The organism is Vibrio sp. 2CM40D (assembly GCF_023161825.1).
In the GTDB taxonomy this organism is placed as follows: Bacteria; Pseudomonadota; Gammaproteobacteria; order Enterobacterales; family Vibrionaceae; genus Vibrio; species Vibrio alginolyticus.
This window is the reverse complement of record NZ_JALNTL010000005.1, coordinates 57672-115342: the sequence shown is the minus strand read 5'-3', so window position 1 is coordinate 115342 and position 57671 is coordinate 57672. Positions and strand designations below refer to the sequence as shown.

The 57671-nt window shown below is 45.5% G+C and carries 53 protein-coding genes (2 of these 53 cut by a window edge); 17 read left to right on the top strand and 36 right to left on the bottom strand.

All coding sequences use genetic code 11. From position 1 onward, the window contains the following. The 11 genes in view from MTF70_RS12875 to gspC are tightly spaced (at most 59 nt apart) and all read right to left on the bottom strand, a layout consistent with a single transcriptional unit that may run on beyond the window. Window positions 1-89, bottom strand: the 5' portion of a protein-coding gene (locus MTF70_RS12875) for a type II secretion system protein M (RefSeq protein ID WP_047103746.1). Its footprint begins 403 nt before the window's first position; 89 of the gene's 492 nt are visible here — the first part of the coding sequence; the start codon lies at window positions 87-89; the stop codon falls past the left edge of the window. Between the two features lie 7 nt (window positions 90-96). Beyond that, entirely contained in the window at window positions 97-1299 is a 1203-nt protein-coding gene (gene gspL, locus MTF70_RS12870) for a type II secretion system protein GspL (protein WP_053303405.1), read from the bottom strand. Then, entirely contained in the window at window positions 1268-2278 is a 1011-nt protein-coding gene (gene gspK, locus MTF70_RS12865; protein WP_005382999.1) for a type II secretion system minor pseudopilin GspK, read from the bottom strand. Before gspK ends, gspL begins: the two co-directional genes overlap by 32 nt. Beyond that, window positions 2271-2948 (bottom strand): type II secretion system minor pseudopilin GspJ, encoded by a 678-nt coding sequence (gene gspJ / locus MTF70_RS12860; RefSeq protein ID WP_132936677.1) that lies wholly within the window; start codon window positions 2946-2948, stop codon window positions 2271-2273. The genes gspK and gspJ overlap by 8 nt, the downstream gene beginning before the upstream one ends. Beyond that, window positions 2935-3324: a type II secretion system minor pseudopilin GspI gene (gene gspI / locus MTF70_RS12855; RefSeq protein ID WP_205461483.1), complete on the bottom strand. Its 390-nt coding sequence runs from the start codon at window positions 3322-3324 to the stop codon at window positions 2935-2937. Before gspI ends, gspJ begins: the two co-directional genes overlap by 14 nt. Continuing rightward, window positions 3311-3910 (bottom strand): GspH/FimT family pseudopilin, encoded by a 600-nt coding sequence (locus MTF70_RS12850; RefSeq protein ID WP_205461484.1) that lies wholly within the window; start codon window positions 3908-3910, stop codon window positions 3311-3313. The genes gspI and MTF70_RS12850 overlap by 14 nt, the downstream gene beginning before the upstream one ends. A 29-nt stretch (window positions 3911-3939) precedes the next feature. Further along, window positions 3940-4383, bottom strand: coding sequence for a type II secretion system major pseudopilin GspG (gene gspG / locus MTF70_RS12845; protein WP_005379298.1), 444 nt, complete (start codon window positions 4381-4383; stop codon window positions 3940-3942). Window positions 4384-4442: 59 nt separating this feature from the next. Then, window positions 4443-5660: a type II secretion system inner membrane protein GspF gene (gspF, locus tag MTF70_RS12840; RefSeq protein WP_005379297.1), complete on the bottom strand. Its 1218-nt coding sequence runs from the start codon at window positions 5658-5660 to the stop codon at window positions 4443-4445. Continuing rightward, window positions 5660-7162 carry a type II secretion system ATPase GspE gene (gene gspE / locus MTF70_RS12835; protein ID WP_005379296.1) on the bottom strand — a complete coding sequence of 501 codons (1503 nt, stop codon included), beginning with the start codon at window positions 7160-7162 and terminating at the stop codon, window positions 5660-5662. The genes gspF and gspE overlap by 1 nt, the downstream gene beginning before the upstream one ends. Then, entirely contained in the window at window positions 7162-9180 is a 2019-nt protein-coding gene (gene gspD, locus MTF70_RS12830) for a type II secretion system secretin GspD (protein WP_005379295.1), read from the bottom strand. Before gspD ends, gspE begins: the two co-directional genes overlap by 1 nt. 36 nt (window positions 9181-9216) lie before the next feature. Further along, window positions 9217-10143, bottom strand: a complete 927-nt coding sequence (gene gspC, locus MTF70_RS12825) for a type II secretion system protein GspC (protein ID WP_005379294.1) — start codon at window positions 10141-10143, stop codon at window positions 9217-9219. A gap of 253 nt (window positions 10144-10396) precedes the next feature. Between gspC and hslR the strand changes: the two genes are divergently transcribed. The 4 genes from hslR (at window position 10397) to MTF70_RS12805 (ending at window position 15972) form a co-directional block, all read left to right on the top strand. Continuing rightward, complete coding sequence (gene hslR, locus MTF70_RS12820) at window positions 10397-10783, top strand: ribosome-associated heat shock protein Hsp15 (protein ID WP_005379292.1); 387 nt, start codon at window positions 10397-10399, stop codon at window positions 10781-10783. A 31-nt stretch (window positions 10784-10814) separates the two neighbouring features. Beyond that, window positions 10815-11690, top strand: coding sequence for an Hsp33 family molecular chaperone HslO (gene hslO, locus MTF70_RS12815; protein ID WP_031780788.1), 876 nt, complete (start codon window positions 10815-10817; stop codon window positions 11688-11690). A gap of 336 nt (window positions 11691-12026) precedes the next feature. Further along, complete coding sequence (gene pckA, locus MTF70_RS12810; protein ID WP_005379288.1) at window positions 12027-13655, top strand: phosphoenolpyruvate carboxykinase (ATP); 1629 nt, start codon at window positions 12027-12029, stop codon at window positions 13653-13655. Between the two features lie 190 nt (window positions 13656-13845). Continuing rightward, entirely contained in the window at window positions 13846-15972 is a 2127-nt protein-coding gene (locus tag MTF70_RS12805; RefSeq protein ID WP_005382976.1) for an AsmA family protein, read from the top strand. Here MTF70_RS12805 and MTF70_RS12800 read toward each other — a convergent pair. The 3 genes from MTF70_RS12800 to MTF70_RS12790 all read right to left on the bottom strand — a co-directional run bounded on the left by MTF70_RS12800 (window position 15958) and on the right by MTF70_RS12790 (window position 18332). Beyond that, window positions 15958-16875, bottom strand: coding sequence for a bifunctional GNAT family N-acetyltransferase/hotdog fold thioesterase (locus tag MTF70_RS12800; RefSeq protein ID WP_005379283.1), 918 nt, complete (start codon window positions 16873-16875; stop codon window positions 15958-15960). The genes MTF70_RS12805 and MTF70_RS12800 overlap by 15 nt on opposite strands. A 106-nt stretch (window positions 16876-16981) precedes the next feature. Continuing rightward, the gene (gene dtd, locus MTF70_RS12795) at window positions 16982-17416 is read right to left on the bottom strand and encodes a D-aminoacyl-tRNA deacylase (protein ID WP_021034088.1); all 435 of its coding nucleotides are present in this window, start codon (window positions 17414-17416) and stop codon (window positions 16982-16984) included. After that, on the bottom strand, window positions 17388-18332 hold the full coding sequence (locus MTF70_RS12790) for a virulence factor BrkB family protein (protein ID WP_005379281.1): 945 nt from the start codon (window positions 18330-18332) through the stop codon (window positions 17388-17390). The genes dtd and MTF70_RS12790 overlap by 29 nt, the downstream gene beginning before the upstream one ends. A gap of 34 nt (window positions 18333-18366) precedes the next feature. On the opposite strand from MTF70_RS12790, the gene MTF70_RS12785 reads away from it, so the two are divergent. Then, the gene (locus tag MTF70_RS12785; RefSeq protein ID WP_005382972.1) at window positions 18367-19008 is read left to right on the top strand and encodes a DUF2959 domain-containing protein; all 642 of its coding nucleotides are present in this window, start codon (window positions 18367-18369) and stop codon (window positions 19006-19008) included. Between the two features lie 31 nt (window positions 19009-19039). Here the strand turns inward: MTF70_RS12785 and MTF70_RS12780 are convergent, their stop codons facing one another. Continuing rightward, the gene (locus tag MTF70_RS12780; protein ID WP_005382971.1) at window positions 19040-19582 is read right to left on the bottom strand and encodes an AAA family ATPase; all 543 of its coding nucleotides are present in this window, start codon (window positions 19580-19582) and stop codon (window positions 19040-19042) included. Between the two features lie 72 nt (window positions 19583-19654). Beyond that, entirely contained in the window at window positions 19655-21484 is a 1830-nt protein-coding gene (typA, locus tag MTF70_RS12775; RefSeq protein WP_248394045.1) for a translational GTPase TypA, read from the bottom strand. A gap of 530 nt (window positions 21485-22014) precedes the next feature. Here typA and glnA point away from each other — a divergent pair. The 6 genes from glnA to add all read left to right on the top strand — a co-directional run bounded on the left by glnA (window position 22015) and on the right by add (window position 30642). Further along, entirely contained in the window at window positions 22015-23424 is a 1410-nt protein-coding gene (glnA, locus tag MTF70_RS12770) for a glutamate--ammonia ligase (RefSeq protein WP_005379275.1), read from the top strand. 195 nt (window positions 23425-23619) lie between these two features. After that, the gene (locus tag MTF70_RS12765; protein WP_017635013.1) at window positions 23620-24201 is read left to right on the top strand and encodes a DUF4124 domain-containing protein; all 582 of its coding nucleotides are present in this window, start codon (window positions 23620-23622) and stop codon (window positions 24199-24201) included. Between the two features lie 132 nt (window positions 24202-24333). Next, window positions 24334-25380, top strand: a complete 1047-nt coding sequence (gene glnL, locus MTF70_RS12760) for a nitrogen regulation protein NR(II) (RefSeq protein WP_017821940.1) — start codon at window positions 24334-24336, stop codon at window positions 25378-25380. A gap of 57 nt (window positions 25381-25437) precedes the next feature. Then, window positions 25438-26841 carry a nitrogen regulation protein NR(I) gene (gene glnG, locus MTF70_RS12755; RefSeq protein ID WP_005379267.1) on the top strand — a complete coding sequence of 468 codons (1404 nt, stop codon included), beginning with the start codon at window positions 25438-25440 and terminating at the stop codon, window positions 26839-26841. Window positions 26842-26943: 102 nt separating this feature from the next. Further along, complete coding sequence (locus MTF70_RS12750; protein WP_025768297.1) at window positions 26944-29490, top strand: EAL domain-containing protein; 2547 nt, start codon at window positions 26944-26946, stop codon at window positions 29488-29490. Window positions 29491-29637: 147 nt separating this feature from the next. After that, window positions 29638-30642 carry an adenosine deaminase gene (add, locus tag MTF70_RS12745; protein ID WP_042522594.1) on the top strand — a complete coding sequence of 335 codons (1005 nt, stop codon included), beginning with the start codon at window positions 29638-29640 and terminating at the stop codon, window positions 30640-30642. 69 nt (window positions 30643-30711) lie between these two features. On the opposite strand, the gene hemN is transcribed toward add, so the two are convergent. The 5 genes from hemN to MTF70_RS12720 form a co-directional block, all read right to left on the bottom strand. After that, entirely contained in the window at window positions 30712-32103 is a 1392-nt protein-coding gene (gene hemN, locus MTF70_RS12740; RefSeq protein WP_017635016.1) for an oxygen-independent coproporphyrinogen III oxidase, read from the bottom strand. 184 nt (window positions 32104-32287) lie between these two features. Then, window positions 32288-32776 (bottom strand): DUF2489 domain-containing protein, encoded by a 489-nt coding sequence (locus MTF70_RS12735; RefSeq protein ID WP_005379254.1) that lies wholly within the window; start codon window positions 32774-32776, stop codon window positions 32288-32290. 7 nt (window positions 32777-32783) lie between these two features. Beyond that, complete coding sequence (yihI, locus tag MTF70_RS12730) at window positions 32784-33326, bottom strand: Der GTPase-activating protein YihI (protein ID WP_005379252.1); 543 nt, start codon at window positions 33324-33326, stop codon at window positions 32784-32786. Continuing rightward, window positions 33326-33964 (bottom strand): class I SAM-dependent methyltransferase, encoded by a 639-nt coding sequence (locus MTF70_RS12725; RefSeq protein WP_017821951.1) that lies wholly within the window; start codon window positions 33962-33964, stop codon window positions 33326-33328. Before MTF70_RS12725 ends, yihI begins: the two co-directional genes overlap by 1 nt. 838 nt (window positions 33965-34802) lie before the next feature. Next, entirely contained in the window at window positions 34803-35420 is a 618-nt protein-coding gene (locus tag MTF70_RS12720; RefSeq protein ID WP_005379248.1) for a c-type cytochrome, read from the bottom strand. A 159-nt stretch (window positions 35421-35579) separates the two neighbouring features. On the opposite strand from MTF70_RS12720, the gene yihA reads away from it, so the two are divergent. After that, on the top strand, window positions 35580-36239 hold the full coding sequence (yihA, locus tag MTF70_RS12715) for a ribosome biogenesis GTP-binding protein YihA/YsxC (RefSeq protein WP_017635019.1): 660 nt from the start codon (window positions 35580-35582) through the stop codon (window positions 36237-36239). Between the two features lie 748 nt (window positions 36240-36987). On the opposite strand, the gene polA is transcribed toward yihA, so the two are convergent. The 3 genes from polA to hemB all read right to left on the bottom strand — a co-directional run bounded on the left by polA (window position 36988) and on the right by hemB (window position 42017). After that, window positions 36988-39774 (bottom strand): DNA polymerase I, encoded by a 2787-nt coding sequence (gene polA, locus MTF70_RS12710; protein ID WP_248394043.1) that lies wholly within the window; start codon window positions 39772-39774, stop codon window positions 36988-36990. A 619-nt stretch (window positions 39775-40393) separates the two neighbouring features. Continuing rightward, entirely contained in the window at window positions 40394-40828 is a 435-nt protein-coding gene (locus MTF70_RS12705) for a GNAT family N-acetyltransferase (protein ID WP_005379245.1), read from the bottom strand. A gap of 127 nt (window positions 40829-40955) precedes the next feature. After that, window positions 40956-42017 carry a porphobilinogen synthase gene (gene hemB / locus MTF70_RS12700; protein ID WP_031777176.1) on the bottom strand — a complete coding sequence of 354 codons (1062 nt, stop codon included), beginning with the start codon at window positions 42015-42017 and terminating at the stop codon, window positions 40956-40958. 184 nt (window positions 42018-42201) lie between these two features. Here hemB and MTF70_RS12695 point away from each other — a divergent pair, with 184 nt between their 5' ends. Further along, entirely contained in the window at window positions 42202-42963 is a 762-nt protein-coding gene (locus tag MTF70_RS12695; protein ID WP_025768294.1) for a TatD family hydrolase, read from the top strand. Between the two features lie 458 nt (window positions 42964-43421). On the opposite strand, the gene tatC is transcribed toward MTF70_RS12695, so the two are convergent. From tatC to rmuC, 7 genes are all read right to left on the bottom strand, one after another. Further along, window positions 43422-44174 (bottom strand): twin-arginine translocase subunit TatC, encoded by a 753-nt coding sequence (gene tatC / locus MTF70_RS12690; protein ID WP_005379234.1) that lies wholly within the window; start codon window positions 44172-44174, stop codon window positions 43422-43424. A 68-nt stretch (window positions 44175-44242) separates the two neighbouring features. Next, window positions 44243-44641, bottom strand: coding sequence for a Sec-independent protein translocase protein TatB (gene tatB, locus MTF70_RS12685; protein ID WP_017635021.1), 399 nt, complete (start codon window positions 44639-44641; stop codon window positions 44243-44245). A gap of 3 nt (window positions 44642-44644) precedes the next feature. Then, entirely contained in the window at window positions 44645-44890 is a 246-nt protein-coding gene (tatA, locus tag MTF70_RS12680) for a Sec-independent protein translocase subunit TatA (RefSeq protein ID WP_005382958.1), read from the bottom strand. 52 nt (window positions 44891-44942) lie between these two features. Continuing rightward, entirely contained in the window at window positions 44943-46577 is a 1635-nt protein-coding gene (gene ubiB / locus MTF70_RS12675) for a ubiquinone biosynthesis regulatory protein kinase UbiB (RefSeq protein ID WP_005379226.1), read from the bottom strand. Next, window positions 46574-47209 (bottom strand): SCP2 domain-containing protein, encoded by a 636-nt coding sequence (locus MTF70_RS12670; RefSeq protein WP_005379213.1) that lies wholly within the window; start codon window positions 47207-47209, stop codon window positions 46574-46576. The genes ubiB and MTF70_RS12670 overlap by 4 nt, the downstream gene beginning before the upstream one ends. An 11-nt stretch (window positions 47210-47220) precedes the next feature. Continuing rightward, window positions 47221-48000, bottom strand: coding sequence for a bifunctional demethylmenaquinone methyltransferase/2-methoxy-6-polyprenyl-1,4-benzoquinol methylase UbiE (gene ubiE, locus MTF70_RS12665; RefSeq protein WP_005379210.1), 780 nt, complete (start codon window positions 47998-48000; stop codon window positions 47221-47223). Window positions 48001-48077: 77 nt separating this feature from the next. Next, the gene (rmuC, locus tag MTF70_RS12660) at window positions 48078-49610 is read right to left on the bottom strand and encodes a DNA recombination protein RmuC (protein WP_025768292.1); all 1533 of its coding nucleotides are present in this window, start codon (window positions 49608-49610) and stop codon (window positions 48078-48080) included. Between the two features lie 168 nt (window positions 49611-49778). On the opposite strand from rmuC, the gene MTF70_RS12655 reads away from it, so the two are divergent. Together MTF70_RS12655 and MTF70_RS12650 are read left to right on the top strand one after the other, a co-directional pair. Then, the gene (locus MTF70_RS12655) at window positions 49779-50684 is read left to right on the top strand and encodes a DMT family transporter (protein WP_025768291.1); all 906 of its coding nucleotides are present in this window, start codon (window positions 49779-49781) and stop codon (window positions 50682-50684) included. A gap of 194 nt (window positions 50685-50878) precedes the next feature. Then, a complete protein-coding gene (locus MTF70_RS12650; RefSeq protein ID WP_042522593.1) occupies window positions 50879-53326 on the top strand; it encodes an EAL domain-containing protein in 2448 nt (815 codons plus the stop codon). A gap of 18 nt (window positions 53327-53344) precedes the next feature. Here MTF70_RS12650 and MTF70_RS12645 read toward each other — a convergent pair whose 3' ends face one another. Genes MTF70_RS12645 through MTF70_RS12630 form a run of 4 tightly spaced genes read right to left on the bottom strand, consistent with a single transcriptional unit; the run spans window position 53345 to window position 55586 of the window. Continuing rightward, a complete protein-coding gene (locus tag MTF70_RS12645; protein WP_005379202.1) occupies window positions 53345-54415 on the bottom strand; it encodes an AI-2E family transporter in 1071 nt (356 codons plus the stop codon). 45 nt (window positions 54416-54460) lie between these two features. Then, on the bottom strand, window positions 54461-54787 hold the full coding sequence (locus MTF70_RS12640; protein WP_005379200.1) for a hypothetical protein: 327 nt from the start codon (window positions 54785-54787) through the stop codon (window positions 54461-54463). Beyond that, the gene (locus tag MTF70_RS12635) at window positions 54777-55289 is read right to left on the bottom strand and encodes a phage holin family protein (protein ID WP_005379198.1); all 513 of its coding nucleotides are present in this window, start codon (window positions 55287-55289) and stop codon (window positions 54777-54779) included. The genes MTF70_RS12640 and MTF70_RS12635 overlap by 11 nt, the downstream gene beginning before the upstream one ends. A gap of 48 nt (window positions 55290-55337) precedes the next feature. Then, window positions 55338-55586 carry a hypothetical protein gene (locus MTF70_RS12630; RefSeq protein ID WP_005379196.1) on the bottom strand — a complete coding sequence of 83 codons (249 nt, stop codon included), beginning with the start codon at window positions 55584-55586 and terminating at the stop codon, window positions 55338-55340. Window positions 55587-55946: 360 nt separating this feature from the next. Here MTF70_RS12630 and MTF70_RS12625 point away from each other — a divergent pair, with 360 nt between their 5' ends. Together MTF70_RS12625 and MTF70_RS12620 are read left to right on the top strand one after the other, a co-directional pair. After that, window positions 55947-56384, top strand: a complete 438-nt coding sequence (locus tag MTF70_RS12625) for a DUF2383 domain-containing protein (protein ID WP_005379194.1) — start codon at window positions 55947-55949, stop codon at window positions 56382-56384. Window positions 56385-56532: 148 nt separating this feature from the next. After that, window positions 56533-56931: a hypothetical protein gene (locus tag MTF70_RS12620; protein ID WP_005379193.1), complete on the top strand. Its 399-nt coding sequence runs from the start codon at window positions 56533-56535 to the stop codon at window positions 56929-56931. A 205-nt stretch (window positions 56932-57136) separates the two neighbouring features. On the opposite strand, the gene MTF70_RS12615 is transcribed toward MTF70_RS12620, so the two are convergent. Continuing rightward, a protein-coding gene (locus tag MTF70_RS12615; RefSeq protein ID WP_042522591.1) for a diacylglycerol kinase family protein crosses the window boundary here: on the bottom strand, window positions 57137-57671 show its 3' end. Its footprint extends 1130 nt past the window's final position; the window shows 535 of its 1665 coding nt (coding positions 1131-1665); its start codon lies off the right edge, out of view; the stop codon is at window positions 57137-57139.

The window sequence follows — 57671 nt, the reverse complement described above, 5'->3', positions numbered from 1 at the left end:
GCAATAGCGCCACATCCCATGACCAAACGCTGCTCACGCTGCGAGATGCTGCTCCACCAAACCTGAGCTTGAGAAATTAAATTTTTCATCATCACCTCACAAACGCTTCAAAACAAAGCTGCCAACCACAACGTTATCGCTACGGTTCAACTGACCTTGCTCAACATTAAACTTCTCTGCCAATTTCACACGAGCCTGCTCAAAAGGTTGGAAGTCTGAACTACGAGCCTGAATACGTACTTCGCCACGTTGTCCGTCGTATTTAAAGCTAGTGATCTCCAAGTCGCTGACCTGACCAAGCGTCGCGGGTAATGCCGCCAACCATGACAACATTGCCTGCTGACCACCTCCACCAGATAAGCGGCGCTCTTCATCATCCATTTGTCGTTTGAGGTAACTAACGGTAGGAATGCGTCTTTTATTTGGGAACACTTGGCGGAAAATACGCTCACTCTCCTCACGATACGCTTGAGCTTGTGCTTCGTACTTGTGGACCACGAGCAACTGCTGCGCAACCATGACAACGATAAGCACCCCCGCAGCAATGGTGGCTTTTTGCCAGAGCTTCCAGTATTTACCCCAAGAAGATTTCGGCTTGAAGATCCCAGTCAGCAAATTGACTTTGCTTTCTGTCACCCCCTTCGCCAGTAAAGCCATCGTCATTTCTTCTGGTTGCGGCTCCCATATTTCAGGTAACGCAGATTCCGGGACCGAGCTATAGCAATCGAGCTTCCAACCTTCATGATTTTGTAGATAAGAAGAGAGGTAAAGGTCTAACCAAGAAGCGTCGACAACCGCGCCCTCTGTCACAGAGTGACGAATTAGCCATTGCTCGCCAATCATTGCAGCACTGCTGTGATCTCCACGAACCGGTAACGCAAGCACATCGGGTAAAATGCGTTTAATGGCGATACCTTGGCTTGAGAAACGTTGCAGTACAGTCTGAATCCAAGCACGTTCAACTGCGCAAATCTGCGCTTTATCCGCTTGTTTACCCAACACGCTAAAGTGCAGGCCATCAACGTCCTGAGCAACTTCGTCTTCCACTAAGTACGGTAACATCGCCTCGAATTGGCGTGTTGCACCAGGCGGTATATCCACTTGCGTCAGGACCACATCATTACTCGCCAACAGCGCCACAACTTGGCGCTGACCAGCATATGAGACCAATTCATCTAAGTGTTCCCACCCGGCGATTTCACCGCTAGCAATCACTTCCTGTTGATCTGTCGACCACACCACCCAAGGAATGGTACTTTGTTGTTCGCTACTCAGCCGAACGGTCAGAAACTCGCTCACTGATCCCTCCAAAACGACGGCGAACTACGGTCACCGTTTCTCTATTTGTACTTTGCAAAAGGCTTCGGATACGTACACGTGATTCATCCACCAACACTTGTGCATCCAATTCAAAAAAGGCGCTATCCACACCCAAATAGCCTTTGGCGTTTTTCTTTACATCTTCACTTAAGCCAGCCATTTCTGACTCTGCTAAAAATTCATCAATGCTATCCCACCCATCAAATGGGCGTTTTTCAATTAGCTGAATCGCATCACTACTGCTTAAGTTTGGTGAGAACATTGCCACCAAAATCGGAGTTTGCTCAACATCAATCGTATTCACGTTTAAACGCCAGTCATCACTTGGCAATGCACAGACCAACGGCTCCAATTTTTGGAAAATTTCACCACTCACCTGATAGACAGCCCGTAACTCGGAAGCATCTGCCATCCAACCATTTGATGCCAAATAGGAAGGTTTCATCGCTTCATATGTGCTGTCTTCAACCCCAGTAGTCGAACGGACAGAGTCATCAGCATCAATGTATTCCCAAGTAGAGTCTGCAATGATTTCTGCTTGATATGGCTCGACATCCAACTCTTCTAATAGGCGCTGCAATACATTCACTAAATATGGTCTTGTAATTTGCTGACCCGTTGGTTGCACACGACTCAATACATTTAGATTAAAGCACGCTTGCTTGTCTCTAATTCGTCCCGCCGCTTGACCATAATCTAACGGATAGACTTGCTCTTTTATCGCCCACGGTTGACTCATATTAATCGTGTCGGTGTCTTTATAACTTTGTTCGATACCCACTTTTGCTAGCGCCTCGACGCCAAGGCTGTACCAGTACGCTTGCTGGTAATTGATTTGATTAGCGCCTCGCTGAAACTGTAAGAACAAACGTTCCGACATGCTGGCGGCAACCGTCGCCATAATCGCCAGCAACATCAACACTATAATCAAAGCAACACCGCGCTGACGGTTAACCATTATTGCTGTCTCCTGAACTTTCCTCTTTCTGACTCAATGTGCCATCAGGAGTGAGATAAGTGCGGGCAATTTCTCCATAGTCTTTGAGAGTGAGAACAACAGAAACCGCTTTCGGCAGCGCTTTTTCTTCAGCCCACTCTTTTTTCCATTGCTTACCATCATAGAAACGCATATCAAATGACTCGACCTGCGTTAGCAATGGAGTAACAGTACCTTGTTGCCCAACCGGCGTATCAGGATAGCGCCACCATACTCGCTGCAGTGTTTCTTCTTTTAAGCGATAGCCAACCTTGGTTACTTCTCCACGAGGGAACTGCTGCTGAGGATTGTGCCAACCTAAACGGGCAAACATCAGCCCTTTAGTATCGGAGTCCAACAGGTAATCGGACCAAAAAATTAGCCGGCTAGCAGGCTCTTCACCATTAGTACGTGTTTGACGCATCGCCATTTGACGAAAATCGTTATCCATCATAACCATGGCACGCTGAATTTCGTTTAAGCGTTGGGTTCGTTCTTGTGATAGCGCATTGCTACGCTGTACTTGCGATACCACTTGGTACGCTGCGACACTTAAACTGGCAAAGATGGCAATCGATACCAACACTTCAATAAGTGTAAAACCTTTTACCCTTTGGCGCGTGTTTGCGCGGAGATGATTATTGCGCCACATAGCTTCGTACCGTTACTACAGGGCTCGCGCTTTTATCTACCGAGACGCTCACATCAAATGCTTTCAGCAATGGCTGCGTCGTGGCGACTGGCGTGACTTTCCAGAACCAAGTGCGTCCTGCCAGCTCTTCTGTGCCGTTTTTCGCTTTGAGTTCTCCGGTATTCAACATCACATTTGCCATCTGATTATCCACAACCATGGCTGCAAACATTTTTTCTTCTAGATAACTGATTGTATTAATATGCTGGCTCACAGAGCGAATGACACTGATGGCAGCGGTAGCGAAAATTGCCAGTGCGACCAATACTTCCAGTAAGGTCATGCCTCTCGTCCGGCGATGACTCAAATTTGGGCGAGCTTGCTTAAAATTGCGCATTCTCATCCTCTTTCACTTCTTCGCCCGGAGCTAATAACAAAATTTGTCCACTTTCTTTGCCAATGACTCGCCAACCGTCATTAAAGGCATCACCATTTTGCGGAAAAAAAGACAGGGTAAATGGCGTGACTTCGGCGCTGGAAAAGATAAACACTTGCGGTGGCTGAATTTTCTTTTCGTCCTCTTCTTCTGCGAACATGTCTTCATCAAAAAGAGAACCTGGTTTGAATAAGCGCTCATCATTATCCCAAGCACCACCTCCGAGATCGAGTTGTAGCGTAATATCTTCTTCTAGCTTGGTTTTGCTCGGAATCTGCTTTAATTTCAGAGGCTGCCAACCTTCTGAGGTTAAACTCAGTAGAGCGTAGGTCGATTTGGTATCATCCACTCGAACGCCAAAATCTTTACCGCTCAGCACCGCTTCTTCATTGAGCAGCTGTAAACGCTGAAAAAAGCTTTGAGCATACTGTTTGGAAAGATCTTTTTGGCTAGTCGGTAACGTCGAGATCACGGCCACAGCCGTAAGAGATAGCAAAACCAGCACCAATAGAATTTCTATCAATGTAAAACCGTTATGTTTTCGCATTTGTTTCATTAGTGCTGGCTTAGGCTCAATTATTGGAAGTCTTGCATGTTCCAGTTGCCAATATCTGCAGCTGGACCTTCTCCACCCTCTTGGCCATCTGCGCCTAGAGTGAAGATATCGATTGTACCGTTATCACCTGGGCTTAAGTATTGGTACTGGTTGCCCCAAGGGTCATTAGGAAGACGTTTGATGTAACCACCATCACGGTAGTTGCGTGGCTCTGGGTTAGATGGCTTACTAACCAATGCTTCTAGACCTTGGTCCGTTGTTGGGTAAACGCTGTTATCCAACTTGTACATATCTAAGGCATTTTCCAACGCGACAATGTCCGTAATCGCTTTTTGTTGGTCAGCCTTCTCTTTGTTACCCAATAGGTTTGGAACAACAAAACTTGCCAAAATACCTAGGATAACCACAACAACCATCACTTCTAAAAGTGTAAAACCCTGTTGTTTACTACGCTTAAACTTCATTTTTTTCTCCGAAAGTTAGATTAAAGCCATGCCGTTAGTAGACACGTCTTAATTCGAAATTATCCACTCATCAAGTTATTCATTTCTAGCATTGGCATCAAGGTCGCCATCACAATGAACAACACTAATCCAGCCATTAATGCAATCAGCGCAGGAGTAAACACACCCAGAGCAATATTGACTGTTGATTCAAAGTTTTGATCTTGGTTATCGGCAGCCCGCGTCAACATGCTCTCTAATTCACCACTTTGCTCACCACTGGCGATCATGTGTAGCATCATTGGTGGAAACAAGCGAGTTTGATCCAACGCCTTACGCAGACTAGCCCCCTCTCGAACGTTATCCGCTGCAAGCAAGACTTGCTGCTTCACATAACGGTTAGACATAACATCTACCGCAACGCGCATACCCTCTAGAATTGGAATCGCACTGGAAGTACAGATCGAAAGCGTTCGTGCGAATCGTGCGGTATTCAAACCTCGAGAGATCTTACCTATTAGCGGTAAGCTCAAGATTTTTCTGTCCCAAGCTAAGCGAAAGTCTGGCTTTTGCAACGCCAGTTTGAGGCCATAGAAAAGCGCCACCAGCACAACGAAAATAATCAGCCCCCAATCTTGCACAAACTCACTGGCTGCCAGTAAAAATTGCGTCGATTGAGGTAACTCTTGGCCCATCTGAATGATGGGTTCAATGATTTTAGGAACAACTGTCGCCAATAAGAACGAAACGATGACAACCGCGAATACCACCAAAACTACAGGATAAATCATGGCTTGAAGCAATTTAGATCGCATCTTTTGGCGGTTTTCGACGTAGTCTGCCAGTCGCTCTAATACGGTATCGAGGTGACCTGATTTTTCGCCCGCCGCAACCATGGAGCGGTACAGTTCATCAAACACATGTGGGTAATCGGCAAAACTGTCGGCAAGCGGATAACCCTCTGTTACTTTCGAGCGAACCGCAGCCAACATAGAACGAATCCTCGGCTTTTCAGCCTGCTCAGAGACCGCACGCAAACACTCTTCCAAAGGCATACCTGATTGGACTAGCGTAGACAATTGCCGTGTGATGAGTGCCAGCTCAGATGTTGAGACGCCGCGCTTAAAGCTGACTGAACCTGAAGACTTAGCCGATTTAGCTTTCGTCTCAACCACTTCAATCGGGATCATCCCTTGCTCTTTGAGTCGCTGGCGCACTTGTCGGGCGTTGTCCCCTTCTATCGTGCCTTTTTTATGCTTGCCTTTTGCATCTAGCGCTTTGTACTCAAATGCCGCCATTAGGTTTCCTTCGTCACTCGCATCACTTCTTCAAGTGACGTAATGCCACGACGCACTTTGCTTAAACCATCGCTGCGAATACTTGGCGTATGGGCGCGAACGGCTCTCTCAATTTCTTGCTCACCAGACTCTCGGTGAATCAACTCTTGTACTTGCTCATCAACCATAATGAGCTCGTGGATACCTGTTCGACCTCGGTAGCCTTTTTGGTTACACGCTTCACAGCCTTTTGCTCGGTGCAGTTCTAACGGTTCATGCGCTTCCATACCAAACAGTTTTTTCTGTTCCGCATCGGCTTCATACGGCTCTTTACAGCTTGGACAAAGCGTTCGAACTAAGCGCTGCGCTAGCACCCCTAATAACGAAGAAGAAATAAGGAATGGCTCAATACCCATATCACGTAGACGCGTAATCGCACCCACTGCGGTGTTGGTGTGGAGAGTCGACATTACCAAGTGACCCGTTAAGGACGCTTGCACTGCAATTTGTGCGGTTTCTAAGTCACGGATCTCACCGACCATCACCACATCCGGGTCCTGACGCAGAATGGCACGCAAGCCGCGCGCAAACGTCATGTCGACCTTTGGGTTCACCTGAGTTTGACCGATGCCATCAATATCAAATTCGATCGGGTCTTCAACCGTTAGAATGTTGCGTTCGTTGCTATTGATCTCTTGCAAGCCAGCGTACAAGGTGGTGGATTTACCAGAACCTGTCGGGCCCGTCACCAAGATGATACCGTGAGGGCGGCCAATCAAGTGACGGAAGTTGTCATGCACTGAAGGGGTCATGCCCAAACTATGTAAATCAAGACGAGTCGCGTTTTTATCCAACAGACGCATTACCACGCGCTCCCCATGAGAGGACGGCATCGTCGATACACGCACGTCCACCGCACGACCACCGATACGCAACGAAATACGGCCATCTTGAGGCACACGCTTTTCTGCGATATCTAGTTTAGCCATAACCTTCACACGAGAAACCAGCAAAGGCGCTAGCTTACGACTTGGGGTCAGAACTTCACGTAATACGCCATCGACACGGAAACGAATCGAAAGGGTTTTCTCGAACGTCTCAATATGAATATCCGACGCACCTTCTTTGATCGCTTCACCCAACATGGCGTTGATCAATTTGATGATTGGCGCATCGTCTTCCGATTCTAATAAGTCTTCATCATGCGGCAGTTCTTCAGCCAAAGAGAAGAAATCATCGCTATCAGCACCAATATCTTCCATCAACTGACGCGCTTCAGACGAGTCGCGTTGATATGCTTCAGTCAGCTTTTTATCAAAGGCTTCTTTATCGATAGGTTGCGGTACGAAGCTTTTCTTTAATACACGACGGACTTCAACCAGAGCCGCAGGGTTAAGCGGCTCGACATAGTAAAGAATAGGTGGACGCTCAGGATGCTCTGTCTCCAGCACCAGTTTAAAGCGGTTGGCAAAACTGAATGGCAGACGACGCATACTTGGCGCTGTGTCTAACATATCAACCATTAGTTGTTTTCCATTTGATCAATAAACGCTTGGATCTCTGTTGGGTGCTGACGCTCCTGGCCAAAGGCTGGCATAACCGGGATCTTCTCGTCAGCCATCAACTTCAAACCTTGATCCGCTTTATAAAGCTGTTCTGCGCGAATAAAGTTGTATTTACGCTGCGTAATACCGTCAGCCGTCACACCATCGCGAATAATCGTCGGCTTGATGAACACCATCAAGTTACGCTTTTCTGTTTGCGTGCTCGTTGACTTGAACAGGTGACCCAGTACCGGAATGTCACCCAATAGCGGCACTTTAGACTCACTTTCAAGTGCGCGTTCATCGACCAAACCACCAAGAACCAACATCTGACCATCTTGGATCATGACAGAGGTGTTTAACTGTCGTTTAGCAAAGCGAACGTCAACCGCACCGTTTGCGCCTAATACGTTGGAAACTTCTTGTTCAATGTTTAACTGTACAGAGTCACCTTCATTAATTTGTGGCACTACTTTGAGTTTGATACCGACTTCTTTACGGTCAACCGTTTGGAATGGGTTGTCGTTGTTTGAGCCAGCCGTAGAGCCCGTAATAACCGGAACCTCTTCACCCACAATAAATGATGCTTCGCCATTATCCATTACGGTAATACTCGGAGAAGATAGAATGTTTGAGTTGGAGTCAGAAGCAACAGCACTAATTAGCGCTGTCCAGTCACCCATGACAATACTCATTGCCGCACCATTTACTCCGCTAAGCGCTGACGCTAGCGTAGAGTAGTCACCTGATTCAGTAACATCATATGGCGTTCGTTCGCCATTAGAGTTGGTATAGTATTCAGTGCGGGTTTGATCTTTTGCTTCTTCTAGACCAACCATCACCTGACCAATCGGGGCTCCTGAGTTACCGTACTGAATTACAGCACCCGTTTCTAATGAACCCCACTGAACACCTAGGTTAATACCATCACCTTCAGACATTTCGACAATTAACGCTTCAATAAGAACCTGAGCACGACGAATATCGAGTTGAGAAATGACGTCTTGTAATGCCATCATAATATCTGGTGGCGCTGTTAAAACTAACGAGTTAGTTGCAGCGTGAGCAGCAATGACGACCTCACCACGCGATGCACCTGATGTTTTCTGACCGGCTTGTTTTTCAGCTTGCAGGTTATCGGAAACACCTTTCAATACATCCACCAAATCTTCAGCTTTCGCATTTTTCAGGTACACAACTCGGTTGTTACCTTTTGTCGCCATTTCAACATCAAGTTGACGAATCAAACGTTTCAAGCGGGCTCTTACTTTTGGATCACCAGAAATTAAAATCGCGTTAGTACGTTCATCGGCCACAATTTTAGGTTCAAGGAACTCTGGCGTGCTTTTCTGATTCGCACTTTTATTCAGTGCTTCAACAATGCGTACCATTTCAGCAGCAGATGCATTACGCAGCTCTACCAATTCAATTTCTTTATCACCGGCTTGGTCAACACGCTTGATGATCTCTGCTAAGCGATTCACTACTGCCGCACGACCAGTAATCAAGATAATATTCGCTGGATCATAATGAACCACGTTACCGGCACCGGCATTATCAATCAGTTGACGAAGTAGAGGAGACAACTCTCGAACCGACACATTACGCACCGCGACAACTCGAGTGATAACACTATCGCCTTGCGCGCTGCCATCACCTAACACAGGGATTGCTGAGGTTTTTGAGTCTTTTGCTTTGATAACCTTAAGTACCCCATTGTCCATTTCTACGACTGCGTAACCGTATACTTCAAGGACATTAAGGAAAAAGCTGTAGTATTGCTCTTCGTTAAGAACGTCATAGCTGCGGACATCGATCTTACCGCGTACTGAAGGATCAACAATGATGGTCTTTTCGAGGTTACGACCCACTATGTTGATGAATTCTTGAATATCAGTGCCTTTAAAGCTCGCACTAAATTCGTTTGCCATTGCACCTGGTACGCAGAGTAAACTTCCTGCTAGTAGCCAAGCACTTTTGCTGAACCAATGTTTCACGTATGTCTCCCTGAACTTACGCCGGTTGCCTAAGTCTTACAATTGGATATAGATATCGTACTGTTGGCCGTCTCGCTCAACAGTTAAATTTAATTCTTGCGGATCGCTCATCACTTGCATCAGTTGTACTGAAGAAGACGGGTCACTTAAATCGATCCCGTTCAGTTGAACCGCAATATCGCCAGGTTGTAGCCCTACATCATTAAATAATGCGGCATCACGACCAGGTGATACTCGATAACCAACAATGTCTCCGTCTTTTTTGACGGGTGAAATGGTGATGTATTTAAAAACGCTTTGTGGATCTTTCGCAATTTCCTCGCGGATTTGCTCTAATTTCTCTCCAACGTCAGACGTCGCTGCTTCTGCTCGCTGAGCTTGCGCCCTAGCTACCTGCGGCGATTCAGATAGCTTCTTATATTCTATACCTTCCATCATTAAGGTCTCGTCTCGACCTTGGTTATCAATGATGACGCGATCCACCAATACCGCTTTTAGTGTCGCACGTGTCCCTTCGATTTCTTCACCCAAACCGTACGTAGCTTGCTTACCTCGGTTAGCAATAACAGCAAGGCTGGTGTTGGCATCACTACTTGCAACCGCACCGACCAGCGTAAGGTTAAGGCGCGTCTTAGGGGCGTCTTTAACAATAGGCTGTTCTACAACCGCCGCTTTTTGCTCAGTGTATTTACCGAATAGGTTGGCATTCTGAAGGGCATTAAAATCTATCGCGTCGCCTTTATTGCTCGCAGCAACGCTACTCGCCGATGGACGCCATTGCGGCACTTCCGACGATTGAGGTATGGCTAACCACACAATTTTGCCAAGTATCCATCCGGTTATCGCAATAAACAGACAGGTAAGCAACAAGCTAAGTTTGGCTTGAATGGTATAATGATTGGACTTGATCTGAGCCAGTAGCGGTCTGCTTGATAATCCTGCACTTAGCTCTAAACGTTTCACTGAATGGATTCCTTTATTCTAACGTCCGTCATTTAAGCTATAACGATAGCTATCGACTTTAAATTGCTAAATTTGCAATAAAATTATTACTCAACAAAGAGCAGTGAACTATATCACAAGTTGTCTTTCATACCTTTTTCTTATGCAGTTTTTGCCAACTCCCTTGAAAAAAATACGCCTTGACTCCATCTGTAGGTGAATAATCCATCACTCATTGCCGTATTCGGGCAGTGATTAGATAGCGTAGTGTTCTATGAGTTCCCTAAATGAAGCCGTTAGGCTAGATAAATGGCTATGGGCCGCAAGATTTTACAAAACCCGCTCCATCGCGCGTAACATGGTCGATGGCGGTAAAGTCCACTATAATGGCCAACGAAGCAAGCCGAGTAAAATCGTTGAAGTGGGCGCTGAAGTCAGACTTCGTCAAGGCAACGAAGAAAAAATCGTGATCATCGAACAAATCTCAGATCAACGCCGAGGCGCTCCCATCGCACAAACCTTATATCGCGAAACCAATGAGAGTATCGCGAAACGTGAGGAACACGCGACTCAACGTAAGCTTAATGCCCACAACCCAAGTCCGGAACGCCGCCCAGATAAAAAGCAGCGCCGAGACATCATTAAGTTCAAACACCAATAAAAGCCGGAATTACCAACGAGGAAAGCACTCCATGGCAAATAATGTTTTAAACCGCTACCTATTCGAAGATCTTTCAGTACGTGGCGAGTTGGTACAATTGGATGAAGCGTACCAACGTGTTATCTCCAGCAAGGAATATCCGGCAGCAATAGAGAAACTGCTGGGTGAGCTACTCGTTTCAACTACTCTTTTAACTGCCACTCTTAAGTTCGAAGGTTCGATCACCATCCAGCTACAAGGCGACGGTCCTGTGTCTCTTGCCGTTATCAACGGTGACCATAACCAACGTGTTCGTGGCGTAGCTCGCTGGGAAGGCGATATTGCCGATGACGCAAACATTCACGATCTAATGGGTAAGGGCTACCTTGTGATCACTATCGAACCGAAAAACGGCGAGCGTTACCAAGGTGTCGTTGGATTAGAAGGTGACACTTTAGCAGAAGTGCTAGAAGGCTACTTTGCAAACTCAGAGCAGTTAAAAACGCGCCTATGGATCCGCACTGGTGAGCATGAGGGCAAAGCACACGCAGCAGGTATGTTGATTCAAGTGATCCCTGACGGCACTGGCTCTCCAGATGATTTCGAACATCTAGAGCAGCTCACTGATACAGTAAAAGATGAAGAATTGTTTGGTTTAGAAGCGAACGAGTTATTGTATCGACTATATAACCAAGACAAAGTACGTCTGTACGAGCCACAACCTGTCGAGTTCCATTGTGGCTGTTCTCGTGAGCGTAGCGGTGCCGCAATCATCACCGTTGAGAAAGCTGAAATTTATGACATTTTGGCAGAAGTTGGATCAGTTTCTTTACATTGTGATTACTGTGGCACAACTTATACGTTCGACGAATCTGAAGTCACTGAACTGTATGCACAAGCTTCTACAGACAAGAAAACCCTGCATTAATTTACATAGCTTATCAAGCACGTAATTTACCCTACAAAAGGCCAGCTTAATGCTGGCCTTTTTGTGATCAACCCCTCGTAATAACTAGCCTCAAGCGTAATAAAACAACTGCTTAATTTTAAACAATTAATAATGATTTTGCCCTAGCGCAAAGGATTGCGTGCACGATAGACTATTCCCACCAATATGTGACGGGTTACCTAAAACCTTATTGAAATCATGGGCAAATTTTGAGCTATCTCCCTGTTTTCTCCCCGCCCCGTTGCTAGCATGGTGAGCAGATTAAAATTAAAACATTCTTACAAAATCCCTACAAAATCCTTATAAGGAGCACCTATGACCGTTATGGAACATACTAAGGCTGCAACACTTGATCTAACCAAGCACGGACTGCATAACGTAAAAGAGGTTATTCGCAACCCAAGCTACGAAATGTTGTTTGAGGAAGAAACGCGTGAAGACCTAACCGGTTATGAGCGCGGCGTGGTTACTGAACTAGGTGCGGTTGCCGTTGACACTGGCATCTTTACTGGTCGCTCACCAAAAGATAAATATATCGTCAAAGACGCTACGACAGAAGAACATATGTGGTGGACGTCTGATCAAGTGAAAAATGATAACAAACCAATCACTCCTGAAGTGTGGGACGAGCTAAAAGAACTGGTCACAAACCAGCTTTCTAACAAACGCTTGTTTGTTGTTGACGGTTACTGTGGTGCAAACCCAGATACACGTTTGAGCATTCGTGTTATCACAGAAGTCGCATGGCAAGCGCACTTCGTTAAAAACATGTTTATTCGCCCGACGGAAGAAGAGTTAGCGACATTTGAACCAGACTTCGTAGTAATGAATGGCGCAAAATGCACTAATCCAAAATGGGAAGAGCAAGGCCTGAACTCAGAAAACTTCACCGTATTTAACCTAACCGAGCGCATGCAACTTATCGGTGGTACTTGGTACGGTGGTGAAATGAAGAAAGGTATGTTCGCGATGATGAACTACTTCCTTCCACTAAAAGACATCGCATCAATGCACTGTAGCGCTAACATGGGCAAAGATGGCGATGTAGCGGTATTCTTCGGTCTATCTGGTACGGGTAAAACGACCCTGTCGACTGATCCTAAACGTGCGCTAATTGGTGATGATGAGCACGGCTGGGATGATGACGGTGTCTTCAACTTCGAAGGTGGTTGTTACGCAAAAACCATCAAACTTTCGAAAGAAGCAGAGCCGGACATCTACAATGCAATTCGTCGTGATGCACTGCTAGAAAACGTAACAGTACGTGGCGATGGTTCTATCGACTTTGATGATGGTTCGAAAACAGAAAACACACGTGTTTCTTACCCTATCTACCATATCGATAATATCGTTAAGCCAGTATCAAAAGGCGGTCACGCGAATAAAGTGATCTTCCTATCAGCCGATGCATTTGGCGTACTGCCTCCAGTATCTAAATTGACACCCGAGCAAACTAAGTACCACTTCCTGTCTGGCTTTACCGCCAAACTAGCGGGAACAGAGCGCGGTATTACTGAGCCAACACCAACTTTCTCTGCTTGTTTCGGCGCGGCGTTCCTAACGCTTCACCCAACTAAATACGCAGAAGTACTGGTTAAACGCATGGAAGCAGCAGGCGCTGAGGCTTACCTAGTGAATACTGGTTGGAACGGCACTGGCAAACGTATCTCTATTCAAGATACACGCGGAATTATTGATGCCATTCTTGATGGTTCGATTGAAGAAGCACCAACTAAGCACATTCCAATCTTCAACCTTGAAGTACCAACGTCACTACCAGGTGTGGATCCTAGCATTCTAGACCCTCGCGACACGTACGTTGACCCACTTCAGTGGGAAAGCAAAGCGAAAGATTTAGCAGCGCGCTTTATCAATAACTTTGATAAGTACACAGACAACGCTGAAGGTAAATCTCTGGTTGCGGCTGGTCCTCAGATTGATTAAATCGAGTAACAGCGACGTCGCGTAAACGCAGTGAAAAGTTGGCATTAACTTATCACCTTTACGTAGGCCAAGTTACAAAAATTGCTTCAAGCCCCTCTTTTGAGGGGCTTTTTATTGAATACCACAGAATATTGATACAAGCTAAAGCCTATCTAGTTTTATTTCATAACACACGTAGGTTCTAGCAAAGATGAAAACAGCGCGTCGAGTTCTACTTCTGTTACTGGTTATCTTAGTTGCCATTCCAGCCGCTACGATTGCGCTGCTAACAACATCTTACGCGGACGCAACCTGGCGCTTGCTGTCAAACACCTTTTCTCTTCCCTTCCGGGCCGGAAGCGTGCGTTATGGCTTTCCCTATCACCTAACTTTACAACGCGTGAACACCAGCGGAGACGATGCGTCTTACATCGAGCAAGTCGATTTATGGATGAATCCCGATGTTTATCGCGATGGTAAATGGATCGTTGATAGTTTATTGATTGATGGTATGAGCTTGCAGTATGGCGCACCAAAGCTCCCACCTTTAGACAACGTTTTATTCCATCAAATCGCGCTCAAAAATATTGATTACGCCGACGAGCAGTTCTCTGCCAATGGCATTGACCTTCAAATTCAATCACCACAATGGAATGGTCAATTAATACCATATGGCGAAGTTCAACTTGCAGCTGACCAACTCTATTGGAATGGCGAAGCCTTTAATCAAGTCTTAGTCGATATAGACTACAAACCGCAAGACAGTACGCTTTATGGCACCTCTTTTAACTGGCGTAACAGTCAAATATCTGGGCAAGGGGAGCAGTATCCTCAAGGCTGGTCTTTAGTAAATGTGACCATCAACAAGCTGAAACTGAGTAATACGCAGCGCCAATCACTGCTTGCAAAACCTTGGCACGATCTACCATTTAACATTAATCATATTAATAGCTTAGATTTGCTTAACGCCGATATTGAATGGGGCGACTGGCACTGGCAGAACTTGGATCTTTCTGTGGAAAACGCCACACTGCCACTGTCTCTCTGGAAGACAAAAGCTCAAAAAGCTCAAGTGTCATTGCAGGCGGATAGCGTTCGATTCCAGCAGCAAACCGCAATAGAGCCACGTTTGAGTGCCGCTATCGAGCCAGGAGTAATCCAGCTCAACGAGCTCAGCTTAGATTGGCAGCAAGGTCGAGTACAAGTTTCTGGATTGTTCACGCCAACACAATGGAAGCTCAAAGAAGCCTCTATTCAAGGCCTCAAGTGGGCAACACAGCCAGAAGACAACCTAAATTGGTGGCACGCCGCCACCAGCGAGTTAGAGCATGTTGCAATCGAACGACTCGACATTGAGCGCAGCCAAATTATCCAGCTATCTCACGAACCTTATTGGCAACTTTCCGGTTTAAATATCGAAGGGCAACAGCTTGATATTAAACAGTCGGCTCAACGTTGGGGCCTTTGGCAAGGCGAATTGGAAGTCAGCGTTGTCAATGCCAGCTATGACCAAATACTCACGTCTCACGCAGCACTTGCCATGCAAAGCAAAGATGGCTTTTGGCAATTGACTCGCCTTTTTGCGCCACTCGAGCAAGGCTACGTAGAAGGCATCGGACAAATAGATTTGAGTACCCCGAGCCAACCTTGGGCGCTCAACGTCAATGCTGATGGTATTCCCTTATCGCTCTTCCACGATTATTTTTTACCCGACACACTGGCTATTGATGGTTTTTCCGATCTCAGCCTCGATCTACAAGGGTTATCAGGTGATCGCAACATGCTGGCCTACAGCTTATCGGGTGAAGTGGAAGCCAATCTCCGAGATACCCGCTTGAAGTCCCAAGCGGATCATTCGCTCAAAGCCATTACCTTAAGTCCACTGCGTTTAAGCGCGCAACGAGGGGAAGTATCCATAAAGCCGGTCACAATCTCAGGAAAAGCCATAAGTGGTAAGGTTTGGGGAACATTTGATATGGCCAACAACCCGCTAAGTGGCATTACTTATCAATTGGAAGAGTCATGCGGAAACATTGAAGGCGATCTACTAAGTGGTGAAACCCACCGTAATGAGTGCGTGAACGCATCAAAACTGGCCGAGCCTACTGATATTGAGACTCCACAGAAAAATGAACCTTCCATCGAGCAGCCAACCGTAATTGATAACATCAATTTGGAGACTCAAGAGGAAGAGCTTTACGAAGAAGTTATCGAAGAAGATGAAGTACCCGACACGAATTCCGCAGCAGAACAAACCCTCTCACCGACAGAGCAAGAAGGTGAAACAGATAAGCGCCCAGCAGATCAGTCGGCGTTTACCCCATCAGCAACTGAGTAACTGCGAGTAATTCGGTATCAGCATATAGGTACCGACAAAATCCACAGCGGGCGTGTCACCACTATAAATCACTACGTGAATAACGATGCGTGCTTTGCGTCCCGACTCCAATCGGTCTAGGTCACCACTGATCCCATCCAACGAAGTACTCGCCACGGGGTTTTGTTCGACTGGTTGACGATAACGAATCGAGCTGTCGGCTAACACAATATCACCGTGCAGCCCACGCTCTTTAAGCAGCAGCCACGTCATCCCCCACCCTGTCAGGGTTGCTAAGGTAAAAGCTGACCCGGCGAACATGGTGTTATGGGGATTAAGGTTAGGATTAAGCTGCGCACAGCATTCAAACTGGTAACCCGTGTACTGGTTAATTTTGATCCCCATTTTGTCGCTAATTGGGATTTGTTGCTCCCAGCGCTGTTGAAGCTCAGTACACCATTCAGGGCGACGTAACACATTGGCCATCGGATCCAGTTGCTTCACCATTTGCTGATGGCGCACAGGGCCACGCTCATCGGTTAGCTCGCCTCGACGCTCAAAGCCATTTTTTTCATAAAAGGCGATGGCATCTTCACGGGCATTACACACCAAGCGTTTCGCTCCTTCTTGGCGCGCTAACGACTCTAGTGCAACCAAAACCAGCGAACCCATCCCTTTGCTACGGCGATTATTTTTAACCGCCATATAGCGGATCTGGCCATCATTATCCGGCGTAATGTATAAACGTCCAATCGCCATAGGACGACCTCGACCATCAACAATCATGCGGTGATGGCTCATTTCGTCGTATTCATCGCGCTCAGAGCCGATCGGCATACGCCATGGCTCACGAAGCAGTTGCCAGCGAAACTGATAATACTTGTTTATCTGATTATCGGTTTTGGGAGTAATGAGTTTGAACATATCAATCCTTTGAAAGCACAACACTAATCAGTGTCGGAAAAATTACTCCAAGCCAATTCCATGAGCTTGGAGTTAAAGCTTAGACTATGGCGCCTGTGTTACCAGATTAGACCTGCAACCAAAACGTCACTGGACCGTCATTCACCAAAGACACTTTCATATCGGCAGCGAAGCGGCCACGCTGTGTGGGTAAGACTTCTTCACACAAGTCAGAAAAGTAATCATACAAGCGCTCTGCATCCACAGGATGCGCACCGCGAGAAAAGCCAGCTCGCGTGCCTTTTTTTGTATCCGCAGGCAGCGTAAATTGAGAAACCACCAGCACTTTACCTTCCACCTGTTTAACGTTCAGGTTCATCTTGCCTTCGTCATCTTCGAACACACGGTAGGTTGTAACACGCTCCATTAAACGCTTTGCTTTGGCTTCATCGTCGCCCTTCTCTACGCCCAATAAGACCAGCAGACCACGATCAATTTCTCCTACGACTTCACCATCCACACGGACGGCTGCTTCACTGACTCGTTGAATTAGCGCTATCACTACTCTCGCTTCCTTCATCTGTTAACTGAGATTCAGCGGTCGAGTGTATCATGTCTAAATCTTCACTCCAGTGCTCTCGCTCACCAAGCGCAGCCGTAACTTCCGCCCCCAATAACACGATCATCCAGCATAAATACACCCAAACAAATAAGATAGGAATCGCCGCTAACGCGCCGTAGATGAGCTGATAAGACGGAAACTGAGTGATGTAGAGTGCAAAGCCTTTTTTACTCAACTCGAACAGTATCGCGGCGACTGCTGCCCCCATGGCACCATGAGCGAGGTGTACTTTTTTATTCGGCACTAGAATATACAAGCCAAGAAAAGCAAAAAAGGACAGCAACAACGGTAGCCAACGCAGAAATAAATTAAACGCACCAGATAATGTCTCATTCTCTAAAATTTGCAGCGAAGTCACGTACGACGTCGCCGCAATACTCGCACCGACCATGATCGGCCCTAACGTGAGTACCATCCAATACATAGAGAATGAAAAGACTAAACGGCGCTTGTCTTTAACTCGCCAAATGTAGTTTAAGTTCTTATCAATGTTGGAAATCAGCATGACCGCTGCGATGAATAAAAACCCACCGCCAACCGCGCTCATTTTGCCCGTATTCGCCACAAATTCCTGTAATGCCGTATGTACAGCTTCTCCAGAAGCTGGCACAAAATTCTCAATAATGTAGCCTTGCAGCACCTCACCAACGTTCGCAAAAACGGGAAATTTCGACAATATTGATAACAATACCGTCAGCATTGGCACGATGGATAACAAGGTAATGTAGGCAAGATAGCCCGCGTTCACATTCACACGGTCATGCGTTAATCGCTTAAGAAGATACTTAAAAAACGCGACGCAACTTGGCAGTAGATTGATTAATCTCGCCTTGTAACTCTCTGATAACTGGTTCATAGTTCATCCCATAATTAGCGCCGAGGACATAAGAATGCCTTATTTATTAGCAATTGTACTATCAATTTTCACTTTAACAGGGTGTCAATCTGCTTATTACTCAGCAATGGAGCAGGTTGGGTATCATAAACGAGATATTATGGTCGACCGCGTCGAAGATGCCAAAGAATCTCAACAAGATGCACAAGAAGAATTCACCAGTGCACTTGAAGCCTTGTCTGCGATCACCAACTTTGATGGTGGTGAGCTAGAAAATGTCTACAACAACATCAATGACAAATACGAAGATAGCGAAAAAGCGGCTCAAGACGTACGTGACCGTATTGCTGCGATTGAAGACGTATCCGGCGCACTGTTTGATGAGTGGCAAGATGAGCTAGAGCTGTACTCGAGTGCGAAACTGCGTCGTTCAAGCGAGCAAAAACTACGTGAAACCAAAGCCTCGTACAAAACCATGCTTAGCGCTATGAAGCGTGCAGAGAAAAAGATGACACCGGTACTGGATACGCTACGTGACAACACGTTGTACTTAAAACACAACCTTAACGCCAGTGCGATTGGTTCTTTGCAAGGTGAGTTCTCTAGCTTAGAGAAAGACATTCAGTTTGCGATCAAACAAATGAACGAAGCGATTGCAGAGTCCGATAAATTCCTACAAAAGCTCAATCAAAAGTAAATGATTTAGACCTCCTCCTAGTGAGGAGGTTTTAGTCGGCGACCTTACCGAGTAAACCGATGACTCTTCGAACAAAGCCTACTCTCTCTGGCACAGTTCCCCATGGTACTTCTATCACTTCATAACCCAACTCAGTATAGACACTCACTAACGACTGATGAATCTCCAATGCTTCTTCAAAGCTGTGCGGACGCACTTCATCTTGTACGTAAATGGATGCTTCAGGTCGACAAGTAAACACCTGACTATGGTACCCAGCGCTTTCGGTTAAGAAAGCTTGGTCAACCTTACAGCCGCCCACTTGTAGGTATGCAATGATGTCGGGGATGGCGCGATCAACAAACGCAACATCATGACAACGCGCATCACTCTTTTGTTTGTCCATCAACCCAAGGCATAACTTGGCAAACTCAGGTAAATTCGTCCACGGCAAAATACCATTTTCTAACTGGCTTTGCTGCTCAATCAAGTCGCGAGACCCTTCAGGAAACGTGGCGTAACCACACGCGTCTAGCGCATTCAGCAGTGTTGTTTTTCCCGCACCAGGCCCACCGGTGATAATAATCGGGTTCATATTCAACTCCAGAAAACAAAAAGCCCCGAGCATAACTCGAGGCTTCTTCTTAATTGAATCGCTTAACGAAAATTATTTCGCGCCACGAGAAGCACGCTTACGGTCGCTTTCCGTTAGGAACTTCTTACGGATACGGATGCTTTCAGGCGTTACTTCTACTAGCTCGTCGTCATCGATGAATTCTAGTGCTTGCTCAAGAGTCACCTTGATTGGCGGAGTAAGAACCTGTGCGTCATCGGTACCTGATGCACGAACGTTGGTTAGCTGCTTACCTTTCAGTGCGTTTACCGTTAGGTCGTTGTCACGGCTGTGAATACCGATAACCATACCTTCGTAAACTTCAACACCGTGACCGATAAATAGACGACCACGCTCTTGAAGGTTGAACAGTGCGTTAGTTAGCGCTTTACCCATCGCGTTCGCGATTAGTACACCGTTTACACGTTGACCGATGTTACCGCCTTTGTGAGGGCCGTAGTGATCAAACGTATGGTAAAGAAGACCTGAACCTGAAGTCAGTGTCATGAATTCCGTTTGGAAACCGATCAGACCACGTGATGGCATAACGAAGTCCATACGTACACGACCTTTACCGTCTGGAGACATGTCTTTCAGCTCACCTTTACGTAGGCCGATGTTCTCCATGATGCCGCCTTGGTGCTCTTCCATTACGTCGATAGTTACCGTTTCGAACGGTTCCATCAACTGACCATCTTCTTCTTTGATGATTACTTCTGGACGAGATACTGCTAGCTCGAAGCCTTCACGACGCATGTTTTCGATCAGGATAGAAAGGTGAAGTTCACCACGACCTGATACGCGGAATTTATCTGGATCGTCTGTTTGCTCAACGCGTAGTGCAACGTTGTGTACCAGTTCCTTCTCAAGACGCTCAAGGATGTTACGTGACGTTACGAACTTACCTTCTTTACCCGCGAATGGAGACGTGTTTACTTGGAACGTCATTGTTACTGTTGGTTCATCAACAGACAATGGTGGTAATGCTTCTACTGCGTTTTGTGCACAGATAGTGTCAGAAATTTTCAGCTCGCCAAGACCAGTGATTGCGATGATATCACCCGCGTTAGCTTGTTCCACTTCGTGACGCTCTAGGCCAAGGTAGCCCATTACTGTACCCACTTTACCGTTGCGAGTTTTACCATCAGCACCAATAATGGTTACCTGCTGGTTTGGTTTAACGCTACCACGAGTTACGCGAGCCACGCCGATAACACCAACGTAAGAGCTGTAGTCTAGCTGAGAAACTTGCATCTGTAGTGGACCATCAAGGTCAACATTTGGCGCGTCAACAACATCAACGATAGTTTGGAATAGTGGTTCCATGTTCTCGCCAGTTTCGCCTTCTTCTAGAGAAGCCCAACCGTTAAGTGCTGATGCGTAAACTACTTTAAAGTCTAGCTGGTCATCAGTTGCACCTAGGTTGTCGAACAGGTCGAACACTTGGTCCATAACCCAATCAGGACGTGCGCCAGGGCGGTCAATCTTGTTGATTACAACGATTGGTTTTAGACCGTGAGCAAACGCTTTTTGTGTTACGAAACGCGTTTGAGGCATTGGACCATCAACTGCGTCAACGATAAGTAGTACAGAGTCTACCATCGACATGATACGCTCAACTTCACCACCGAAGTCCGCGTGTCCCGGAGTATCTACGATGTTGATACGGTAATCGTTCCAGTCGATTGCTGTGTTTTTAGCAAGAATGGTAATACCGCGCTCTTTCTCGATGTCGTTCGAGTCCATGACTCGCTCTTCAGCTTCACCGCGAGACTCAAGCGTGCCTGATTGTTGTAGCAGCTTGTCAACCAACGTGGTTTTACCGTGGTCAACGTGCGCGATGATCGCGATATTTCTTAATTTATCAATCTGTGGAGTAGCCATGGATATTGATTCACTTAGATAGATGAAATGCCCCCACGCTGAGAACGGGTGCTCTCTGGCGACATTTGCTGATTAAAAAAACGGCCATAATGTACCAGATTTTAGCAAAAAGCCTAGAAATATGTGATCTACTCCCGAGCATTTCTGCGATTTTTACGCTTAATGCCCATTTTCTTCCTCAGAACGAATTGATTAAACGCAACTTTATTCTAATCGATGCATAATTCAAATTGACTCTTGCTCAAAAACTGGGCTGAATACGCAATGTACCTGTCACATTATGGTGCAACAATGATTTTTGGCACCATAATAGTGCAAGCAAAGATCATTTTGGTGCAAGCAAGTGCACCAAACTAGCATTCAAAAACACAATTGCTTGAAATTAATGGAATATTTTTTTTGGCACGGTTTTGGCTTAAGTTAAAACAGCATCGATTAATGAAAAGTCAAATTGATTAATAAATGCCAGGTTTCATGAATAATTCATAAATCGAGCTTTTACCGCTTATTAACACTGGAGGTTATCCAAGATGTCAGTAGAAAACGTTCTATCGCTGATCCAAGAAAACGAAGTTAAGTTTGTTGACCTACGCTTCACTGATACAAAAGGTAAAGAGCAGCACATTTCGATCCCTGCTCACCAAATCGACGCAGACTTCTTCGAAGAAGGTAAAATGTTCGATGGTTCATCAGTTGCTGGCTGGAAAGGTATCAACGAATCAGACATGGTAATGATGCCTGACGCATCTTCTGCTGTGCTTGACCCATTCACGGAAGACGCAACACTAAATATCCGTTGTGACATCTTAGAGCCTGCAACAATGCAAGGCTACGACCGTGACCCACGCTCTATCGCAAAACGCGCTGAAGACTTCATGCGTTCTACAGGTGTTGCAGATACTGTACTTATCGGTCCTGAGCCAGAATTCTTCCTATTTGATGACGTGAAGTTCTCGACAGACATGTCAGGCTCTTTCTTCAAAATCGACGACGTAGAAGCGGCATGGAACACAGGTTCTGACTACGAAGAAGGTAACAAAGGTCACCGTCCAGGCGTTAAAGGTGGTTACTTCCCAGTAGCTCCAGTAGATTCATCTCAAGACATCCGTTCTGCTATGTGTCTAGTAATGGAAGAAATGGGTCTTGTTGTTGAAGCGCACCACCACGAAGTGGCAACGGCGGGTCAAAACGAAATCGCAACTCGTTTCAACACGCTAACAACCAAAGCTGACGAAATCCAAATCTATAAGTACGTTGTACACAACGTTGCTCACGCGTTTGGTAAAACAGCGACGTTTATGCCTAAACCACTTGTTGGCGACAACGGCAGCGGTATGCACGTTCACCAGTCTCTAGCTAAAGATGGCGTAAACCTATTTGCTGGTGACAAGTACGGCGGTCTATCTGAAATGGCGCTTTACTACATCGGTGGTATCATCAAACACGCTCGTGCAATCAACGCATTCGCTAACCCATCAACCAACTCGTACAAACGTCTTGTACCAGGCTTCGAAGCACCAGTAATGCTAGCTTACTCAGCGCGTAACCGCTCTGCTTCAATCCGTATCCCAGTGGTACCAAGCCCGAAAGCACGTCGTATCGAAGTTCGTTTCGGTGACCCAGCGGCGAACCCATACCTATGTTTCGCAGCAATGCTTATGGCTGGTCTTGACGGTATCAAGAATAAGATCCACCCAGGCGAAGCGATGGATAAAGACCTTTACGATCTTCCAGCTGAAGAAGCAGCAGAAATCCCAACTGTTGCATACTCACTAAAAGACGCGCTAGCAGAGCTAGATGCTGATCGTGAGTTCTTAACAGCGGGCGGCGTATTCTCTGACGACTTCATCGATTCATACATCGACCTTAAGTCTCAGGACGTAGAGCGTGTGAACATGACAACTCACCCTGTTGAGTTCGAACTTTACTACTCTGTGTAAGGTCGACACTGTGTAAAATGTAAACACAGCAATAAAATATTAGGCTCGCCTCGCAGGCGGGCCTTTTTTGTATTCGCCACTCAAGCTTCGACGTTTAACATGAGGGGATAATAAAAATACGCTTAGAATTTTTCCTTACAGGTCAAAGAGCTAAGCCATTGAAACGTGAAATCATCGAACAAGAGAAGGTGAGCAATGAAAGTTCAGCTTATTCCATCACTGTGTGCACTCAGCGGATTGTTAATCGCCTCTATCGCCTTCGCGCAGGTCGCGTATACGTGGGTAGATGAAAATGGCGTGGTTCACTTTAGCGATACGCCAAACAAAGGAGCAAAAGCGATCGCACTGCCAAACCTTGAAGCCAGCGCACCAGCTCCTGAGGTAGAAAGTACTGAATCGCTCGCACCTCAGACTACGCCATCTACTGCATCACAAAACAAGCCAGATAAAACAACCGAGAAGCCTCTCCCATTACAACTCTCGATGCTGGCTCCCAAGCACAACGAGACCATCCGCAGCAATCGAGGCATCATCAATATTCAATTAGAAACCAATCGCAAGCTTGGTATCGGTGAGCAATTGCAATTGTTACTCGATGGAAAACCTTATGGTGCACCACAAAACCATATAGTGTGGCAGTTAAACAATATTGACCGAGGCACTCACACACTTGCTGTGCACGCGAAAAGAAGCGGCAAGCTTATTGCATCTACTAGCCCTATAACGGTGCATTTACATAGAGCAAGTGTTAAGCCGACCGTAAAAGGGGCAAAATAGAATATCTGGTGAAAAAAATCACATCACAGCGATGCTTTTCACTTTTTCTTCTAAGATTTATTCGCCATACTTAACGTTCAATTGCACCATTATTGTGCATCGCACAATCTTAAAGCAAAACAAGGACGTAATGTGGATACCAGTCTTCCTAGTGCCATTCTCAACAATATGGTGACAGCAACGCTGATTCTTGATGATGGATTGGCCATCCGTTATGCCAATCCGGCTGCCGAATTGCTGTTTTCTCAAAGCGCCAAACGAATTATTGAACAATCACTTTCTCAATTGATTCAGCATGCGTCGCTGGATCTCGCGCTGCTCACTCAACCGTTGCAAAGTGGCCAAAGCATCACCGACAGTGACGTCACTTTCGTTGTTGATGGCCGCCCTTTAATGCTAGAGGTGACGGTTAGCCCTATCACTTGGCAAAAGCAGTTGATGCTTCTGGTCGAGATGCGCAAAATTGATCAGCAGCGCCGACTCTCTCAAGAACTGAACCAACACGCCCAACAACAAGCAGCGAAGCTGTTAGTCCGAGGGCTTGCACATGAGATTAAAAATCCGCTTGGCGGCTTACGCGGTGCGGCGCAATTGCTAGAAAAAATGCTGCCAGAGCCCTCTCTCACCGAATATACACACATCATCATTGAGCAAGCAGACCGTTTAAGGGCGCTCGTGGATCGATTACTAGGACCGCAAAAGCCAGGTAAGAAGACACAAGAGAATCTGCACCAAATTCTTGAAAAGGTTCGCCAACTGGTTGAATTAGAGTCACAACGCTCAATCATCATTGAACGAGATTATGACCCAAGCTTGCCAGAGATTTTGATGGATACAGACCAAATCGAGCAGGCAATGCTTAATATCGTCAGCAACGCCGCACAAATTCTTAGCCATCAAGAACACGGGAAAATAACCATTCGCACCAGAACGGTGCATCAAGCCAATATTCACGGCAAACGCTGTAAACTCGCTGCTCGTGTCGAAATCACAGACAACGGCCCAGGTATTCCACCGGAACTACAAGACACGCTGTTCTATCCCATGGTCAGTGGCCGCGAGGGAGGAACTGGATTAGGGCTATCTATTTCGCAAAATTTGATCGACCAGCACAATGGAAAAATAGACGTAGAAAGCTGGCCTGGTCACACAACATTTACTATTTATCTGCCGATCTGAGTGCGCTAATGGACTTCAAGTCGCGTCAGTTTTTCGGTTTGCTGCAAGGATTACTACATGAGTAAAGGATATGTTTGGGTCGTTGATGACGACAGTTCAATTCGCTGGGTAATGGAGAAAACGCTCTCCTCTGCCAACATCAAATGTGAAACCTATGCCGATGGAGAAAGCGTGTTAATGGCGCTCGAACGCGAAGTGCCGGATGTTCTAGTATCAGACATTCGCATGCCAGGTATTGATGGGTTGGAGCTACTAAAGCAAGTACAGCGCGATTACCCAGACCTTCCCGTGATTATCATGACCGCGCATTCAGATTTAGATGCGGCAGTGAATGCGTACCAAAAAGGTGCTTTTGAATATTTACCAAAACCTTTTGATATTGATGAAACTTTAACTCTGGTTGAACGAGCCATTGCACACAGCCACGAAAACAAACGCGAGCAGCTCTCTCCAGAAGACATTCCAGCAGAAACGCCTGAAATTATCGGTGAAGCACCAGCGATGCAAGAGGTGTTTCGCGCCATTGGTCGTCTTTCTCGCTCCTCTATTTCAGTCTTGATTAACGGTGAATCGGGCACGGGTAAAGAACTCGTTGCTCATGCACTGCACCGTCACAGTCCACGTGCTAACAAACCTTTCATTGCGCTCAATATGGCGGCGATTCCCAAAGACTTGATTGAATCAGAACTGTTTGGCCACGAAAAAGGCGCGTTTACGGGGGCAAACAATGTTCGTCAAGGACGATTCGAACAAGCCAATGGCGGCACTCTATTTTTAGACGAAATCGGCGACATGCCATTGGACATTCAAACTCGTTTACTACGCGTTCTAGCTGACGGGCAGTTTTATCGAGTGGGCGGTCACTCTCCGATCAGTGTCGATGTACGAATTGTCGCGGCAACACACCAGAACTTAGAAAAGCTGGTGCACGAAGGTGACTTTCGTGAGGACCTATTTCATCGCTTAAACGTGATTCGCGTTCAGATCCCAGCACTGCGTGAGCGTAAGCAAGACATTGAAAAGCTTACACAGCATTTTCTTATCCGTGCGGCTGATGAGCTTGGTGTGGAAACAAAAACTCTCCACCCGTCGACTGTAGAGATTCTTAACCGCCTTGATTGGCCTGGCAACGTGCGTCAATTAGAGAATATTTGCCGTTGGTTAACCGTTATGGCCAGTGGTAGCGAGGTGTTACCAAATGACTTGCCAAGCGAACTACTAGAAGAGAAAAAATCCATTTCAGACTCTGCACATGGTAGTTGGCAAGAACAATTGGCGGATTGGGCACGGCATTCACTCGCAGCAGGAGATAAAGAACTACTTTCTTACGCTTTACCAGAATTTGAACGCATTTTATTAGAAGCAGCCTTAGAGCACACTAAAGGTCATAAGCAAGATGCCGCTAAAGTATTAGGCTGGGGGCGAAATACACTCACCAGAAAATTAAAAGAATTGTACTGACAATCACTTACGTGGTGCGTTAACAACGAGCGTCGTTTGTCACTCGATATTAATAAAAACATCAGTACAATTGTGGCGCACCACCATCTATGTGATTAGGCGATGTCTACTGCTACGACTCAAATTACACTGCGTACTGCTGTTCTGATTCCATTTGTCATGATCTTCTTACTGGCGATCGGTGTCATTGTCTACGTCCAAAAACAAAGTTACGAAGAAGTGGTCACGGATATCAGTGACAAGCAACTTTCCGTGTTAACCGAAAGTGTCCACGACCACCTCAATAGCTATCTACGTAAGCCTTTTACTGCGGTTATGGCTCTCGCGCACAACGTCAGCTATCACAACCTTTATCGCCCTCACGATACCTCAGACATTCAAAACTACCTGCTAAGTGCATTCAAAAATCTTTACCAATCGATACCGCAGTTGGATGTAATCGCATTTGGTTCAGAAAACGGCGACTTTGCAGGCTTTCGCCGCGAACTTTCCGACGATTACACCTTAATGGTGCAAGATCGCCACACCGATGGTGATCTGGTTATTTATGGAACCAACCATGTGAGTAACAACATTCGAACGGTTATCTCCCAATACGATCCTCGCACTCGCCCATGGTATAAGCCCGTTGCAGAGAGCCAAAACGCCACTTGGTCTGAAATTTATACCAATGCTGATGAACGCCAGGATATTACGCTATCAGCCATGACGCCGGTGTACAAACACGACCAATTTGCTGGTGTTTTGGTGACAGACATTCGTATCAATACATTCAACGAATTCCTGCGCGAGTTAAAATACAACACTAAAGCGTCGGTCTACATCATGGACCCAGATCATCGTTTAATCGCTCACTCAGGCCCGGGAAGCGTCATCTCATGGGGCACAAAATTTTCGGATAAAGGGCAGCGTTTGCTTGCCGCTGAAAACGCAGACCCGATCATCAAAATCAGTGCGAGCCGAGTCCGGTCTTTCGATCTCAACAACACCAAGCAACCTTATACTTTTTCATTTGAACATGATGGCCAACGTATTTTCAGTCGGCTAACCCCGTATCGAGACCAAGACGGCTTAACATGGTTTATCGGCACCTCCATTTCGGAGTCTGAGCTTCTCGGCCTGTTACCAAAAAGCCAGCAAGAGAGCTGGCTCGTTGGCATTATTGTAAGCCTATTTGGTATCGCCATCAGTTGGATCATTTTCAACCGAGTTACCAGACCAATTAACGCGACGGCCGCCGCCGCTCAGCACCTGGCAAATGGGGATTGGGATAGCGGCATGCCAAAGCCTGGTTATGTGTATGAGACAACCGTACTGGTCCATGCTTTTAATGAAATGGCGAACAATCTAAGAGCTTCATTCAAAGCATTGCGTGAACAGTTGGTTTATGACTCTCTAACACGCTTATATAGCCGTCAGGGTTTGGTCGAAATCTGTGAAAATCAGTCTGATCTTTGTCACGGCAGTTTATTTTTACTTGGCATCAACAAATTTAGAGATATCAACGACAGTGTGGGTCATCACAACGGCGACCAGTTGTTGGTCAGCATCGCTGAAAGGTTAAAACAGCAGTTTCGTGACAACGCATTATTGGCTCGGATTGGTGGTGACGAATTCGCGGTATTTCTCTCAAATGTCGACACAGAAACCAAAATTAAACAAACCGAGCGTCGATTACAGCAACTCTTTTCCACCCCATTTATGGTGGAAGGCGAGAATGTAGTGATGAAGATTTCACTTGGTATTGTACAAACCCAGCCAAACGAAACCATGCCTTTATGGTTACGCAACGCCAGCATCGCATTAAGTTACGCCAAACAAGACTCACTGACTGGTGTTTGTCACTACAGCCCAGAACTAGCGAGCGCTTCAAAGTTTCGTACGCAAATGCTGACCAAGATCCAAACTGGCATTGAAAACCGAGAGTTTATTCCTCATTACCAACCGATTGTGGATCTCGTCAGTGGCACAGTGTGTGGCGCCGAAGCACTTGCGCGTTGGCATAGCGACTCAGGTATGGTGTCACCATTAGATTTTATTCCAATCGCGGAAGAAAGCGGCATGATCAAAGCCATTGGCCAACAGATTCTGTTACAAGCTTGTCGCGACACTTACCAAGCGATCGAAAGCAAACAGTGGCCGTCGGACTTCCAACTGCATGTGAATATCTCCGTTAATCAACTATCTTGCCCAAGTTTTGTCGATACGGTGACAAGCGTATTGGATATCACGAAATTACCAGCAAGTAACCTCACACTAGAGATCACAGAATCACGCATCATTGATAGCGCACCGACCACACTAGAAAACATGACTAAACTGCGTGAAATGGGTATTGGTATCGCGATAGATGACTTTGGCACTGGTTACTCATCACTGGGTTACCTCCACTCTCTACCGTTTACTTGCTTGAAGATTGATCGCACCTTCATCAATCAACTCACACAAGAAAACTTAAACAGTTCAGTCGTCGCTGCCGTCATCAATATCACAGCAGGTCTCAAAACTAATGTCGTCGCGGAAGGTGTCGAGGATAGCAATCAAGCACAATTACTGCGCTCTTTAGGCTGTAATCAGGTGCAAGGCTTCTACTACAGCCGCCCTATGCCACTAGAAGAATGGCCAACACATTTGGTGAACATGAAGTAGAAAAGAGCGAGAATCGTTGATTTCCTAGTCATCCTCTACTGACAATCTACCCAACTGTTATTTATACTTAACTGCAAATCTTACCCATGTATTGTCACAGATGATGTTTGGGCCCTGTTCCAGTTCATAACTATCCGGATCGACAAAATGATAACGAAGAACCTTCCTCTTACTGATTTGCACCGTCACCTCGACGGTAACATTCGTACTAAAACGATTCTTGAGCTAGGCCAAAAGTTTGGCATTGCCCTACCAGCGTACGATATTGAGTCTCTCACTCCTCACGTTCAAATTGTCGAAGCGGAACCCTCTCTTGTTGCTTTCCTTTCTAAGCTCGACTGGGGTGTTGCTGTACTGGGCGATCTAGATGCGTGTCGTCGTGTCGCGTACGAAAACGTAGAAGACGCGCTAAACGCACAAATCGATTACGCAGAGCTGCGTTTCTCTCCTTACTACATGGCGATGAAACACAAACTACCAGTAGCGGGGGTTGTTGAAGCCGTCGTGGACGGTGTGCAAGCGGGTATGCGCGATTTTGGCGTGAAAGCCAACCTGATCGGTATCATGAGTCGTACATTTGGTACTGACGCATGTCAACAAGAACTGGACGGCATTCTGAGCCAGAAAGATCACATCGTTGCCGTCGACCTTGCGGGTGACGAGCTAGGCCAACCGGGTGATCGCTTTGTGTCTCACTTCAAGCAAGTACGCGATGCTGGCCTTGGGGTAACGGTCCATGCTGGTGAAGCAGCAGGTGCAGAGAGCATGTGGCAAGCAATCAATGAGCTAGGCGCAACTCGTATCGGTCACGGCGTAAAAGCGATTCACGATCCAAAACTGATGGATTACCTAGCAGAAAACCGCATTGGTATTGAATCTTGCCTGACGTCAAACTACCAAACAAGTACGGTAGAAACGCTAGAAAACCACCCTCTCAAGCAGTTCCTAGAGCATGGCGTTCTTGCGTGTCTTAACACTGACGATCCAGCGGTTGAAGGTATCGAACTGCCATACGAATACGAAGTAGCGGCACCAGCCGCTGGTCTGAGCCAAGACCAGATTCGCCAAGCGCAAATCAATGGCCTTGAGATTGCGTTCCTTTCAGAAGCAGAAAAAGCGGAACTGAAAGAAAAAGTAAAAGATCGCGCTTAAATCCAGCGAAAACATAAAAAAATGCCAGCATCTGCTGGCATTTTTTATATCTTGAATCTGTATCTCGGATTAAATAACACGAGAGAATTGTTGCTGACGCGCCTTCGCTCGCAGGTACTTATCGAAGCTCATACAAATATTACGGATCAGCAAACGACCTCGCAGCGTCACACGAATTTCATTGTCATCCACTTCCACCAGCTCATCGTTGATGAAGGTCTGAAGTAGCTGTAAGTCTTCTTTAAAGTACTGATCAAACTTCACTTTAAACTCAGACTCAATGGCTTTCTTGTCTAACTTGAAGTTACAAATCAGCTGCTTAATCACTTCACGACGGAGCAAATCATCAGAGTCCAGCGAGACCCCTTTCCATAGAGCGTGACGAAGTTCGTTGACTTGAGCGTAGTATTTCTTCAGCTCTTTCTGGTTTTGCGCGTACGCATCGCCGATCATCGAGATTGCAGAAACACCAAAGCCAACCAAGTCACATTCACCTTGTGTGGTGTAGCCTTGGAAATTGCGATGCAAAATACCTTCGCGCTGGGCAACAGCAAGTTCATCGTCCGGCAAAGCAAAGTGGTCCATACCGATAAATTGGTAGCCAGCACCAGTCAGTGTCGCGATGGTGTCTTGCAGAATCGCCATCTTCTCCTCTGCTTTTGGCAGGTCTTCGTCTTTAATCTTACGCTGCGCTGCAAATAGCTGTGGCATGTGCGCGTAGTTAAACACGGATAGACGGCCCGGCTGCATCTCTAGCACTTGTTCTAGAGTCTTGGCAAAAGATTCTTTGGTCTGCTTCGGTAAACCGTAAATCAAATCTAGGTTCGTCGAACGAAAGCCTAACTCTTTTGCGCGCGCAACCATCGCAACGATGAACTCTTCATCTTGCTCACGATTCACCAGTTTTTGCACTTCTTTGTTGAAGTCCTGCACACCGATGCTCAAGCGATTGAAGCCTTCACTACGCAGATGATCCAGCATGGTCAGCTCGATTTCACGCGGGTCAACCTCGATACTGATTTCAGCATCGCTACTAAAAGTAAACTCTTGGCGTAGCAGGCTCATTACACGCGTGATTTGCTTTTCAGAGAGAAACGTCGGTGTACCACCACCAAAATGCAATTGCGTCACGGTGCGACCAACAAGTAATGCAGCACGTTGACGAATTTCGTGTTCAAGCACGTCAAGGTATTCATCCGCTTTGTGCGAGTGGCGCGTAATGACTTTATTACATCCACAGTAGTAACAAAGCTTGTGACAGAACGGAATGTGTACGTACAGCGATAATGGGCGTTCTGGGTATTGAGTGCATGCCATATCATAATCAGAAATGGTGAACGCTTCATGAAACTCCAGCGCCGTTGGGTATGACGTATAACGAGGCCCGGAATAGTTGTACTTATCCAATACCGCTTGATCCCAGACGATTTGCTGTTTCGATTCAGTGTGTTGATTCGACATGGTGGTACTTTCCGTTAAATGCTAGGGCAACGAAAGCCGTCACCCGATATTCAGAGCCGCTATTTTGCCATACGACGATGACAAGCGTGGCAACGCCGACTGGCTTTTTAAGTATAAAACTAAAGAAGTGCTAGCGTGATCACGATACCCCCATTAGCCATAAGGAGACTATTGGGGGTCGCGCTTAAATCATCTGAATATTGATTTGATTATTCAGTGGCTGGACGTTTTTCTGCAACACTTTGAGCTCCTCAATAATCGCATCAGTGAGGCGGCTTTCCGCTTTATGACGCGTCAAGTTCTGTTGCATACGCTCTTTCTTGGCAAGTTGTTGGCGTTCTTCGCCACGCGCCATATCTTTCACTATGTGGTAAAGCTCAGAAATCGCAGGGTACGTTTTATCGAAATCAACGCGGTCTTCACCTTGTACATAATCCATGATGTTATACACACGGATACTGATTTCAGATAAATCGCACTGCCCTTGAATGCCCGCCTGACACAAGGTATGCACATTCTCAAAAATGTTGGCGTTACGTTTGTCTATCGCCAATTTTTGATGCTTCAGCTGCAATTCCTTTTGCTTTTTCAATTGAAGCAGAAGGTAACCTGCATAAGAAGCGAGTGCGATGATAATCACAACACCAGCAATAGCTAATAAGGTTACATTCATAGCTTAATTATCCTTTATAGTCGTCGAAATTAATGTCGTCGAAATCTGCCAGCAAGTCATCATCGTTGCGCGTGCTTTTCTCAGCAGGTGCAGTGAAGTCTTCCTCTTCTTCAGGTTCCAACAAACCTAGTTGGTCCATTAGCTTCTCAATGCGATCGAGTTTCTCATCGACGAATTTCTGTAGACCTGTGCCCAGGTTTTCACCCGCTTCAATACGGTCTAGCAACACGTTCAATTGCGCGTCATTTTCTAGCATCTCTAGTTCTTGCTCTGCCGACAAACGACGCTCTTGCTTCGTCATTTTCTTCGCAGGTTCAACAATCAGAGGTATTTTCTTTTTGCTGCCTAAGCGCGGGTCGCGATTTTGTGCAGCAGCTTGCTTTTTCTGCTCGTTAACTTCTGAGTTACGGTTACCCGTTTTCAGACCTTTACGCTTTTTAGCACGCTTGCGTAAGCGGCCTTCCACATCAGATTCTGTACGGTTACGAGTTACAACAAACTCAGGTGCACCAGCGGCACCCGGTTTTCTAGATTTTTTACTACGGCTCATTACTGGGGTTTCCTCAGTAAAATTACATCATTACCAATAAATTCGAGTTCGAGCTTATCCCGCTCTGCTAGGAACTGGAACGTGTCACGACTAAAGAACACTACGTGAGTGAGATCGTTCTTATAATGCCATGATTTGAAAGCCTCCACGTCGATGACCATTTTCGTCATCAGGCCTATCCAGCCCCCTGGCTTAACTAAATTCAACCATTGCTTCCACACCAAATCTGGGTGGTAGAGGTGCTCTATCACCTCTGTTGCTGTCATGAAGTCGTACGTTTTTTCTAAAACCGACGTATCAGGGTGGTAGTAGAGATCGTACAACGCCATGTTGTGCCCCGCCTCTTCCAGCATCAAGGAGAGCGTTGGGCCAGGACCACAACCAAAGTCGATACCATTTGATTGTGGAGAAATTCGCTCTGTGATCGGGTCAGTAATACGCGACAAAAAGCGTCGGTAACCCAAATCATCGGGGTTGTTCTCATGCAAATCATAGTGAGCTTTTTCGCTTTCCGCATCCAAACGTTGGTCTGGATTTACGAATACCAAGCTGCACTGCTCACATTGAAGATATTCACGACGCTTATCTTCAAAATAATGGTGAGTGCGCTGATTTTGGCATAAAGGACAGGTATGCATGCTGACTTCCTCAAACAGGGATGCGAAACATACCAGAAAGTGAACTCGGATTGGAGTGTTGTTGAGTATTTTTTCAGCAATTTTTGTTAAAAAACTTTGTTTACAACCTATAAAGCTAAATAAGTGCAGTAATATCAATTCAAGTTACGACTGAGCAAGTCAACGGATATAAAAAAAGCGACAGTCAGACTGTCGCTTTCTAAGTGCCATCAATTGGCGAAACTGTGTTGCACACATTTGGTGCACCAATGATCCCTTTGTTTTTAGAGCTTTCCCTGCCAAAAAGAGTTGTTTTTCATCTTCCTGATGAATTTTGGCTATCCGTTTACTTCCTGTCTACTGAGCAACTTCCTGTGCCTGATCCGTTTCACTGTCTTAACCGTCAGACGAGATGACCATCCTTATCTGATAGGCTCCCTACCTATCTAAATCCCTTTCTAAATCACCAAGCATCCGAGCTACATCCTTGGAGACCTAAACCGTGGTCTTAAATCCTTACATTCACTCCCTGTGAACGACTTCTACTTTACGCCATCCCGTTATGCTCACAAGTAATGGGTTGAAAAAATAATCCGCCTATTTTTCTAAAAAATCAAAATTATCATTTAATCAAAAACTTAAAAACACTAACAAGAAAAAGCCAACATCAAGTATGGCAAATGTCTCACAAACTGCCGAGCCAACTATCGCTTTCGCATCCAAACTCGACTGTGATATCTGTCACGAACAAAAATGCCCTAGTGGATTCACTAGGGCATTTTTGTACAAGTTGCTCGAACGATGTAGGGACATCTACCCAACCAGCTCAAGATGCAGGATCTTGAGCGATTTAGGTATATTAGTGCAGACCGCCAACGTATTTAGACAGCACTTCGATATCTTCGTCTGTCATTTTCTTCGCGATGTCGCGCATCATGGCATTCATATCATTGCCACGGTCGCCATCACGGAATTTTTCTAGCTGAGCTTTGATGTAGTCAGCATGCTGACCAGAAATTTTCGGGAAACCTGAAAGCTCAGTACCATTGCCACGAGGACCATGACATGCAATACATGCGGTTAGGCCACGCTCGGCATCACCAGCGGTATAAAGCGTTTTGCCTTTTGCTACTACATCTTCAGGTGTTGAGTTTTCTGAAACTGGTAGCGAAGCGTAGTAAGCAGATAGGTCTGCGATATCTTCATCGCTCAGTGGCATTGCCATACCACTCATTACAGGATCGTAACGACCTTGTTTACCACCACTTGTCATGCCTAGCTTAAGTTCTTTTAACTGCTTCTCAAGATACTTAGCGTGTTGGCCTGCGAGTTTCGGGTACGTTGTTATTGCACTGTTGCCATCTGCTCCGTGACAGGCGACACAGGTTTGTGATTTTGCTTTACCAGCCTCAATATTACCTTGGGCCCATACTGAGCAACTGGCTAAAAGACTCAAAATTAGCGCTAATTTCTTCATGACATTCCATTATAATTATCAAGCTTCCAGTACCACGGAATGTGAACATACCGCGTACACTCATGGTACAATAGGCGACCTTATGCCGAGCACGGTTATTTTACACATTTTCACAAAAAAGTAATCAATCGACTACACAAAGTCGAGATGGAGTTAACAGTGAGCGTAAAAATTCATTACCAAAATACGCATTTCATCACCAGCGCACCCGATATTCGTCACCTGCCGGAAGACGAAGGTGTCGAAATTGCGTTTGCAGGACGCTCAAACGCTGGTAAATCGAGTGCACTTAACCGTCTAACTAATCAAAAAAGCTTAGCCAAGACATCAAAGACACCTGGTCGTACGCAATTAATCAACCTTTTCAAAGTAGAAGAAGGTTGTCACATTGTCGATCTACCTGGATACGGTTTTGCTCAAGTACCGGTAGAGATGAAAAACAAATGGCAGAAATCTTTGGGTGAATACCTACAGAAACGCGAGTGCCTAAAAGGCTTAGTGGTTCTAATGGACATTCGTCATCCAATGAAAGATCTCGACCAACAAATGATTTTCTGGGCCATCGATAGCCACATTCCTGTGCAAGTTTTGCTAACCAAAGCAGATAAACTAAAAAGTGGTGCACGCAAACAAACTCTACTGAAAGTTCGTAAGCAAGTAGAAACTTTCGGTGGTGACGTTTCTGTTGATGTGTTCTCTTCACTGAAAGGATTAGGTGTCGATCAGCTACGTGCAAAACTGGATACCTGGTTTGCACCAGCACTAGCACACCTGATAGAAGAAGACGAACAAGAGATACCAGCGAGCGATGAAGAATAATTAACAATATTTGTTAAATTTCTTCGACACGGCCCTGCCATTTGGTGGGGCTTTTGTTTATCTGAACTAAATAACAGGCAATAAAAATCCCCGCCTTCCTGGCAGGGATAACGGGAGAGAAAAATTGGTAATTATTGTTATGTGACGAAGCATTGCTGAACTGAGATTCGATTTCAATAGGTTAAAAAGCGCTCTTGTTTCCTGTGTATCACCAAACATTCACTCCAAAAACACCCAATAGCGTTACAATTCAGACAGTTAAGCCAAGCAAATCTTCAAAAAGATGTAACTTAGTTTCTTTCAAGAAAAAATAATAGTGTGACTGGCGTAAATTTACAGGATGAATAACGCAATAAATTTGAAGGAAAAATCGAGATTTTGCAGTGACTTAGAAAGGTCAAAAAAAGAAGGTTTTTGAAGGCTAACTTTAAGCTGCTGATCCAAAAGAATAATTTTCTTTCGCCCAATAAAAAACGCCCCAGTCAAAAACTGACTGGGGCGGCTGAATCAGCCTAATCCAATAACGTGAAACAAAAGGTCTGAAAGATAGAACATCTTACCTCTGTACCCTACGAGTATTAATGTACAACAATTGGTCAGAATTGCAAAGAATTTTTGTAGTTTTTTTTCATGAAATTTTTATTAAGCAACATCAAAGTTAACTTTGCGCTAGCTTTTTTAATCTCAAAAAAAAGCCAGCGTTTGTGCGCTGGCTCATAATTAATTGGTTATTTTGGTCTAAAAGTGACTAATGAGCTTGATCCCAGTTATCACCATGACCTGCTTCTGCAACCAACGGTACTTTTAGCTCTGCTGCAGATTCCATCAATTTCTGTACTTTACTTTCAATTTCGGACAATGATGACTCTTCAACTTCAAAGACCAATTCATCGTGTACTTGCATTAATAACTTCACACGACCATTGCCTTCTTCCTGAATCCACTGATCAACCAACAGCATCGCTTTCTTAATGATGTCCGCAGCCGTACCTTGCATTGGTGCGTTGATTGCCGCACGTTCAGCAGCTTTACGACGCATCCCGTTGCGCGATTTGATTTCTGGTAAATGCAAACGTCGACCAAAAATCGTTTCAACATACCCTTTATCTGCTGCCGTGCTGCGTGTGTCTTCCATGTACTGCATCACGCCTGGGTAACGTTCAAAGTATGTATCCATGTACGCTTGAGCTTCACCACGAGGAATGCCTAATTGCTTCGCCAAACCAAACGCACTCATGCCGTAAATAAGACCGAAATTAACCGCTTTCGCACGACGACGTTGCTCACTTGAAACGTCTTCAATAGAAACACCCATGATTTCTGCTGCGGTTGCCGCGTGGATATCTTTGCCATCACGGAATGCATCCAATAACGCTTGGTCACCAGAAAGGTGCGCCATGATGCGAAGTTCGATTTGCGAGTAGTCGACCGCTAAGATTTTATGCCCTGATGGCGCGACAAACGCTTGACGAATACGACGGCCGGCTTCGTTACGAATTGGAATATTCTGTAAGTTCGGATCAGTAGAAGATAGACGACCCGTTGCGGTCACTGCTTGGTGGTAAGAAGTATGCACGCGACCCGTTGATGGGTTGATCATCTTCGGCAGTTTGTCGGTGTAAGTTGATTTTAGCTTCGCCAGACCACGGTATTCCAAAATCAGTTTTGGTAGTGGGTAGTCTAGCGCGAGTTCTTGCAGAACTTCTTCATTCGTCGATGGTGTGCCTGATGGCGTTTTCTTCACAACCGGTAAACCCATTTTTTCAAATAGGATGGCTTGTAATTGCTTTGGAGAGTTCATATTAAACTCTTGCTCAGCAATTTCGTACGCTTTCTTTTCAAGCTCATCAAGGCGAGCGGTAATCTCGACCGACTGCGCACTCAGCTTCATTTCATCGATAAAGACCCCAGTGCGTTCAATGCGCGAAAGAACTGGCACCAACGGCATTTCAATCTCTTCGTAAACTGTCTTTAGGCTTTCATCCTGCTCGATATTAGCAAACAAGCGATTGTGCAGACGAAGGGTCACATCCGCATCTTCTGCCGCGTATGGCGATGCTTGTTCCAGTTCGATTTGGTTAAACGTAAGCTGATTTTTGCCTTTACCTGCAATTTGCTCAAAAGAAATGCAGCTGTGCTGTAGGAAGCGAAGCACCAAGCTGTCCATATCGTGTTTACCGCCGACACTGTTGTAGATATACGATTCCAACATCGTGTCGTGCTTAATACCTTTTAGCTCAATGTCGTAACGAGCGAGTACAGACGCATCATACTTTAAGTTTTGACCGACTTTTGCTTTCGCTGCATCTTCAAGAATTGGCTTCAGCTGTTCTAGTACCCAATCACGATCAAGCTGTTCAGGCGCATCTAAATAGTCATGTGCAACTGGCACATAAGCCGCAATACCTTCATCGACAGCGAATGACAAACCAACTAGATTCGCTAGCATGTAATCTAGGTTATCGGTCTCCGTATCAAATGCAAACAGCTCAGCCGTTTGAAGTTTATCTAGCCAAGCATTGAAGGTTTCTTTATCCAGAATTGTTTCATATTGGCTGCGATCGATTGTTACCGCAGAAGTTTCCATCTCGGCTTGAGAAGAAGAAGCTTGTGAAGATCCTGCAAGCTCTACGGCCTCCACAGATCCAGAACCGCCTTCAAGTAGTTCATTCAACCAAGATTTAAACGTCAGTTGGCCATACAGCTTCACTAATTCGTCTTTATTTGGTTCCGCTTTCAGCAATGATTCTGGCGTTTCCTCAAGCTCAACATCCAATTTGATGGTCGCGAGCTCATACGAAAGCATGGCATTTTCTTTGTTGTCGATGAGCTTTTTCGCCATGGTTTTAGAACCACGGAAACCAAGCCCTGCAATATCATCGAGGTTTTCATACAACTTCGTCAGACCACCAATACCTTGCAGTAGTGCGGTCGCTGTTTTATCACCGACACCCGGTACACCAGGAATGTTATCTACTTTATCGCCCATCAGTGCTAAGTAGTCGATGATCAACTCAGGTGGAATGCCAAACTTTTCAACCACACCTTCACGATCCATTACGACGTTCGTCATGGTGTTGATCAAGGTAATGTTATCATCCACTAGCTGCGCCATGTCTTTATCACCAGTACTGATCAATACAGGCATGCCCTTTTGTGATGCTTGGTATGCTAACGTACCGATGACGTCATCCGCCTCGACGCCAGGAACACAGATCAGCGGCAAACCCATTGCACGAATAACATTGTGTAATGGTTCAATTTGACAACGCAGGTCATCCGGCATTGGCGGACGATTCGCTTTGTATTCTGCATACATATCATCACGAAAGGTTTTTCCCTTTGCATCGAAAACCACCGCGATGCGCTCAGACGCAAACTGACGCATCATGCTGCGTAACATGTTCACGACGCCGTAAACGGCATTAGTTGGAATTTCACCATTGCTCATGGTGCCCGGGTAGGCGTGAAAAGCGCGATATAGGTAAGAAGAGCCGTCGATAAGGATCAACGGATTTTCAGGAATACTTGCCATAATTGTCTGTATCCAATTCAGTACTTGAGAGATCTGCCTAGGATGCCATGACTGCTGATCTGAATCTATCTTGTTCGCTCGATCTAGGTCGCGTAAATTTTTCCGACTTTATTCACGAAAACACCACCTCCTGTGGATAACTCTGTTTATAGAAATTATCCACTGGTTATCCAATAACAAAAAACACAAGAAAACACCAACCCAAACCATTGATTAATAACAACAAATTCTCATAACAGCGAGAAGATCAACGTTCCTAAAATGATCATCGCATGTGGAAAAGATATTAATAGTGACGTCAAATAGAAATCGTAGAAAAGAAAAAAGCGACCCGAATGGGGTCGCCTAGCAGAAGTGGTAAAGCAAATTCTGTAAATAGAGCAGCTTAACCAAGAAGCTATAAATTACACTGGAAGCAATGTGAGCAATGTCGTGTCAAAAAGAATTCGTGCAAGTTCTCGGAAAAATGTTTCATCACTTCTCAACTTTCAGTTAATTAACTTCTGTTAATAAGTCACTCAACGTCCTTGTGAACTTTCCTCATTCCCTAAGACAGGTTTAATAATAATGATTCTCATTTCGTAGTCAACAGTTAAATGAGAGAAAATCTCATTTATTTTCACATTGCTTTAATGAAATGCACTCGAGATTCTCGAAGATTTACTTTTTCTTCAAACTTTTCAATTATATAGCCATTTCTCAATAACAAGCGAAGCATAGCCGGAAACTGGTTTCGAGATTTCACTTTTAATGTGTTGTAGCCTTGTTCTGCCACCCAATCCTCTTGAGCTTCCAAAAGCAGTTGTGCCACGCCTTCATTTCGAGCTTCAGGGACAACACCACCTAACCAGCTATAGAAAACACCATCCTCTAATTCGTAACCTATTTTGAAGCCGACAATCGTGCCATTTTTTTCTGCAACGAGGATTAAACTGTTTTTCTCTTCTAAACGTTGAGTCATGGAGTCTACCGTTTCTCCTTTCGAAAACTCGGTAACACGCGCCACAACTTGAAGTGCTTCTTCCAATGTGCCTTCACGAATCAGCATTGTCATTGTTCTCTTCTCCAAAATAAAAATACCCAAGCACCTTGGATTGTTACTGTTGTAATCCGCCTGAGGTTACTTGGGTATATACAGACGAACAACTCTTGTTGGTCTGGTATTTCTCACTGAGCGATAATTACTCTTCTGTCGCTTCCGGAGTACGATTTAGGTGTTGAGCAGTTTGTGCATTCTCTTCTGCCAACCACTCAGCAACGTCTTTCGCAAAGTACGTTAAGATGCCATCTGCACCTGCACGTTTGAAGCACAATAGTGATTCCATCACAATTTCACGCTCTTTGAGCCAGCCATTCATGATCGCCGCTTTATGCATCGCGTACTCGCCAGAGACTTGATAAGCAAATGTCGGTACTTGAAGTTCAGTTTTTACTCGGCGAACTACATCTAAGTATGGCATACCAGGTTTAACCATCACCATGTCCGCACCTTCGTTGATGTCTAGCGCCACTTCGTGAATCGCTTCATCAATGTTTGCTGGGTCCATTTGGTAGTTTTTCTTGTTGCCGCCTTTTAGATTTGAAGAAGAGCCAACCGCATCACGGAATGGTCCGTAGTAGTTCGATGCGTACTTAGCCGAGTAAGCCATGATTTGAGTATGAATGTAGCCCGCGTTTTCTAATGCTTCGCGGATCTTACCAATTCGGCCATCCATCATGTCTGAAGGCGCGACTACGTCAGCACCCGCTTCTGCATGAGACAAAGCCTGCTTAACCAATACTTCTGTGGTTTCATCATTCATTACGTAGCCATCTTCATCGATGATGCCGTCTTGGCCATGTGTCGTGAATGGGTCGAGTGCCACGTCTGTGATTACACCAATTTGAGGAATGTGTTCTTTAAGCGCTCGTACTGCTCGCTGAACCAAACCTTCTGGGTTGTAGGCTTCAGTAGCACATAAGCTTTTAGCGTCTTGGTTTACGACAGGGAAAAGCGCGATTGCTGGAACGCCTAGATTTGCAAGGTATTGTGCTTCTTCTAGCATTAAATCAATCGACAAACGCTCTACACCCGGCATGGACTCCACGCTCTCACGACGATCTTTACCCATAAGAATGAACATTGGGTAAATCAGATCATTAACAGAAAGTTGGTTCTCAGCCATCAAACGACGACTAAAATCGTGCTTACGTAAACGACGCATACGGCGTGCAGGGAATGGACCTTGAATTGATACAGACACCATTTTCTCCTTGTCTGGACGGTTATGATGATCAAATCATCTGGTGAACAAAATCATATCACTCTTGATGCATGTTGCGAGTGACAATCTGGAAAAAGGTAATGAAAAAAACTGAAAATGACCCAGCACTCACACTCAAGTATACTTCGAATACGAAACCAACTATGAAGCACAGAGAGTAACGATGATCGATACCCACGCGCACATCTATGCCAGCGAATTTGATAACGACCGCGATGAAGTAGTACAACGCGCCTTAACGCAAGGCATTAATAAAATCCTGTTGCCAAACATCGATCTGGACTCTATTGAGCCCATGCTACAAACCGAAGCGGCATATCCTGACGTGTGCCACTCAATGATGGGACTCCACCCTTGTTATGTGGACAGCAATGTTGAACAAACGTTGGAGATCATCCGCGGTTGGTTTGAGAAACACAAGTTTATTGCGGTGGGCGAAATCGGTATCGACCTGTATTGGGATAAAACCTATCGTGCTGAGCAAGAAATGGCGTTCGTAGCTCAACTTAACTGGGCAAAAGAGATGGACTTACCAGTCGTTATCCACACTCGTGATTCGATTGAAGAAACACTCACTTTGCTAAGACAAGAGCAAGATGGTCGTCTGCGTGGTGTATTCCACTGTTTTGGAGGCAGCTTAGAAGAAGCGCAATCAATCAATGAGCTAGGCTTCCACTTAGGCTTGGGTGGCGTATCGACCTTTAAGAATGGCGGGATGGATAAAGTCATTCCACATTTGGATATGCAGTGGGTCATTTTAGAAACCGACTGTCCATATTTAGCGCCTGTGCCACACCGTGGTAAACGTAATGAACCAGCCTACACTTCTCTCGTTGCACAACGTGTTGCCGACTTGCGTGATGTCGACATCGCAACCATCGATGCCATAACGACTGAGAATGCCAAAAAGCTGTTTAATATTTAATTCACGAGAATTGAAAAAAGCGACGAAATCAACGTCGCTTTTTTATCACCTAAACTATGAATGAACGATTCAACCCGTTGAAATAGTAGAACAATCCATACAAAATTATTGATAAACATAATAATTAACTAGCAACTCTACTTACTTCTCATATCGTCACTTTACTTCGTCCGCTTTGCAAAACTGTCGACAACTCGACACATTATTTTTCTATACTGATTTACGCCCATTAATTAGCACAAATGTAAAACAGCATGAATATGGAAGTTGAAGTGTGTACACATGGTGCTTACTTACAACGCGTACCGCGCAGTTTTTTTCAAAAGCTGCTGGGCATCAAGGAAGTATACGTATGCACAAAATGTGGTTACGTCATGAAAGTTAAGTAATTAGCCCAAGAAAAAACCAACCGCAAAAAAAGCGGCTCAATTGAGCCGCTTTTCACATCTAGATTAGCCTTATTCTTCGGTTTCCGCTTCTACTTCTTCGCTTCGACGAGTATAAAAACGCGCGAAGAACAAACCGACTTCAAACAGTAAACACATCGGAATAGCGAGTAAGGTTTGCGAGATCATGTCTGGTGGCGTTAACACCATACCTACGACAAACGCAGCCACTATAATATAAGGACGTTTCTGTCTTAAATCTTCTGGTGTAGTGGCCCCAGTCCAACACAACAAAATAATCGCAACAGGCACCTCGAATGCGATACCAAACGCCATAAATAGCGCCAGCACAAAGTCGAGATAACTCGAGATATCAGTTGCAAACTCTACTCCACCAAGAGAGATAGCGGTAAAGAAGCCAAACACCAATGGAAATACCACGAAGTAGGCAAATGCCACTCCACAGTAGAACAATAGCGAACTCGAAAACAGCAGTGGCATGATCAATCGACGTTCATGCTTGTACAAACCTGGCGCTACAAATGCCCACACTTGATACAAGATAAAAGGCACCGCAATAAATACCGAAGCAATTAACGTCAGCTTAAGTGGCGTAAAAAAAGGTGACGCTACATCCGTAGCAATCATGGTCGCGCCTTCAGGTAGACGCTCTACTAAAGGTGCGGAAACAAACTCGTAAATGTGGTTAGAGAAATAAATTAGTCCAACAAACACGACCAACACTGCGAGGATTGAACGCAGTAGTCGGTTGCGAAGCTCCAACAAATGACTAATTAAAGGTTGTGTCTGCTCGACGGTAGACATGGCAAACCTCTTATTAAAAACCAGATCAAAAAGGAGCTACCAATCACTAGTAGCTCCTCCTAATGAGACTATTCGGCTTTCTTATCTGCCGCTGTAACCTTGCTCTCTTGCGCTTTCACGGCCTCTTCGACTGCTGGCTCTGTTTTTACAGGCTCAGCCTCTGAATCGGTGTTCTTTGCGTAAGGACGATTTACAGATTGCGCTGCCTTCTTCAACTCTTCAACTGAAGATTTCAACTCAGGGGACAAATCATCCATCCCCATTTGTTCTGCTTTGCGCAAGTTTTCTTGCAGCTCTTGGACTTTCAGCTCGTGTGACAATTCGTCTTTGACGCTATTTGCCATACTCTTAGCGGCACCGATAAAGCGAGACACGCTGCGAATAGCATGAGGCAAACGCTCCGGCCCAAGAACGACCAGACCAACAACAGATATTAATACCAGTTCCCAAAAACCGATATCAAACACGTTTTACGCCTGCTCTTTGTCTTTTTTCGTTTCAGGAGCAGCTTCTTTTTTCTGCTGCTCTTCTAGACTTTTTGGTTCGAAGTCTGCGTCTTTGTCATTTTTCGCAGGTTCATCTTCGCTCATCGCTTTTTTGAAGCCCTTAACGGCACCACCCAGATCGCCACCGATACCGCGTAGTTTCTTTGTTCCGAATAGCAATACAACAATTACAGCAATGATTAGAAGTTGCCAAACACTGATACCACCCATTCTCTTTACCTCGGGTCTTTAAACAAACAAAAATATTTCAAGAGTTTAACGTCTATTGACGATAAGCTCGCCAACTAAGCAGCCAAAATGTGACACCTGCGATACCGCAGGCCAACGAAAGCTGCTCAAAAGCATCGTTCACCAATATTGCCGAGCATACGACTAAAGTCGCGCCAACGCCAAACAAAAACTTTCCTGTCGCCTGCTGGCGCTTGCTCTGGCGATACCCTTGATAAAGCTGATCCATACGTTGATTCATCGCTTTACCTTGTTTCAGGCTATCGTAAAGTAGCTCTGGCAGTTCAGGTAATTTCTCTGCCCAAAATGGTGCGCGGTCTTTAATCGCATTCACTAGAGCTTGCGGCCCAACTTGATTCATCATCCATTCCTCCAGGAATGGTTTTGCGGTCTCCCACAAATCAAGTTGAGGATATAGCTGCCTACCAAGCCCTTCCACGTACAACAGCGTTTTTTGCAACAGTACAAGCTGTGGCTGAACCTCCATATTGAATCGACGTGCCGTGTTGAACAAATTCAACAACACATGACCAAAGGAGATTTCGCACAATGGCTTAGCAAAAATAGGCTCACACACAATGCGAATCGCGAACTCAAACTCATCGACATTGGTATCCGCAGGCACCCACCCTGAATCCACATGTAACTCCGCCACTCGGCGGTAGTCACGATTGAAAAACGCCAGGAAGTTTTCCGCCAGATAACGCTTGTCTTCGCTATTAAGTGTACCAACGATTCCGCAATCTAGCCCTATCCACATTGGGTTCTCTGGATGTTCGGGTTTGACGAACACATTACCCGGATGCATATCGGCATGGAAAAAGCTGTCTCGGAACACCTGAGTGAAGAACACACTCACACCGCGTTCCGCGAGCAATTTCATATTGGTGCCATTTGCTTTCAAGCCTTCAATATCAGAGACTTGAATGCCATATATTCGCTCAGAAACCATGACAGTTTCATTACTGAAGTCGGGAAAAACTTCAGGAACATACAATTCTTCGCTGCCCTCAAAGTTGCGGCGCAACTGAATGGCATTCGCCGCCTCACGTCGCAAGTCGAGTTCATCAAGCAGGGTTTTCTCGTACTCACGCACGACTTCAACTGGTTTTAAACGACGTGCTTCAGGCATCGCTCCGGCGACTATACGCGCCATTCGGTGCATCAGTTTTAGATCTGAATCAATGACTGGGCGAATATCTGGGCGGATAACCTTTAATACCACTTCTTGGTTAGTGTCTTTTATGCGCGCAGTATGTACCTGAGCAATCGACGCAGACGCCAGTGGTTTGATATCAAACTCGGTAAACCATTTTTCTAACGGACCACCTAATGCTTGCTCCATCTGCTTTTTTGCCAACTCGCCATCAAAAGGCGCGACTTGGTCTTGAAGTAAAGCTAGGGGATCAGCGATATGCGGAGGAAATAAGTCACGGCGCGTCGACATCATCTGACCGAACTTAATCCAAACCGGCCCCAGCTCTTGCAGTGCTAAACGCAGACGTTCACCGAGTGGTTTTTCTGGGTGCTTGTTCTTAATCCAAAACAAGCTTTTGCGCAGTAAAAGCGGAGCTTTGGTCAGTTGGTGATCGGGAAGCAGCTCATCTAAGCCGTATTCCAGTTGTACTTTGGCGATGTGGTATAAGCGCTTTAGTTCTGCTGGCGTCATGGTTTCTCCAATGCAGGCTTATCTGCATCCAGCTTATTCAGCAAAGCCGTTAAACGAGCTTCAATGCGAGAAGCCTGGCTGCGAACCTCATCAACTTGGTCGCAGAAATAGGCCACTTCTAACGGAGCGGGAGCCAGTTTCCATTCTTCAGTCACTACTTGCGCAAGATGACGTTGGTGTTTTTCTGCTTGAGACGCAAGAAAGTTGCCAATGTTTTTTGAGCCTTGCACAAAGGTATGTGCGGCGACATCGCCAGTCACGCGAGACAACCACTCTTCAACATCTGGTTTGCAATCCACCATCAACTGAGAGAATTTCTGCGCCAATTGAATATCGCCTTCGAGTTCAAGTTTATCTTGTTTAATAAGACGAGTGATGTTGGCCTGATCGCGCAGCTCTGGTAACACACTCAAGTTGAGCGATAGATAGCAGTTAGGCTGCCCTTCGTAATGACCAAGCACATCAATTTGCTGACTAAAAACAAATGTCAGTGTTTTATTGATCTCTTTCAGGTGAACTTGAATAACTTGACCTTTTAGACGCGCTAAACGACGGCCCAATGCAGGGTCGTCTTTGATCAGTGTATTCAGTGACGTTTCAATCACAGCGGTGATAAGTGGTTCAAATGGCATGCCGTTAACCCTTAGAATTTATAACCGCGATGCAAAGCCACAATACCACCAGTTAAGTTGTAGTATTTGGTGTTTTCAAAACCTGCGTCTTGCATCATGCCTTCCAGCGTTTCTTGGTCTGGATGCATACGGATTGACTCCGCTAGGTAGCGGTAACTCTCTGAGTCATTCGCAACTAGCTCACCGATTCTCGGCAACAAGTGGAATGAATATGCGTCGTATACTTTCGATAACGGCTCTAGCACTGGTTTTGAAAATTCCAACACCAATAGACGGCCGCCTGGCTTCAGTACGCGGAACATTGAACGAAGCGCTTTGTCTTTGTCTGTCACATTACGCAAACAAAAACTGATGGTGATGACATCAAAATAATCATCAGGGAACGGCAGTTCTTCTGCGTTGGCTTGAACGTAATGCACGTTACCCACAATACCGTTGTCACGCAGTTTATCGCGACCAACGTTAAGCATTGAGTTATTGATATCGGCAAGGATGACATGGCCTTCATCGCCAACAATGCGCGAGAATTTCGCCGTCAAATCACCCGTACCACCACCTAGGTCAAGAATACGTTGGCCAGGGCGAGCACCACTACAATCGATAGTGAAGCGCTTCCAAAGGCGGTGAATACCACCAGACATCAGGTCATTCATGATGTCGTATTTTGTTGCCACGGAGTGGAATACTTCGGCAACCTTAGTCACTTTTTCGTCTTTTGCCACTGTAGAGAAACCAAAGTGAGTGGTTTCATTCTCTAACGCTGTATTGGATTGCAAACTTGTGTCCGTCATTCTAATTCCTCTTAGGCAGCGCTTTCCTCTACGGGGCGTTTGTTGACAAATAAAATCGCCCACTGCACTGCGGGCGATTAGTTTACTTTATCCTCAGCCGGATGTCTTTCTACTAACGGGTCATTTTCTGAAAATGCATCACTCTGCGCTAACTGCGCGAGGTCGGAAGAAATCGGTCGTTTAATTTCAACTCCCAAGTGTTTAAAGCTTTCGGCTTGGCGAATCACATTTCCGCGCCCTGTGGCAAGCTTGTTCATCGCACCTTGATAGCTTTGATTCGCCTTATCCAGCGCACCACCGAGCCCCTCCATGTCGTCTACAAACAATCGTAATTTGTCGTAGAGTTTTGTCGCACGCTGCGCAATCATTTTGGCGTTTTCATTTTGGCGTTCATTGCGCCATAGATTATCAATGGTGCGCAGTGCCACCAGCAACGTTGTTGGGCTCACCAAAATGATGTTTTGCTCCATCGCGTCTTTGATCAAACTTGGATCGGCTTGAATCGCGACTTGGAACGCCGGCTCAACCGGGATAAACATCAGAACATAGTCCAAACTCTGAATACCTTTGAGTTTGTGGTAGTCCTTCATGCTTAACCCTTTGATATGTGCACGTAGAGCGGCTAAATGCGCATTCAAAGCCTGATCGCGCTCAGCATCAGTTTCGGCGTTGAAGTAGCGCTCATAGGCAACCAGCGCCATTTTAGAATCCACAACCACTTGTTTGTTTTGTGGGAGATGAACAATGACATCAGGTTGGTAACGCTTGCCTGCTTCATTTTGTAAGTTCACCTGAGTCTGATATTCGTGCCCTTCACGCAAGCCAGATTCGGCAAGTACCCTAGCGAGCACCACTTCGCCCCAGTTACCTTGTTGTTTGTTGTCCCCTTTCAACGCTTGGGTCAAATTAACCGCTTCGCGCGTCATTTGCTCGTTCAAACGTTGCAGGTTTTTCAGCTCATGCACTAGGGTATGGCGCTCTTTAGCTTCTTGGCTAAAGCTGTCATTAACGTGCTTTTTGAACCCTTCTAACTGTTCTCTAAGCGGTGACAACAAGCCTTCTAAACTCTGACGGTTTTGCAAATCGACCTTCGCGGTTTTTTCTTCAAACAGTTGATTTGCCAAGTGCTCAAATTGTTGTTTCAAGCGTGCTTCCGCTTGTTCTAAAATTTGCAGTTTTTCGGCATTAGCTTGGTTAATTTGCTCATGGCGAGCTTGCTGTTCACGCAGTTGCGTTTCTAGACGTGATTTGTGTTCACGCATTTGACCAAGCTCATCAAAGTATTGCTGGCGCTCTTGCTTTACGGCCTCGAAGTAACGCAGTTTTTCCATAGCTGCCATCAGCTTTCCGTGCGTTTGACGCACTTCAAACGCGGCTTTATCGCGCTCATCATCTAATTCATCCAACTCTTTCTGGGCATCGGCAAGGCTTTGCTTGACCTGTTCAAGTTGCTGTTGATGAAGCTGTTTTTCTGAAACAAGTTGTTGCTCGAGAAGCTGAGTTTGGGTGATAAAACGCTGTTTCACCCACCAACCGGCAGCGACACCACTAAGCGTGGCAGCACAAAGAGAAGAGAGAATGAGAGATTGGTACTCAAGAATCCATTGCATAATAGCGAGTTAGCCTGTGTTTTGTATCTATAACAATGGTATTTAGACACTGGATAAATGTCCAGTTTGTTGGATGAAAAATCCTCGCATACACTAGGCCTTCCTATAATATTCTTTCTTCCGCTCAAATTATCCAAACCGAGCGGCACATCATCACGCAGAGGCATCATGAACGAGCGTCGCGCCCTAGGATTTGGGCTCTCAGCAGTATTACTTTGGTCTACCGTTGCAACCGCATTTAAACTCACGTTGGCAGAATTTACGCCGATTCAAATGCTATGCATTGCCAGCATCGTCTCTGCGATTGCGCTAACAGTAATCTGTGGTGTGCAAGGTAAACTGGGCCAGTTAAGCGCTACATTTTTCTCAAACCCTTGGTATTACCTACTGCTTGGGTTGATTAACCCTTTGGCGTATTACGTTATTCTGTTCAAAGCATATGACTTGCTGCCCGCATCTCAGGCTCAAGCGATCAACTACAGCTGGGCCATCACCTTAACGCTAATGGCCGCTGTTTTCTTAGGACAAAAGATCCGTGGTAAGGACTGGCTGGCTTGCGGTTTTAGTTATGTCGGCGTGATAGTGATTGCCACACAAGGAAATCTTTTAGGCATGGAATTTGAGAGCCCGTTGGGTGTTGGTCTTGCGCTGCTATCAACGCTGCTGTGGGCCGGTTACTGGATTTTAAATACCAAAAATAAGGCCGACCCTGTGGTTGGCGTTCTGCTCGGCTTTTTGGTCGCTATTCCATTCGCCATTGGTTTAAGTCTTTATGAAGGTGCGAGCTGGCAGGCAATCTCAATTAAAGGCTGGGCAGCGGTGACGTATGTCGGACTGTTTGAAATGGGGATCACTTTCGTTTTGTGGCTGAGCGCACTCAAATCAACGCAAAACACCGCGCGTATCAGTAATCTGATCTTTGCTTCTCCATTTATCTCACTCATGTTGTTAGCTACCATCATCGGCGAAGAAATTCATCCTTCAACCTTGATTGGCCTGGTATTGATCATCAGTGGCTTAGTCATTCAGCAAGTCTCATGGGGCAAGAAAACCAAAGCGGTAAACGCTTCTTAATCACCTATCCAAAGCCCTAAAAAACGATGCAATAAGTTGGATAAAAAAGAGATATAGATAACATTTTAATGATAGAAAGCACTTTACGCTGCTAGGATTTAGCTACGCGTTGGATACGATACTCACAAAGCCCAATAGCTTACGCTAGATTCTAATATAATTACCTTTGGGCGATTTAGGACTCGTTATTAATTATGTTTCGCTTCGCTATTCCTTCGCCTTTGATGGCAGACTGGCAACACGTTCTGCGACAATGCTGTGATGTAACTCAAGCTCAGGGACAGCTTTATACTCTGAGCGATACTCAGCAGTGGCTATCGACTGAGGTGTCCACCTCAACCCAAAATCATCGTGCTATCATCGATGTGATAACGCAAGTTGTCGATCACTTTACGCCGACAGATTTTACAGTTAGCCATACCCCCTTTGAAGAGCAAACCTTGAGCATTGGACCGATTTGGCTACCTAATGGCGAATTGCTTGCCGTACTGACACTGACTCACCCTAATGATCAATCAACGGTTGTTTCGGCATGGCTAAGCGCAATCGCGGGGCGGATCAGCTTTGATATCAACTTGCACTGTCAGCAAGAACAAACGCGACATCAAAGCGCGGAAATAAAGCCAACACCAACACTACAAGAGTTTATCGACTGCCTTGAAGACCACGTATGGATAAAAGGCATGGATGGTCTTTATTCGATGACCAATCGAAGCGTAGAAAACGCGTGGCAAAAAACCAACAGTGAAATCATTGGAAAAGACGATTTTGCCCTGTTTAGCCATGAACGTGCGGAAAAATTCATTGATGCCGATAAATTGGTGGTAGCCACTGGCACGCAAAATATTGTTGAAGAATGCCGTCAAATTGATGACAACAATAACCCCACTTGGCTAGAAACCATTAAGTCTCCTGTCCGTGATCATGCGGGAAACTTAATCGGCATTCTGGGGATGACACGTAACATCACCCGCCGAAAAATGGTAGAAACGCAGCTCTCCTTAGCGTCCCAAATTTTCAACAATTCGCAAGAAGGCATGGTCATTACAGACCGCAATGCCAACATCATTGATGTAAACACGGCTTTTACCCAAATTACAGGTTACCGCTCTGAAGAGGTGATAGGAAAAAACCCACGAATTCTGCGCTCAGGTCATCATGATCAAGGTTTCTATCAACAGTTGTGGCATCAACTCGAAAACAAAGGCCAATGGAAAGGCGAATTCATCAACAGAAAGAAAGATGGCAGCATTTATCCGCAATTAGCGACCATTAGCGCCGTAATGGACGATAAAAACCACCTTATTAACTACATTTGTGTGTTTGAAGATATCTCTGTGCGTAAGGCACACGAAGAAAAGCTGCAGCGCATGGCTTTTTACGATCCATTAACCAATCTACCTAATCGCACTCATTTACTTAGCTTACTCGAGCAACACATCGAAACCGGACACAAAAGCCAGCAGACGTTTGCCACCCTATTCTTAGATATCGACCATTTCAAACACATCAACGATAGCATGGGCCACTTCTGTGGTGACCAATTGCTGTCTAAGTTAGCGATTCGTCTGCAAGATGTGCTTCACCTCAATGCGCATGTGGCTCGCATTGGCGGCGATGAATTTGTGATTATTTTGCCAGACATCCATAGTGATGTTTCCTTATTGGAAACCGTCGGCGATATTCTAAGCGTATTCCAGCAACCATTCGACTTGGCAAACCACGACTCACTTCGTGTCTCGACAAGTATTGGTATTGCCTTGTACCCAAGAGACGGTCAAGACAGTGAAACCTTACTGAAAAACGCAGACACCGCGATGTACTTAGCGAAGAAAAATGGACGCAACGGCTACGCGTTTTACTCACCGGATTTGACCGATAAATCCGTATCCCATGTACGCATTCAATCCGCTTTGCATCAAGCAATAGAAAAACAACAACTCCGGTTAGAATTCCAACCGCAATACAACTTGGAACAAAATTCGATTGTCGGCGTGGAAGCTTTATTACGCTGGCAGCATCCAGAGTTTGGCCCTGTACCACCAGCAGACTTTATTCCAATTGCAGAAAAAACAGGGCTGATTCAAAGCATTGGTGAGTGGGTGTTACAACAAGCTTGTTTGCAAGGTAATGCTTGGCTGGACCAAGGCATCGAGTTTGGCAAAATCGCCGTCAATGTTTCTGCGTTGCAGCTTCAGCAGTCAAATTTCATTCAGCGATTAAGTACTATCCTCGATAACACCGGATACCCTGCCCAACGGTTAGATTTGGAGATCACAGAGAGCTTTTTACTGATCGACCCTCAACAAGCCATTGCATCGTTAAATCAATTACGAGAGCTGGGTATTGAGATTTCTCTGGATGACTTTGGAACTGGCTATTCGTCTTTGTCTTACTTGAAAGGTTTGCCAATCAACAAACTGAAAATTGACCGCTCATTTGTCAGTGATGTCCCAAGTAATAGCGACAGCAACGCGATTGTGAATGCCATTATTGCCATGGGAAAAACGCTGTCGTTGAAAGTCGTCGCGGAAGGGATAGAAACTCGGGAACAAGCCGATTACTTATTCGAAAAAGGCTGTATTTATGGTCAGGGATATTTATTTAGTCAGCCAGTGAGCGCTGGAAAACTGTTTCGTTGAACCAGCTTGACCCTCAAGTCACTCTCGCGGTGCCACGTCCGCGGAGGTGATTTGCTTTGCTTGATTTTGGGTTGATTGGCATAGCTCTAGACGATCAACCAAAATATTGATACAAACCAGCAACGGCACACCGATCAATAGTCCCATTCCGCCCCAAAGCCAGCCCCAAAAAACAAGCCAAACAAAAATCACTAACGGGTTTAAGTTAAACCTTTTCCCCAATAGTGTTGGTGTAACAAACTGACTTTCAATCAAATTGAGCAGTAAATAGATAGACACCACCGTCAGCATAAAACTGACCGACTCCAACTGCAGATAAGCCACAAAACCGAAACTCACCATGGAGATGACTGGGCCGAGATACGGCGCAAAATTCATCACGCCAGCAAACGCGCCCCACAAGAACGGGTCCTCAAGGCCTAAAACAAAAAACACCGCCCCAACACTCAACCCAAGTCCCGCATTCACCAACGTGATAGTGCCAATGTATCGAGATAGGTCTTTCTGTAGTGCTTTGACCAACTCAATCGCTTGGCGCTGCTTGGCAAACCCATGTAAGTAAGACACTGACTTTCGAAATAAGCTTCGTCCATGATTGAGCATAAAGTAAACCATAAACAGCACGATCATCGCTTGTGTCAAAATCGTCGGCGTAGTGGTCGCGAGCGTTTTTACCAAAGAAAAGACGGTGTTGTTCCCGACCTCATCCATACTCATATCATTGGCGATATTCAATGGAGTATTAAGGTGATCAGCCGAAGCTTTAGTAACTTCGCTTACTTCTTGCGACACATTTTTCACGATACTGGGCAGCTCAGACCACCATTGCTTGGCGGGCTCCGACATGGCGGCAAGACCAATAATTGAGGCGCCAACGAGGAATGACAGTGTCAACACGACGGTAATAGCACGTGGTAAGCCTTTGTCTTCAAGATAATTAATGAAAGGACTGCACAGCAGAGAAATAAAGGTGCTAAGTACAATAGGTAACAATATTGGCTTGGCAAAATACAGCCCTGGGACGAGTAACAGGACGAGAAGCGTTGCACCAATCGCAGTGTTGGCAGGAATGTTCAATTTCGCTGTCATAATAAGCTCAGAATCGGTAAGAAAATTTTGCGGTGAAATCCGCTATTAGAGTGGTTCGCCCTCTGTCGTCGCAGCGTTGCTTACTTGTGTTGCTGCATTTCCATTTTGCTCCGCATCTGACTCATCCAGAGAAGCTGCCGCGACCGGCTTTGTGAGCGAATCGGTAATATCAGACACGCTGCTAACCAATAGCCCCATTGACGAAATAGAAGAAGTCAGTCGAGACAATCGACCTGCTTTTGCTGCGGTAACGGCAACGACAGCACTAATGCCTAATGTCGTCCAAGGGTTTTCTCTCACAAACTTCTTGGTGGTAAACGTGAACATTTCCATCGACAAACAACATTGCTCTAGAGATGCTTTACCTTCCATCCGCTTGATCCGCATGGCTCGATTGAGCTTTTGTAGCGAGCGCATCCCACCCCTCCTGTAATTGTTCTGTCGTATTTTTGAATCCAAGAAATCCAACTAAACGCTTCTGCCACCAGGCTAAAGCAAATAATGCCAAGCCTAATGATGTGATAAATACACCCACGGCAACATATACGTTGGCAGTTAACTGATAAGCCACCACCCCAGAGGCAAGGCACAAACTGAATACGAACAATACCGACAATAGGGTAAAAACAACGGTACACAGCAAAATCTGACGCACTGCGGACACGTTAACTTTCATCTCCAAGAGGAACAAATCCAACGTTGAACCTGACCATGCTTTTAGCGATTTCGTCAGTTGGTCCAATTGCGCAAGAATGCTGCTCAAACCATTAATGGTTTGTTGGATATCCTGTTCTTCTGCCCCATCAGGGGCTCGGCCGCTGTCTGAAGCCGCCGAGCCTGATTGCTGATTGGTAACTTGCCCTGAGTTATTCATGTGAAGCCTCGCCTTTCTGTTGTGTGGCTTAATCCTTGGTGACCACTATTATTTGATCAGCTTCGAAACCGCCCAACCAGCAAGGAAGGCACAGCCTATGCTCAGCAATGGGCGCTCCTTGATTACATTTTCTGCCGACTTAGTCGCCTGCTGAACTTGCTGTGCACCGACATCCAGCTTCTCTTTGGCTTGATCTTTCATCGCGCCAACGGCTTCCGTCGTGGCTTGTTCCGCTAAGTGATATGCTTCTTCTAACTGCTCTTGAGGTTTTACTGTGCTTTCTTTTGTAGTAGCCATAACTAGCCTCCATTAATGAGTTGAATAGTGAATCAAGTGAAACAATGTTTGACCTCACTTACTCCCTACAAAGCCATATCCATGCCAGAATTTTAAGTTGTTGTTTTTTATTGATTTTATTTTTATTTCGATAAAAAGCCGTATCTGTACGTGTAATTCTTTCCAGGCTTTCCCCGCCATTCTTGTAATTTTTTCTTAGCGCCTTACCGACTGTTAGCAATTTATTGCAAAACAAGACATTAAGTCACTGATTAATAAGACTTAAAACTCATTGGCATACAACCTGCAATTGAAGATGAACATCGTGTTTGTATTCCATACGCTCAAACACCCCTATCACCAGTAAATAAGGAGTGGCATATGAAAAATGAAAACATCGCCTCAATCATTGAGCTTATCGAAAGCGGAAATGAAATTTACAACAAGGCCATCGAGAACATCGACAACACTTCTTTGAATAATGTGTTGGTAGAACTGCTCAGAGTACGTGAGCGTGCAGTCATTGAGCTCACTCCCTACTCTCTAGCAAGTAACAATGAAGAATCTGCCGACGACACTCCGGTTTCCTACACCATCAAGGCGCGTGAGGTCTACAGCGACGTGATGAAGGAAGTGTCCTCTGACAAAGAGTCTATGTATTTAGAACAGCTTGAAGGTGTCGAAAGCAAGGTACTCAAAGAGATTGAGAATTTGATTACTTCCCACCCAGAGCAGGCGGATAACTCGGTTCTGCTGAAAGTTCGTAGCGATATAAAAAGCTGCAAAGAAAAACTCAGCAGCATCAGCCTTATTAGCTAAAACTTGGTGGTCGCCTTTGCAATAAAGCTCGGTATTGATCAAAGAAATGGCCAACTTGCTTTGGCCATTTCTGACAAGCCCACAGGCGCATTAACATAACCATCACGAGAAATGTCCCACGACAATAGTCATAAATAAAGAGGTCACTATGACATTGGATAACAATCGAGTAAGGGAGCTACTCGTAAAAATGACACACCATCGCCAAACGTGTTTGCCTCTCGTTAACCCGCAATCACATATGACACTCGCAAGAGCGGCATATCGATTCGTGAAAATAGAAAAAGTGATGATCAAAAAGATGGCGAAGCTGTTCTTCGATCAAGATGGTGAACAATTCATTGCAGAAAATGCCACCGAATACGGCGTTGCCGAGTTAGGCAATTACAAAGAAATGCATTTTATGAATAAATTACTGTTAGATGATTTAAAAGCCCTGCTTAGAGCCATTGACGACACCAACTTAACCGCACTTGTTTCTTATTGGTTAGCTGCTTTACAAGTTGAAAACGATGAAATTGAAAAGCACTTACCTCAGGGTGAGTAATTATACTCGCCCTTCTTTCTTTCACTTTGTTTAACCCTCATCCCCAATCAACCTAGTAAAAGGTGCAGATAGAAAAAAGCCGCTGCATCTACTACGCAGCGACCTTGATAGCCTTTTTACGACGCACACCAAATCATCAAACAACACAGAAAAAGCGCCATGTAGAATACGAAGCAAATGGCGCGTTATCCGCGGATTATCTGTGTTAAAGCGAAGCTGATTTACGTCTCTGGCTTGGAACAAATACGTTCAATGACTTTGGACGCAGCTTGATTGCCAGTTGCTCATCAGAATACAGTTCACCATCAATCACATACTCAATCGGTTTATTCGCAGAAATAGTGACGCTCTGAGCCGTCGCGTATTGAAAATGTGTCGATTCTTCCTGTGCGCCTACGCTCGTTAATGTCAGATCCGACAATGCGATAAGACGTCCGCCTAAAGACTCGGTGTTATCTAAATATGTGATATGCAGCTTGCCATCATCAGGCTGCGGCGCATCACCACCTTGGGCAAGCAACGTACTAAATGGAGCGATATTCGCAACGACAAAACTATGGACTTCAAGCGTTTGTGTATTATTGTCGTGGTTTCCATCTTCAGTTGGATCGTCTAACGAAACGGTTAAAGCTTGCGTTTCTTCCGCCACTACAGCATTAAAAAAGCCGGTGAGGTAAGCTAGTTGTCCAAAAACATTTTTCTCTTCTCGCTGAGCGTGCTCGATCATTTTCTGTTCTAGC

Coding starts and splice junctions, on each gene's coding strand:
- MTF70_RS12630 (WP_005379196.1), bottom strand. CDS start 55,586: ATGGCTACTACAAAAGAAAGCACAGTAAAACCTCAAGAGCAGTTAGAA.
- MTF70_RS12620 (WP_005379193.1), top strand. CDS start 56,533: ATGACATTGGATAACAATCGAGTAAGGGAGCTACTCGTAAAAATGACA.
- MTF70_RS12790 (WP_005379281.1), bottom strand. CDS start 18,332: ATGAACCAGTTATCAGAGAGTTACAAGGCGAGATTAATCAATCTACTG.
- pckA (WP_005379288.1), top strand. CDS start 12,027: ATGACCGTTATGGAACATACTAAGGCTGCAACACTTGATCTAACCAAG.
- MTF70_RS12800 (WP_005379283.1), bottom strand. CDS start 16,875: ATGTTCAAACTCATTACTCCCAAAACCGATAATCAGATAAACAAGTAT.
- gspJ (WP_132936677.1), bottom strand. CDS start 2,948: ATGTGGCGCAATAATCATCTCCGCGCAAACACGCGCCAAAGGGTAAAA.
- MTF70_RS12750 (WP_025768297.1), top strand. CDS start 26,944: ATGTCTACTGCTACGACTCAAATTACACTGCGTACTGCTGTTCTGATT.
- tatC (WP_005379234.1), bottom strand. CDS start 44,174: ATGTCTACCGTCGAGCAGACACAACCTTTAATTAGTCATTTGTTGGAG.
- yihI (WP_005379252.1), bottom strand. CDS start 33,326: ATGAGCCGTAGTAAAAAATCTAGAAAACCGGGTGCCGCTGGTGCACCT.
- MTF70_RS12695 (WP_025768294.1), top strand. CDS start 42,202: ATGATCGATACCCACGCGCACATCTATGCCAGCGAATTTGATAACGAC.
- gspK (WP_005382999.1), bottom strand. CDS start 2,278: ATGGTTAACCGTCAGCGCGGTGTTGCTTTGATTATAGTGTTGATGTTG.
- MTF70_RS12785 (WP_005382972.1), top strand. CDS start 18,367: ATGCCTTATTTATTAGCAATTGTACTATCAATTTTCACTTTAACAGGG.
- ubiE (WP_005379210.1), bottom strand. CDS start 48,000: ATGACGGACACAAGTTTGCAATCCAATACAGCGTTAGAGAATGAAACC.
- MTF70_RS12850 (WP_205461484.1), bottom strand. CDS start 3,910: ATGCGAAAACATAACGGTTTTACATTGATAGAAATTCTATTGGTGCTG.
- tatA (WP_005382958.1), bottom strand. CDS start 44,890: ATGGGTGGTATCAGTGTTTGGCAACTTCTAATCATTGCTGTAATTGTT.
- MTF70_RS12670 (WP_005379213.1), bottom strand. CDS start 47,209: ATGCCATTTGAACCACTTATCACCGCTGTGATTGAAACGTCACTGAAT.
- rmuC (WP_025768292.1), bottom strand. CDS start 49,610: ATGCAATGGATTCTTGAGTACCAATCTCTCATTCTCTCTTCTCTTTGT.
- glnA (WP_005379275.1), top strand. CDS start 22,015: ATGTCAGTAGAAAACGTTCTATCGCTGATCCAAGAAAACGAAGTTAAG.
- MTF70_RS12640 (WP_005379200.1), bottom strand. CDS start 54,787: ATGGAAGGTAAAGCATCTCTAGAGCAATGTTGTTTGTCGATGGAAATG.
- gspF (WP_005379297.1), bottom strand. CDS start 5,660: ATGGCGGCATTTGAGTACAAAGCGCTAGATGCAAAAGGCAAGCATAAA.
- ubiB (WP_005379226.1), bottom strand. CDS start 46,577: ATGACGCCAGCAGAACTAAAGCGCTTATACCACATCGCCAAAGTACAA.
- glnG (WP_005379267.1), top strand. CDS start 25,438: ATGAGTAAAGGATATGTTTGGGTCGTTGATGACGACAGTTCAATTCGC.
- hemN (WP_017635016.1), bottom strand. CDS start 32,103: ATGTCGAATCAACACACTGAATCGAAACAGCAAATCGTCTGGGATCAA.
- gspI (WP_205461483.1), bottom strand. CDS start 3,324: ATGCGCAATTTTAAGCAAGCTCGCCCAAATTTGAGTCATCGCCGGACG.
- add (WP_042522594.1), top strand. CDS start 29,638: ATGATAACGAAGAACCTTCCTCTTACTGATTTGCACCGTCACCTCGAC.
- gspG (WP_005379298.1), bottom strand. CDS start 4,383: ATGAAGTTTAAGCGTAGTAAACAACAGGGTTTTACACTTTTAGAAGTG.
- polA (WP_248394043.1), bottom strand. CDS start 39,774: ATGGCAAGTATTCCTGAAAATCCGTTGATCCTTATCGACGGCTCTTCT.
- MTF70_RS12705 (WP_005379245.1), bottom strand. CDS start 40,828: ATGACAATGCTGATTCGTGAAGGCACATTGGAAGAAGCACTTCAAGTT.
- hslR (WP_005379292.1), top strand. CDS start 10,397: ATGAGTTCCCTAAATGAAGCCGTTAGGCTAGATAAATGGCTATGGGCC.
- MTF70_RS12765 (WP_017635013.1), top strand. CDS start 23,620: ATGAAAGTTCAGCTTATTCCATCACTGTGTGCACTCAGCGGATTGTTA.
- MTF70_RS12735 (WP_005379254.1), bottom strand. CDS start 32,776: ATGAATGTAACCTTATTAGCTATTGCTGGTGTTGTGATTATCATCGCA.
- gspE (WP_005379296.1), bottom strand. CDS start 7,162: ATGGTTGATATGTTAGACACAGCGCCAAGTATGCGTCGTCTGCCATTC.
- MTF70_RS12655 (WP_025768291.1), top strand. CDS start 49,779: ATGAACGAGCGTCGCGCCCTAGGATTTGGGCTCTCAGCAGTATTACTT.
- MTF70_RS12725 (WP_017821951.1), bottom strand. CDS start 33,964: ATGCATACCTGTCCTTTATGCCAAAATCAGCGCACTCACCATTATTTT.
- typA (WP_248394045.1), bottom strand. CDS start 21,484: ATGGCTACTCCACAGATTGATAAATTAAGAAATATCGCGATCATCGCG.
- MTF70_RS12780 (WP_005382971.1), bottom strand. CDS start 19,582: ATGAACCCGATTATTATCACCGGTGGGCCTGGTGCGGGAAAAACAACA.
- MTF70_RS12645 (WP_005379202.1), bottom strand. CDS start 54,415: ATGACAGCGAAATTGAACATTCCTGCCAACACTGCGATTGGTGCAACG.
- hslO (WP_031780788.1), top strand. CDS start 10,815: ATGGCAAATAATGTTTTAAACCGCTACCTATTCGAAGATCTTTCAGTA.
- MTF70_RS12720 (WP_005379248.1), bottom strand. CDS start 35,420: ATGAAGAAATTAGCGCTAATTTTGAGTCTTTTAGCCAGTTGCTCAGTA.
- MTF70_RS12805 (WP_005382976.1), top strand. CDS start 13,846: ATGAAAACAGCGCGTCGAGTTCTACTTCTGTTACTGGTTATCTTAGTT.
- MTF70_RS12625 (WP_005379194.1), top strand. CDS start 55,947: ATGAAAAATGAAAACATCGCCTCAATCATTGAGCTTATCGAAAGCGGA.
- MTF70_RS12650 (WP_042522593.1), top strand. CDS start 50,879: ATGTTTCGCTTCGCTATTCCTTCGCCTTTGATGGCAGACTGGCAACAC.
- MTF70_RS12635 (WP_005379198.1), bottom strand. CDS start 55,289: ATGAATAACTCAGGGCAAGTTACCAATCAGCAATCAGGCTCGGCGGCT.